This window comes from Pontibacter arcticus (assembly GCF_003284895.1).
Classification (GTDB): Bacteria; Bacteroidota; Bacteroidia; order Cytophagales; family Hymenobacteraceae; genus Pontibacter; species Pontibacter arcticus.
In genome coordinates, this window is record NZ_QMDV01000005.1 from 1 (window position 1) to 57,671 (window position 57,671).

Here is a 57,671-nt window from a genome sequence, read left to right on the forward strand (position 1 = left end):
TTTCACCGCTGACTTAACGGGCCGCCTACGCACCCTTTAAACCCAATAAATCCGGACAACGCTTGCACCCTCCGTATTACCGCGGCTGCTGGCACGGAGTTAGCCGGTGCTTATTCATCAGGTACCGTCAGTTACTCTCGCAAGAGCGTTTTCTTCCCTGATAAAAGCAGTTTACAACCCAGAAGGCCTTCATCCTGCACGCGGCATGGCTGGGTCAGTCTCTCGACCATTGCCCAATATTCCCTACTGCTGCCTCCCGTAGGAGTCTGGTCCGTGTCTCAGTACCAGTGTGGGGGACCATCCTCTCAGAACCCCTAGCCATCGTCGCCTTGGTGGGCCGTTACCCCGCCAACTAGCTAATGGCACGCATGCCCATCTTCTATCGCCTCAGCTTTAACCATATCCCGATGCCAGGTCATGGTGTTATGCGGTATTAATCTTCCTTTCGGAAGGCTATCCCCCAATAGAAGGTAGGTTGCATACGCGTTACGCACCCGTGCGCCACTAAACCAAGAACCGAAGCTCTTGATCTCGTTCGACTTGCATGTATTAGGCCTGCCGCTAGCGTTCATCCTGAGCCAGGATCAAACTCTCCATTGTAAAAAAATTTTAAATGTGTCTGTCCGATCCCGGCCTTTTTCCTTTTCTCCGAAGAGAAACTAAGCAGGTGATCTTTTCAAATCAGCCTGCCCGGATTTACCTATTCTTTTTCTTTATTCTATCTTAAGCAATCACTCAAAGAACTTACCTAGAACCTGTTGTTCTAGCCTGTCATCTTTCGATGTTTTTCCGTTAGCACTCTCTGTGCCGTGGAACAAAGGTCGGTAGTTATTTTCTAACTTCCAAACTTTAATTGATTTATTTTTAAACTTTCTTTTTTCGCTTCCGTAGCCCTGTCAGCTACGTTTGCGGAGTGCAAAGGTACAAACTCTTTTCCCTTTTGCAATACCTTTTTAAAAAAGTTTTTTTTCTTTTTTCTCCCGGCCTGCCGCCTGAAGAAGTACTTGTTTCGCTCACTCTCAAGCGGGTTGCAAAGGTAAGCAGAAGTTTCAAACTTACAAGAACTAAAATTAAATTTCTGCTCTTTTTTCTAACCCTGTCAACCGGCCCGAAAACCAATCAGCAACTCTCGCTTAAAGCTTTTCTGCAGCTAAAACCCCTTCCTTATGAAGCGGAGTGCAAAGGTACAACCCTTTTTTAAAGTTGCAACACCTAACCCAAATTTTATTTTACAGCCTGTGTTAGCTTCTAGCCTACTCCCCAGCTCCTGCCGAACCGGGTTGCAAAAGTAAAAAAACTTGCTGAGTATGCAAGGAGCTTGTACAAGGTTTTTGGGTACTTTTCCCTATCTACCTGAATATGAAATGAAAAAGTTTTTCAGAATTTAATCAGCCCCTTTTCTTTCTCTTAATCGCTTTGCCACTCATCTACTTTTTAGATGCTTTTGATCAACATTAATTTCCGTTTAAGAAGTTCCAGCCATACTATATTTTCTTTTACGTACTTTAATCAGTATTGTAATTAAAGCAAAACAGCCAGTAGTTTTACTTACTGGCTGTTTTTGGAGATTATACTTTGGGTCTTTTATATAAAGGTACGGTGCTGCAAGGTTCACCATACATCAGGCTGCTTACCACCGGAAGCAATTTCCGCATTATTTCCACATAGGCGTAAGTCGGTACTGGTATACTTCCGCATCCTTTAATTACTACTTTCCCGTCGCGGTATTCTTCCGGTTCTATTTTTGCAATTGCTTCCTGCATTAAAGCCTGCTCCAGTGCTTCCAGGTTTCCGAATACATAAGCATTGGCGTATTGCTGGAGTTTGGTGGCAAGTAACATATATGCCCAGGTTGGTACGATCGCATCAGCAGAACATATGATGGCTACGTTCTTTCCGGCATACTGCGACCAATCGTTCTCCTTTATAAATGCCCTGAAATCTTTTTCGCGAAGCATCAGGCCATGAAACAGGTTATCCTTTATATCATATACCACACGTTCGCCGGGATGAAGCAATTCTTCCAGGTTAAGTGTTACGAGTGTGCTTTGTGCTACTTTATTTATTAACTCATCCATTGCTTTATACTTTTAGTTTGCGCTTTTACCTGCACTTGTTATATAAACATCCTTTAAATAGAAGGGTTCATAATACGCTACATCTTCAAAAGCTTTTTGTTCATACTTTGCCAATGCCAGTTTTCCAATTGTTATAGACGATGGCTGTACATCCTGAATAAACAAGGCATTCGTATTTTCCGGGAGCAACTCTTTATACTTAGGTGCTCCGCTTCCGAAGAAAATGACCTTATACGCTGCCAGCTTCTCTTTAAAAGTATCCTCCGCAAGTATGAGTGGTGCTATGGGCTCTACTTCGTCCAGCTGATTTGTGAGCAGGCAAGTATAAACTTCCAGGCGGCGGGCATCCAGCATAGGGCAAAATAAGAACTGCTCCGGATTTGGCGTTACGTTTATAACCTGCGCAGCCAGGGCATGTAAGGTTGAAACTTCCAGAAGCGGAATTTCCAACGAATAACACAGGCCTTTTGCTGTAGAACTTCCGATCCGAAGACCTGTATAAGAACCCGGCCCTCCCGAAACAGCAATTGCGCTCAGGTCCATCAGTTTCATGCCGCAGTTTTCGAGCAATTGTTCTATCATCACGGTTATATGAGACGAATGCGATTTCTCTATCCTTAGCTCAGAAGCACCCAGTAAGTGTTCTCCTTTATATAAGGCGATAGAGCATACCGATGATGAGGTTTCGAGTGCGAGCAGTAAAGGCATTTTTCAGATCATTTGTAGTAAGTGTTCGTGCTACAAAAGTACGGCAAGCCGGTAAAGGGAACAAGTATGATTCCATACTTCCAAGAAACAACAAAGGCGGTGCCATTTCCAGCGCCGCCTTTATACTATATTATATAGAGCTTATTTCAGTTTTAAGTATGAATTATACTTCTGTGTATCTTTTAAGACCTGCTTGGCAACCAATATATCCGGGTCATCATCAAAAGTAGATTCGATGTAGCCCTTCTGCAGAAAATAACGCGATGCAATCTCAGCTTCCAGCACTTCCTTGATCTCAGGTTTAAAGCGGGTCAGGTCGTTGGCTTTGTTATGCGATACTTTCTTTTTGATAGCCGCAATCTCTGATTGAATATCTTCGTAGTGCTTTCCATCTTTTGCTTTTTCTGCCAGGTCTTTCAACTCATTCTCGATGCCGGTGGTATAATTCAGGTCTTTATCAGCGAGGTAAGCTGTAAACTTCTGGTAATCGGCATCCGATAACTTAAAGCTTTTAGCAGATGAGATGGTAGGGTGCTCTACTTTATACTTGTTTGCATAATCAAAGAAGTATCCTTTCTCAGCAATGGTTCTGGAGATTTCAGAATATTCGGGTTGCTTCACTTCTACATCCGGGCTAACGCCGCCGCCATCATACACCACGCGGCCACCTGCCGTTTTAAAAGCTACCCGCAACGAATCTGCAATTTTGCCAGCACTACCATCCTGGTTGCGGTGCGCATAATCGATGGCCTGAATGCAACGCCCACTTGGGATATAATATTTAGCGGTGGTAACTTTTAACTGTGAGTTATAAGACAACGGACGGGTGGCCTGCACCAATCCTTTTCCGAACGTACGCTCGCCTACCAATACCGCCCGGTCATAATCCTGCATGACGCCGGCTACAATTTCGGCGGCCGAGGCACTGCGCGAACTGGTAAGTATAACTAACGGAATGATTTTATCAAGTGGCTCATCGAGGGCTTTATACGTTTTGTTCCACTCTTTTACTTTGCCCTTGGTGCTTACAATATCTTTGCCCCTGTCTACAAAAAGATTTGAGATGTTTACCGCTTCGTGCAGCAAGCCACCCGGGTTATCGCGTAAATCGAAAATGATCTTGGTTGCGCCCTGCTCTTTCAGTTTTTGTACAGCTACTTTTACTTCTTTAGAAGCATCCACCGTAAAACCCGACAACTGGAAATAACCGATCTCTTTATCAAGCATCCCAAAGTATGGCACGTTATCTACCATAATATTCGCGCGGGTCACTTCAACAGCCTTGGATTTGGTTTGGCCGTATGGTTTTACTTCGAGCTTGATCTTGGTATTTGCCTGGCCTTTCAGAATCTTGCTTACTTCTTCCGATGATTTACCAGTAACCGTTACACCGTCTACTTTCAGGATCTCATCGCCGATGTTGAGGCCTGCTTTGTGCGCTGGAGAGTTTTCGTAAGGCATCTGCACAATGATCTTTCCATTGCGGTTGCCGATAAAAGCGCCCACGCCACCGTATTGCCCGGTCGTCATGGTACGGAAATCTTCTATATCGTCTTCCGGAATATAATTGGTATACGGATCAAGGGATTTGAGCATGGCATCAATGCCGGTACGCACCAGTTGGGCTGGCGGTATATCATCCACGTAGTAGGTGTTTACTTCTTTAAAAAGTGTGGCAAACACATCCAGGTTTTTGGCAATTTCGAAGTAGCGGTCTGATTCTGACCTAAAGGAAACCAGCCCCAGTGCCAGACAGCCTGCCGCCAGTACGGCTATAGACTTTTTATACATAAAATTCAGGTTAAAGGAGGCCGATGTAAGACTACTTTATCAAACAACGCTCCAACCCTGAAATTAGTTTTTTCTGGATAGAATGAAAGGATTTTTTTTCTTTGCCAATGTAAAGGATACCCAACAACGCAGGAGCCTGCCCCGGGTGCTGTGCAAAGAAATGCTTGTTTAAGCGATAGGCCTCGCGCATCTGCCTTTTCAGGCGGTTACGGTCGGTGGCGCGTTTAAAGTAACGCTTGGAAACAGAGATAAGTACCTGGGTATGGCCAGGAGGCACATCTTCCGATGCGAAAAAGATAAACCTTAGCGGATATACATTAAAAGAAGAACCCTTGGTAAACAGCAGCGAAATGAATCGTTTACTGCACAAGCGTTCTTCTTTCGGGAATGTATGTAGAGGCTGCTCTGCGTTTGCGTCGTTTACTAACTCCACATGCTGCATGGGCGGCAACGGCTAAAGCAAAGCATAAATCCGGTTAGGGATTACGCCTTATGTCTTCTTTCGTCAGAAACTGTCAGTTTCTTTCTGCCTTTGGCTCTTCTGCTAGCCAATACTCTTCTACCGTTAGCGGTTTCCATTCTAGATCTGAAACCGTGTTTGTTTCTTCTTTTTCTCTGAGAAGGCTGGAATGTTCTTTTCATCGTATGCCAATGGTTTTATTATGGCCTGCAAAATTAGCAACCTTTTGTAAAATAACAAAGGCTGGTCTATATATTTTGTAAAAAGATGCGCCATATCTGCCCCTACGCAACGCAGACAGCTAAAATAACAATGGATTACTTTTGATTGCTTACTTTAGACGTACTATTTCTCAGGCAACTACCTTTATACTTTCGCTCGAATTTATACTTTGCAATATGATTACTTACCACCTCTCGTACGATAACCCGCTCACACATGTGCTGCACATCACCATCACGATACCACAAAATAAACAGCAGCAAGTATACTTACAGCTACCCGCCTGGCGCCCGGGTCGCTATGAACTCCAGCAGTTTGTGCAGAAGCTATACACTGTAACAGCAACCGGCGATAAGCAAAGTATAACCGTCTCAAAAATAACCAAAGACAAATGGGTGCTGCAAACTAATGGCGCGGAAACAATCGAAGTGAAGTATAGCTTTTATGCACACCAGATGGATGGCGGCGGCTCGTGGCTGGATGAAGAGCAACTTTACCTAAACCCAATTAATTGCCTGATGGCCGTAGAAGGTCGTGAGCAGGAAGCTTGCCGGTTACAATTAAGTATACCTGAAAACTGGCAGATTGCCTGTGGCCTCCCTGAGGAGCAAAGCCATACTTTAGTAGCTGCAAATTACGATGAGTTGGTTGACAGCCCCTCCATTGCCAGCGGATCATTAGAGAAAAGAACCTTCGAAGTAAATGGTATTCTGTTCCATATCTGGCTGCAGGGCAATTGCCAACCTGACTGGGGAAAAATTATTCCTGATTTTGAAGCGTTTACAAAAGAACAGCTGGCCGTTTTCAAAGATTTTCCGGTTACGGATTACCATTACCTGATCCAGATCCTGCCTTATCGATTTTACCATGGCGTAGAGCACGCTAACTCAACCGTTATCACGCTTGGCCCCTCCGAACTGCTCATGGCGCCCAGCCTGTACAAAGAGCTGTTAGGTGTAAGTTCGCATGAGCTTTTCCATACCTGGAACATCAAAAAAATCCGGCCAAAGGAAATGCTGCCTTACAATTACGCATCAGAAAATTACTTTCGGACAGGTTATATAGCCGAGGGCATCACGACTTATTACGGCGATTATATGCTGGCCCGGGCTGGTGTATTTACTGCAGCACAATACTTCGAAGAACTGAACACCACGCTGCAGCGCTACTTTGCTGATAACGGGCACCAGAATTTATCTGTCGCTGATTCTTCTTTTGACCTGTGGCTGGATGGTTACAAACCCGGCATTCCGGACCGGAAAGTATCCATCTATATAAAAGGTGCGTTAACGGCCTTGCTCCTCGATCTGCAACTACGCCAAATCACAGCCAACACCGCTAGCTTGGATACTGTAATGCAGGCGCTTTGGGAAGAATTTGGTAAAAAGGAAATTGGTTATACCGCTGAGGCTTATGAAAACTTGGTAGAAAACATCGCCGGGAAATCCTTCCGATCATACTTTGACAATTACATAAACGACACCACGCCTCTAGAACCTGCCCTTGCCGAAGCCTTACGTTTTGTGGGGTGTACTTTAAAAATAACAGAAAACCCGTTAGTACACGAAAGCAAGTATGGCTTTAAGATCACCTCAGATCAAAGTATAAAAGTAGCAGCTATTGCGCCTGGTTCTCCTGCAAGTATGGCGTTAAGTATAGATGATGAGCTGATCGCTCTGAACGGGCGCAAACTGGAAAACAACCTGCAACAGCTGCTTTCACTACCATCAGAGAAAACGGAGCTAACTGTTTTCAGGAACAAAACGTTGCGCACCGTTATACTTCAGGCAGATGGTAAAAATTACTACGGCAAGTATACTATCGAGAAAAACCCAGACGCATCTGAAACTGAAAAACAAAACTTTAAACTGTGGCTGAAGCAGGATTTTTAAGTCCGCTAATCAGGAAAGTATAAAATCAGAAAAGGAGACAAACCCATGGGCGTATCTCCTTTTCTGATTTTTCATAGTTGTTATTTTGCGTGTGCTGTTTGTTATTTGTCGTTCGGCGTGTTGTTACCACCCTGCGCCAGGTTACGGTTCGGGTTCTGTACTTTTGATTTATCAGCCTGTAAAGACCTTTCTGCAGGATCAACTGCTACCTGATCTGTATAGCCTTCCTGCTGGCGTTTGTTTTCTACTTTAGAAGTAGCATTCGCCTCAGATTGCTTTTGTAAGCGTTCTTTATTGTTATCCTCGTTGGTTTCCATAGCTAGTATCGTTGTTAAAGTATAGCTAGTTTTACATCCATACGCCTCATTTTGTTGCAGAAACCTTTTTCCGGCAAATTTATACCTGCGCCAAATAGCCTCGTTTATACCTTAAAACGCAGCGCTGCCACTTTGCTCCACGTGGAAATAAACTTTATCTAAAACAGGAAAGGGAAGCCGAAGCCTCCCTTTCCTTATGTTTATACTTATAATTATACTTATACTTCAGCCTCAAAAGCTACCAGTTCCACAAACTTCTGAACGCGTGCACTGATCTCGTCCTGAGAAAGTGTTTTAAGGCGTTCCGTACCGAATTGCTCTACGCAGAAAGAAGCCATCGCCGAACCGTGTATCACAGCACGTTTCATGTTCTCGAAGCTGGTATCGCCGGTACTGGCAATATAGCCGATAAAGCCACCGGCAAATGTATCGCCTGCTCCGGTTGGGTCAAATACTTCTTCCAGTGGCAAAGCTGGTGCAAAAAACACGTTGTTTTCATTAAATAATAACGCGCCGTGCTCTCCTTTTTTGATGATCAGGAATTTTGGTCCCATCGCCATGATAACTTTAGCCGCTTTTACCAACGAGTATTCTCCGCTTAGCTGGCGCGCTTCTTCATCGTTGATCGAAAGTACATCTACCATCGCCATTGTTTCTTTCAGCTCCGCCAAAGCGATATCCATCCAGAAGTTCATGGTGTCCATCACGATCAGTTTCGGACGCGTAGTCAGGCGCTCGATTACAGTTTTCTGTACCTGCGGTGCCAGGTTGCCCAGCATCAAAAACTCACAACCCTGGTAAGCAGCCGGAATGATCGGATCGAAATCGCCCAGTACATTTAGTTCGGTCACCAGTGTTTCGCGGCTGTTCATGTCGTTAAAGTAACGGCCCGACCAGAAGAACGATTTCTCGTCCTGCTTTACCTGTACGCCTTCGGTGCTGATGTTGCGTGTATGCATCAGGCTGATGTGGTCCTGGTCAAAATCGCCACCCACTACTGATACCACATTCACCGGTTTCACGAAGTATGAAGCCGAAAGCGAGATGTAAGTTGCTGCGCCACCTACTATTTTATCTGTTTTTCCGAAGGGAGTTTCCAGCGCATCAAACGCCATCGAACCGACTACTGTTAAGCTCATATTTTTTTGTATTACGAATTACGCGTTAAGAATTACGAATGGTTTATAATTTAGCTGAAGTTTTGTAAAACCTTACTGAAGAAGGAATACCATGTACTCATAGTTAGTTGAAGAAGGTAAAGGAGCATAATACTTTATCTGGCTACCTGATTCTTCCGCTAATTTATACTTTGTTCCGTCTATGGTCAGCTCTTTGGAGCTCTTATCATAAACATAACTTACGGTTTCACTAATAGCTTCATTGCTATCACACTTAGCTGTTCCTTTACTAATCTTTAAAGTGCCATTTGAACTAAACTGAAAAGTGTCATCCTTCTCACAGTTTAATACCGCATAATACAGCACCCGCCCTGGTGGGTTTGAGGATTGGTTTTTATCAACCATACCATACTTCCAGGTTTTAGAAAGTAAAATGTTTGCTGGTTCATGCTCATTATCCTTTTTGCAGGAGCTCAGCAGGACAATAAAAAGCATGAAGCTTACTATAAGTAGTTTATGCATTTGTGTAAAGAGCTTTTAATGATGTAATAAGTAGTTGTGGCGTAGCCTTTTTGCTCATCTTGAAACCAGCCATTTAACTATTTAACAACACAGCACTTAACCAAAATAAAAAAGCCCTTGAAGTTAGCTTCAAGGGCTTGGGGTGATCGATGGGATTCGAACCCACGACTTCCAGAATCACAATCTGGTGCTCTAACCAGCTGAACTACGACCACCGTGTAGTGTTTGAGAATGCAAATATACGTATCAAATCCTTATTTGCAAACTCCAGCCCACTTTTTTGCTCAAAAAATTTTAACGGTCGAACAGTAAACGTTCGCCTTTTTTATTTTCGTGGAAAGTACCGTTCGCAAATGCCAGATGCCCAGACACAACCGTATGCGTAATGGTGCTACCAAACGTATGCCCCTCGAACGGCGACCAGTTGCAATGGTAGTATGTATTTTCTTTGCTTACCGTGTACGGCTTGTTCAGATCAACTAAAACCAGGTCGGCCCAGTAGCCTTCTCTTATAAAACCGCGCTCGCGCACATTAAAAAGTATGGCCGGCGCATGGCACATTTTCTCCACTACTTTCTCCAGTTTCAGTTTGCCTTCCTGCACAAAGGCCAGCATCATTTGCAGCGAATGCTGAATTAACGGCACCCCGGACGGCGCTTTTTTATACTTCTCCTGCTTCTCGTCCCAAAGGTGCGGCGCGTGGTCGGTGGCAATTACATCGAGTTTATCATCGAGCATACCCTGCAGCAATGCTTTTTTGTGGCGCGCTTCTTTTACAGCCGGGTTACACTTTATCTGCGAGCCCAGGGTATCGTAATCATCCTTATCGAACCAGAGATGGTGCACGCATATTTCGGCAGTAATGCGCTTTTGTTCCAGCGGAACATCGTTCCGGAAAAGCTTGAGTTCTTCTTCCGTAGAAATATGCAGGATGTGCAGGCGGGTGTTATGCTTTTCGGCCAGTTTCACAGCCATATAAGACGATTTAAAACAGGCCGCTTCGTTCCGGATTTCGGGGTGGCACTTTACAGGGATGTCATCGCCATACTTTTCCTCATAGATCGCCATGTTATCGCGGATGGTTTGCTCGTCTTCGCAATGCACGGCAATTGGTAACATGGCTTTCGAGAAGATATCTTCCAGCGTTTCGGCATTATCTACCAGCATGTTCCCCGTGGAAGACCCCATAAATATCTTGATGCCGCACACCGTGTTCGGGTTGGTCAGCAGCACTTCGGACAGGTTATCGTTGGTGGCACCCATGTAAAAAGAGTAGTTCGCCAGCGAGGTTTCCGCAGCAATTTTATACTTGTCTTCGAGTAGCTCCTGCGTTACAGCGTTAGGCACCGTGTTGGGCATTTCCATAAAAGAAGTAACGCCGCCTGCCACAGCCGCCCGCGCCTCTGAGCCAATTGTTGCCTTGTGCGTAAGTCCCGGCTCCCGGAAATGTACCTGATCATCAATAACTCCAGGCAGCAAGTATAAACCGGTGGCATCAATCGTTTCGTCAGCTTCGGTGGTTATGCTTTGGCTGATCTGCGCGATGCGGCCGTCTTTTACCAGCACATCGGCAGTAGTTATACTTCCTTCGTTTACGAGTTGTGCGTTTTTGATCAGGATAGATTTCATGTTGCGAAGATAGGGGAAGCGCGCCAAGGTTAAAAGTGAAAACAAACAGGTTTATACTTTTAAAGAGCGGGTAAGTATAAATCAGGAAAGTATACGGATAATATACGACAGGTTTACCGGCATTTCCCTCCTTAATTTAAAAAGCCGTACTTTTGTAAATCAATACAAAGTATAAAATACATAGTTATGGCCGAAGAAGCAGAAAAAGAAGTGACCACGTTCGAGGATTTTAAGTTGAACAAACAATTGCTGAACGCCATTGAAGAAGCCGGTTATGAAAAGCCAACCCCAATCCAGCTACAATCTATTCCGCAGATTATGGCGGGCCACGATATTTTAGGCATCGCCCAGACCGGAACCGGAAAAACAGCCGCATACCTGCTGCCGATCCTGATGAAAATAAAGTATGCGCAGGGCAACAACCCGCGTGCGCTGATACTGGCGCCTACGCGCGAGTTGGCTATGCAGATTGAAGAAAGCATTAGCTTACTGGGTAAGTATACCGATATCCGGTACACAGCCATTTATGGGGGTTTAGGCCCCAAAACGCAGATCGAGATCATCAACAACGGCCTTGATATTATAGTGGCCACGCCCAAGCGCCTGATGGAGTTATACCTGAAAGGTGAACTTATATTAAAGGAGTTGAAAACGCTGGTGCTGGACGAAGCCGATAAGATGATGGATATGGGCTTTATGCCGCAGATCCGCCAGATTTTAGAGGTAATTCCGCGCAAACGCCAGAACCTGCTTTTTTCGGCTACCATGCACGATAAGGTCATTACGCTTTCGGAGGAATTCCTGGAATTCCCGACGCGCATTGAAGTAACGCAACAGGCCACGCCCGTAGAAACTGTTAGCCAGGTATTGTATCAGGTACCAAACCTGCGCACCAAAATCGCGATGCTCGAGTACCTGATCCAGGACAAGGAAACGTTTAACCGCGTGATCATCTTTACCAGAAGTAAGAAAAATGCGGAGAGCGTAGCAAAATTTTTGGAACGCCGCGAGTACGGCGAAGTACGCGCCATACACGGCAACAAAGGCCAGAACACGCGCATCAACTCGATGGAGGATTTTAAAAGCGGCAACGTTCGCTTTTTAGTAGCAACCGATGTGGCAGCCCGCGGGATTGATGTAACGATGGTAAGCCACGTCATTAACTTTGATGTGCCGTTTGTGTACGAAGATTATGTGCACCGCATTGGCCGTACTGGTCGCGCAGAGAACGCCGGAGCCGCGATTACGTTTGCCACAGAGCCAGAAATGTACCACATCCAAAGTATAGAAAAGCTGATCCGGATGAAGATACCAGTGGAGCTGATGCCAACGGAGGTAGAAGTTTTTGAAACCCCTTTTGAAGAACGCCAGGAAATAGCCCGCGAAATAGACCATCAGAAGCGCCGCGACAACCCGGACTTTAAAGGTGCCTTCCATGAAAAAAAGCCTTTCCCGAAATCAAGAGACAAAAAAGGAAAAGGAGACCCGAAAGCTTCGTTCTGGCAGAAAACAAAGAAAAAAGGAAGCAAGAAACGTTAAACAAAAATGCCAGCTCTTTCGGGCTGGCATTTTTTATACTTTATACTTTACAGTTAACTCTTGCTGCCGCGAGTTTGAGCGAAGCGGTAACTTGTGGTTTTCTCATTGCAGCAAGCTTTCAGCTTGCGGTAGGCAGAAATTCTGGTTTGTTTAAACTTAAAAGAAGCCTTCTGCAAACTGCCTGAACTCGAAAACCAGGAACGTCATCGCGAAGCTCCACATCACTGCGCTCCAAAGCATGTGCAGTATAATCCGCTTCCTGGATGCGCCGAACAAAGCAGCAACGATGGTTCCGAAGATAGGCGTTAGTAACAGGGGCGTCAGGAAAGCGATACCGCTTACGCCGAAGCGTTTCCATACTTTTACAATGTTGCGGTTCTTTTTGCTGAACATGGGCTGGCGCTTGGCAACCCGCCTTTTAGAAAGCCACCTCGAAGCCGCCCTGCCTATAAAAGAGAAAACCACTACGCTGGTCATCATTCCGGCAGCCGTTAACAATACTGTTTCGAAGTAAGATAAACCCAATGAAATACCCGTTACAGGGCCGGCAAAGAACTTTACCATACTGATCAGGTACACCGAAAAATATTTAATTACCTCCACTTGCTCCGCTGCTAAAAATTGTACTCAAAACTAAGAAATATTCTTTCAAGTTTCTTATACGTATTCAAATCAATTTATAAGTATGATTATATCAACAACTCATTGCGTTAAAACAGAAACATTCAGGCTATTATTACAGCTAAACCAAGTATAAACCTTAAGTTCAGGGTTATATTTTAGGGCCAAAGGCAAGATCACCGGCATCGCCTAAACCAGGTATGATGTAGAAATTCTCGTTCAGGCGTTCGTCCATCGCACCCAGCCATACAATGGCCTCCGGGATTTGCTCCTGCACGTAAGCCACCCCTTCCGGCGATGCAATAGCTGCCGCAATATGTACCTGCATTGGTTTGCCGTGCCGTAACATGCCCTGGTACGCTTTCACCAAAGAGCGGCCGGTTGCCAGCATCGGGTCGGCGAGAATCAGTATTTTATCGTGCAGGTCCGTAGAGGCCAGGTATTCCATGTTGATCTGCAGCTCGGTATGCGCTTCTTCTACGCGGTAAGCTCCTACAAATGTGCTGTACGCTTTATCAAAATAATTCAGCATGCCCTGGTACAACGGCAAACCTGCCCGAAGTATAGTAGCCAGCACAGGTTGTTCTACCAGTAGCATGGTGTTTGTTTCGGCGAGCGGGGTTGTGATGGTTTGTTCTGCAAAAGGCAATGTTTTGGAAATTTCGTAAGCCAGCAGTTCGCCTAAACGCTCCAGGTTGCGCCGGAACCGGAGGCTGTCGTGCTGCACGTGTATGTTGCGCAGCTCTGCTACAAAATGGTTTGCCAAAGATGGTGTTTCGGTAAGTATGCGGAGGTTTGATCGTTCCATGTAAGTGTTGATGCGTGGTTGTGGCTTAAAGATACAGAAGTACGGATAAGCCGCCAATCATACTTTAAATTAAACCCGTTTACAGTTTGCAAATAGCTTCCAAAGTATAAAATGAGGGCTACTTTAAACATTCATTTTAGAAAGGAGTACATTTGTGTTTCGGAGTGATCTTCCATACTTTCTAATAAACGCTACATGAGAGCTATACTTTGTGCCCTGGGCCTTACGCTGCTGACTGGTTTCGGTGCGGCTGCGCAGGATGTAACCGTACCCTACAACCGCGATGTGTACGACCTGATAGACCGTTACGCAATAAAGTATGGCGACCGCGTTCCGTTGCTGCACACGGCAGTACGCTCTATCGGAAGGCAGGATGTAGCTAACCTGGCAGAGATAAGCGCCCGCAATGCAAATTCTGTTGTAGATGATTTTAACACGCAGTATCTCCTGAACGATAACTGGAACTATACCACCCAGGGCGATAACCAGAGCCGCCGCCCTTTCCTGAATTACTTCTATACGAACAAAACAGACCTTTACCATTTCGAGAACGAGCATTTTACTGTTCGTGTAAACCCGGTACTGCACCTCGAACTTGGCCATGATACGAACACCGACGGCGTACGCTACGTGAACACGCGCGGCGTGCAACTGGAAGGAAGTATAGACGAGCGTTTTGGCTATTACTTTTTTATAGGCGAGAACCAGGCACGTTTTCCGGGGTATGTAAACGAGCGCATTCTACGCGATAACGTGGTGCCGCACGAAGGTTTCTGGAAACGATTTAAAGAAGATGGCTACGATTTTATAACCGCGCGCGGCTATGTAAACTATGGCCTGAGCAAGCACGTGGAAATACAACTCGGCCACGACCGCCACTTTATCGGTGATGGGTACCGCTCGCTGGTGTACTCTGATTATGCACCGCCAGGCTTTTTCCTGAAACTGAATACCACCGTCTGGAAACTGCATTACATGAACCTGTTCCAGGAGCTGATCTCCGAATTCCGCCGCTCGGACCGCGATCTGTTGTTTCCTAAAAAGTACATGGCCTTGCACCGCCTCGGCATCAACGTAACCGAAAACTTTAATGTAGGTGTTTTTGAGCAGATCGTGTTTGCCCGTGACAAAGGCCGCTTCGAGTTGCAATACCTGAACCCGATCATCTTTTACCGAAGTATAGAACAGGGCCTCGGCAGCGAAGATAACGCCATGCTGGGCGCAGACTTTAAATGGAACGTTGCCAACCGCGTGCAGCTGTACGGTCAACTGATGCTCGACGAATTTTTGTTAAAAGAAGTAAAGGCTGGCAATGGCTGGTGGGCGAATAAACAGGCAGGCCAGCTCGGGGCAAAGTATATCGATGCGTTTGGGTTGAACAACCTGGATCTGCAGGGCGAAGTCAACATCATCCGGCCGTATACTTACCAGCACATCAACCAGTTTTCTAATTACCAGCATTACAACCAGCCGCTGGCGCACCCGATCGGGGCAAACTTATATGAGCTTATCGGCATTATCCGCTACCAGCCTATTCCGAGACTTAACCTGAAAGCTACGGCTATCGCTACACAATACGGCCAGGATATCATCACACCAACCGATACGATTAACTACGGTGGCAACGTGCTGCTTTCTTACTTGGACAGGCCGCAGGAGTACGGCAACAAGATCGGGCAAGGCATTAAAACAAACCAAATACACTTAGACGTGACAGCTACTTTCCAGGTGCGCCACAATGTTTTTGTTGATCTGAAAGGCGTAATCAGAAGAACCGATGCCGCCGAAAATACCTTAGACAGAAACACAACCTACGGCTCATTCGCTTTCCGCTGGAACATTCCGCAACGCGTACACGAATTTTAAACTTACCTCCCTTGCCCCTCCTAAAAACAGAAGGCGAATCATTTTACAGGAAGCGGCTATACTTGCGCGGGCAGGTGTAGTCGCTTTTTTGTGCCTGTAATTCTGTGGTGTCAGGCACATTTTATACTTTAGAATTTAAGTATCTTTGCGGCGGCTCATGCAATTCGGTTCGCAGCGGCTTTTTATTTATCTGAAAAACATTCCGTTGCCCTGGGGCAGCAGTTATAGTTGCCGGCATTGTTCGCAATAACGGCAACAACCCATACTACCATGAAAACCTATTTCCGCGTCCTTCAGTTTGCCAAACCCTACAGCCAGTTTGTACCGCTTTATACTTTGTATACAGTGCTGGGCATCATCTTTGGCTTGTTCAATTTCACGCTGCTTGTACCGCTGCTTGATGTATTATTCGGGAAAGTTGGCGCCGGAGAAGCAACTGCTATGGTAACCGAAAGGCCGGATTTTGCTTTTACCATCGAGTTCTTCAAGGATTTTTTCTACTATCATTTCGGGCAGATCATACTGGAGCATGGCAAACAGGGTGCCTTGCTTTTTGTGTGCTGCATTATTGTGGCCTCTATCTTTCTGGCGAATCTTTTCCGTTACCTAGCCTTCCGGATTATAGGTGCGTTGCGGGCACATGTGGTGCGTAATATGCGCAGAGCCGTGTATGAGCGCGTAACCGAACTGCATTTGGGTTACCTATCCAACGAGCGCAAAGGCGACCTGATGACGCGCCTCACTGTAGATATTCAGGAAGTGGAAAACTCGGTGGTCAGTACCTTAACCAGCGTGGTGCGCGAGCCTATTTCTATCATTGCATTTTTTATAGTGCTGTTTACGATGTCGGTGGAGCTGACGCTTTTTACGCTACTGCTGCTGCCTATTTCGGGTGGTATTATTGCCGGTATTTCCAAAAGACTGAAGCGCCGCGCACAACAAGGCCAGGATTCGCTTAGCTTTATACTTACTATTATTGATGAAACCCTGAGCGGCATGCGTGTAATCAAAGCCTTTAACGCCGAGCCATTCATACTTAATAAATTTCATAACCAGAATAACCGTTACGCACACATCCAGCGGTCTATTGCAAATAAGCGCGACCTCGCTTCTCCCCTTTCCGAGTTTATGGGCGTAACCGTTGTGGCAGGGCTTTTATACTATGGCGGCTCGCTGGTTCTGAATAACAACTCCGAACTTTCATCAAGCGAGTTTATTACCTATATCATACTTTTCTCGCAGGTGTTGGTGCCGGCTAAGGCTATGTCGTCGTCGTTCAGTAACATCCAGCGCGGCCTTGTTTCCGGTGACCGCGTTTTACAGGTAATCGATACAGAACCATTGATTACAGACAAACCGGATGCAAAAGTATTACCCGCTTTTGAACACCAGATCGAGTTCCGTGATGTTAGCTTCAGTTACGGCGATAAACCTGTCCTTCAAAATATCAACATCACCATTCCGAAAGGAAAAACAATTGCGCTTGTGGGCCAGTCTGGTGGTGGAAAATCTACCCTCGCTGATCTGATCCCGCGCTTTTACGACCCTACCGCAGGCGGCATTTTAATTGATGGCCACGATATCCGGGATTATACCATGGAGTCGGTGCGCGATAAAATGGGCGTGGTAACACAGGAAGCCATACTTTTTAACGATACCATTTTCAACAACATCGCCTTTAACAAAGTAAACGCCACCGAAGAAGAAGTGATAGCCGCAGCTAAAATTGCGAACGCCCACGAGTTTATCATCAACACACCGGATGGCTACCAAACCATGATCGGCGACCGCGGCGGCAAACTTTCGGGTGGGCAACGGCAGCGCTTAAGTATAGCCCGCGCCATACTTAAAAACCCGCCCATCCTTATCCTGGATGAAGCTACCTCGGCACTCGACACGGAATCTGAAAAACTGGTACAGGAAGCGCTGGCCAACCTCATGAAAAACCGTACTTCCATTGTCATTGCCCACCGCCTGAGTACCATCCAGCACGCCGACGAAATTCTGGTATTGCAGCAGGGCCAGATCGTAGAGCGCGGCAGACACAACGAACTGCTCCAAAGCAGCGGCCTTTATGCCCGATTAACGCAAATGCAGCTAACTGTTTAATTTATACCTGAGATGCAAGAAACGATCTTAACCGAACTGAACCAGGCGCAGCAAACCCTGACCGCCTTTTTAGCTGATACAAATAATATCACCGCGATAGAACAAGCCGCCATTACGATGGCCGAAAGTATAAAAGCAGGTGGTAAAATACTGAGCTGCGGAAACGGTGGCTCGATGTGCGATGCCATGCACTTTGCCGAAGAACTGACCGGCCGCTACCGCGATAACCGCAAAGCCATACCTGCCATTTCTATTGCGGATGCGAGCCACATTAGCTGCGTAGGCAACGACTATGGTTACGAATACATTTTCTCGCGTTACCTGGAAGCGCTGGGTAATAAAGGCGATGTTTTGCTGGCGATCACCACCAGCGGAAATTCAGGAAATGTGATAAAAGCCGCCGAAGCAGCCAAAGCCAAAGGCATGAAAGTAGTAGGTCTAACAGGCAAAGATGGTGGCAAGCTGGCGCCGCTCTGCGATGTGGAAATCCGGGTTCCGCATTTTGGCTACGCCGACCGCGTACAGGAAATCCATATCAAGGTCATCCATATTCTCATTCTGCTACTTGAAAAGCAACTGGTATAAAGTATAGCATAGCTCTTTTGTAAAGTATAAACGTATGGCAAGGTAAATTTATACTTTACTTTATGCTGAAATCCATACTTACGTTTATACTTGCCCTGCTGCTAGTTGCCTGCGAAACCAAAACAGAAACCGCTGCAGTACAGCAACCCGAATCTCCGCAAGCAGATACAACCCAGGCTGTAACAGCTCCAGCACCGGACTCTTCTTTTATGATTGTGCCCGGAGTAAGTATGGGCCAGATCCGGGTTGGGGATACTTCTGAAAAAGTAACAGCCACGTTGGGCAAACCCGACAGCGGCGATGCAGCCATGGGAAAAGCGTTATCTGTGTGGGTCAGTAAAAAGCAAAACGCCGAACCGCAGCACACGGTAAGCGTCTTCTTTTCACGCAACGGCACCGAGATGCCCGCTAACCTGTTTGCCCGCCAGATCAGAATAAACTCGCCGGTTTTTAAAACTCCCGAAGCCATTCAGACGGGCAGCTCTCTGGCAGCGATCAGGCAACATTACCGCGTAGCGCCTTTCGCTTATTACCTGAACAAGCAGCAGCAACGTGTCTATATTTTTGATGACCAGGCCCAGGGCATCGCTTTCGAAATAACCACACCCGACAGCACCTGCACTGCCATCACCATCCACGATAAGACAAAAGATATAACAAACAGCTATATACCTTTGGATCTTGAACTGATTCCTGTAACGAACTAAAAGACCAGCACTTAACAACTGAAAGCAAAGTGTTTAGCAGGCCAAAGGCAAGGCTACAAATGAATTAATTTAAAGAGCGCGGCGTTCCAACTCAAATCATCCTAAATTTATACTTCCGAATAAGAAAGTATGCTCATTAAAACATTTGGCAGTGCCGTTCAGGGCGTCAGCGCCTACACCATCACAATAGAAGTAAACGTAAGTCCGGGCACTAAATATTTTCTGGTGGGCCTACCGGATAACGCCGTTAAGGAAAGCGAGCAGCGCATCGAGTCTGCGTTAAAGCAATATAATTATAAAATCCCGCGTCAGAAGATTGTCATCAACATGGCCCCTGCTGATATCCGCAAAGAAGGTTCTGCCTACGATCTGACCATTGCGATGGGAATTCTGGCTGCATCCGGGCAAATTAACCCGGACAGAGTTGGACAGTACATGATTATGGGAGAGCTATCGCTGGATGGCTCATTAAGGCCGATAAAAGGAGTTTTGCCGATTGCCATACAGGCGCGCAAAGAAGGCTTTAAAGGGATTATACTTCCGGCCCAAAATGCAAAAGAGGCAGCTATCGTTAACAGCCTCGATGTGATCGGGGTACAGAACATACTCGAAGCCATTGAGTTTCTGGATGGGCGTCGCGAAATAGAACCATTACTAGTTGATACCCGCGATATTTTTAACAATGCCGTTGATATTTACGCAGCCGATTTTGCCGATGTGCAAGGCCAGGAAAACATTAAACGCGCTTTGGAAATTGCTGCCGCCGGTGGCCATAACGTGATTATGATCGGCCCGCCGGGTGCAGGTAAAACGATGCTGGCCAAACGGCTACCTTCCATACTTCCGCCACTGTCCATGCACGAGGCGCTGGAAACCACCAAAATACACTCGGTGGCAGGCAAATTAGGCGAAGCGGCATCGCTTTTAACCACACGCCCTTACCGCTCGCCGCACCATACTATTTCGGATGTGGCCCTGGTTGGCGGTGGCGGCAACCCCCAGCCCGGCGAAATATCGCTGGCCCATAACGGTGTTTTGTTTCTGGATGAATTACCTGAGTTTAAGCGTACTGTGCTGGAAGTAATGCGGCAGCCGCTCGAAGAACGCCGTGTAACCATATCGCGCGCAAAAACTTCCATCGATTTTCCGGCCAACTTTATGCTGATCGCCAGCATGAACCCGTGCCCGTGTGGCTATTACAACCATCCTGACAAAGAATGTGTGTGCGGACCGGGCATTGTGCAACGCTATTTAAACAAAGTTAGTGGCCCGCTTTTAGACCGCATCGACCTGCACGTGGAAGTAACGCCTGTTACGTTTGATGAAATGACGGCTACCCGAAAGTCTGAAGATAGTGTTTTTGTACGGGAACGTGTGGTAAAGGCGAGGGCCTTGCAGACAGAACGCTTTAAAGAGATTCCGTCGGTACATTCTAACGCCATGATGCAGCCGCAAATGGTAAAAGAGATTTGCCAGATAAACGATGCCGGCCGCACGCTTCTGAAAACGGCCATGGAGCGCCTGGGCCTCTCGGCACGCGCTTATGACCGCATCCTGAAAGTAAGCAGAACCATTGCCGACCTGGCCGGAAGTGAAAGTATAAAAATAGAACACCTCGCAGAAGCGATCCAATACCGGAGCCTGGACAGAGAAGGCTGGGCTGGCTGACAATACCTATAAAATCTACCCTGAAATACCAAAGGCGGCACTTTTGCCGCCTTTTTTTATCTACCTGATAAATCAGCGTTTATACTTTTATCCGTAACCTTAACACTAAATTTATCCACAATTGCCAGCCCTTTATTTTAGCAGGCCGTATTAGTCTTAGAATTAGCAGAAGCCAAAAACTTATACTTCTGCTTAACCTTTATTATTTTAACAAAACCCATTACTATGAAAAAAAGTCTGTTTTTAGTTCTGTTTGCGTTTCTGACTACGGTAGCAGCGCAGGCGCAAATGGCAGCACCAACCTTTGGCGTAAGAGTAGGCGCTAATTATTCCGGTTTCTCCGGAGATGATGTAAACGATGATATGGAAAGACAATTCGGTTTCCATGGCGGCTTAACAGCTAACTTCCCGTTAACTGACGATGGCTTCCTGTCGTTGCAGCCAGAAGTTTTATACTCTATGAAGGGATCAAAGTTTGAATTTAACAATGGAGACTTTAAAACCAAGTTAAGCTATATTGATGTACCGGTTCTAGCCCGCATAAACGCAGGCCCTTTATACTTTGAAGGCGGTCCGCAGTTCTCTTACAGAATTGGAGGCGAGCAGGAAAATACAGTTGGTAGTGTTACCGTTACCAATGATGATTTAGATCAGTACAGAAAAACAGCTTTTGGCTATGCAGCCGGTGTTGGTATTGGCACGCCAATGGGTGTTAGCATTGGCGTACGTTACAACGGTGATTTTACCAAACTTAATGATGCTGACAATGATGCTGACGCACCTGAAATCCGTAACTCTGTATTTATGTTAACACTGGCTTATAGCTTCGGCGCCAGATAATCGCCACTACGTTAGTACAAAATAAACTATAAAAGCAGAAAGCCTGGTCATGTCGATCAGGCTTTCTGCTTTTTATGATTCTACCAATCAATCAGTTACTATTTAAGTGTATGTTGTTAATCAAAATTGCTGTGTTTTGGCCTGCTTCTTGTAAAAGCCTGTTCAGCGGGCAGATAAAGCATATTAATTCAGAAATAAGGCTTCCGTTCTAACTTCTCAACTCTCTGCTTGTTTTAGTAAGGAGCTTTAAAAAAGTAAGCGGTGGCTATCTTAAAAGCTAACTTCTGCGCGTTATTATCAATCTTAAAAAAAACTAAAAGTATGAAAAAGCTATTTATTGCATTCTCCATTATGCTGGCCTCTGCATCAGTGGCGCAGGCACAGTCCGGAATTGGTGTTCGTGTTGGGGCCAACCTGTCTAATTTAGAAGGCGACCTCAAAAACGAGAACCGTTACGAAAACAAGTTCGGTTTCCATGGGGGCCTTACCTATAACATCGGTGTGGTAGGCAATTTTTTTTCTATTCAGCCGGAGTTATTATACTCTAACAAGGGTTTCCAGAACAGCGATGAAGAATTTGAGATTCTGGGCCAGAAGTATAAAAGAGAAGGAAATGTAAATTATAATTACCTGGAGTTACCTGTGTTGGCGCGCATCAAAGCCGGCCCTTTATACTTTGAAGGCGGTCCGCAGGCATCTTACCTATTAAGCGTTAACAACAAAACCAAAGAATACCTGAACGGCGAAGAGCGTTCTTCCACCACTACCCAGATCGATAAAGACGGCATGAAGCAGTTTGAGCTGGGTTATGTAGCTGGTGTTGGGTTTGCAACAAACAGTGGCCTCAGCGTGGGTGTGCGTTACAACGGTAGCTTTAATGATTTTGTAGACGATGCGCCAGCCGATTATTTTGATGGCGACCTCGTAAACGCAAAGCACTCTACTATCATGCTGACGCTTGGCTATACTTTTGGCCGCTAAGCAAGTATAAAAATCAATAAAAAAGCCAGCCTTGTATAAACGAGGCTGGCTTTTTTATTGATGCTGTTTTAAAGTATAAATTGTTATTACTTACTCATTTCAGCGTAGTGCTTATAAAACATCGGGATAGTTTCGATGCCTTTCATATAATTAAACACGCCAAAATGCTCGTTCGGCGAGTGAATCGCATCCGAATCCAGGCCAAAGCCCATCAACACAGAATCCAGGCCAAGCTCTGACTTAAACATGGCCACAATCGGAATAGACCCACCACTGCGCACCGGAATCGGTTTTACGCCAAATGTTTCTTCGTAAGCTTTAGATGCAGCTTTATAAGCAACAGAATCGGTTGGGGTAACAACGGGCTCACCGCCGTGGTGTGGTTTAACCAATACTTTTACGCTGGCCGGTGCTATACTTTCGAAATGCTTCTGAAACTTCTCTGTTATTTCTTCTGATGTCTGGTTAGGCACCAGGCGCATGGATATTTTAGCAAAAGCTTTAGACGCGATTACGGTTTTGGCACCTTCGCCGGTATAGCCTCCCCAAATGCCGTTCACATCCAGCGTTGGCCGGATAGAATTTCGCTCCATGGTTACATAACCTGCTTCGCCGTGTACATCGCCTAGGTCAAGGGCTTTTTTATACTTGTCGAGGCTGAAAGGTGCGCGTGCCATCTCGGCTCTTTCTTCTGCGCTCAGTTCTTCTACATTGTCGTAAAAGCCCGGAATAGTGATGCGGTTATTTTCATCGTGCAAGGATGCGATCATCTGGCAAAGTATGTTGATCGGGTTTGCCACTGCGCCACCGTACAACCCGGAATGCAGATCACGGTTCGGGCCGGTCACTTCCACTTCCACATAACTCAACCCGCGTAAGCCAGCTGTAATGGAAGGCGTATCGTTGCCCAGCATCCCCGTATCTGAGATCAGGATCACATCGCCTTTCAGTTTCTCTTTATTTTCTTTTACGAACGTGCCCAGGTTAGAAGATCCAACTTCTTCTTCGCCTTCGATCATAAACTTCACGTTGCAGGTTAGCGTGTTGGTGCGCATCATGGTTTCGAATGCTTTTACGTGCATGTACATCTGCCCTTTATCGTCGCAGGCGCCACGCGCGTAAATGTTACCGTCTTTTATAACAGGCTCAAACGGAGGCGAATTCCAGAGTTCGTACGGGTCGGCGGGCTGCACATCGTAGTGGCCATACACAATTACGGTTGGCAGGTTCGGGTCGATTATTTTCTCGCCGTACACAATCGGGTAGCCAGCTGTTTCGCATAGTTCCACGTTATCGGCACCGGCTTCTATCAGGCGCTGCTTTACAAATTCGGCAGTACGCAACACGTCTTCTTTAAATTTAGGGTCGGCGCTAACAGACGGAATACGCAGCATATCTAACAGCTCGCTCAGGAATCTGTCTTTATTTTCGGAGATATAGTTGTTCATAGTATGGGTTTGTTGGTTGTGCTAATTTACAAAAAAAGAACCACTCCGGGCAGCCAGTGTGGTTCTTTTGAAAGATCGTGTGCAAGTGAAGGTACTATCTATTTTCTCCGGCCGATGCGGATGTTGGCTTTGCTTTCTTCGCCTTGCAGCAGGCGGTTGATATTTTTACGGTGCGTAAGGGCAACTACTGCAAAAAGTATAAACCCAAACACAATCAGGATCGGGTTATCCGGGTGAAAACGCGGCAGCAACAATAGTATCGGGAAAGCTAACGCTGCAATCATAGAACCCAACGAAACGTAGCGCGATGTAAACAGCACGATCAGGAAAATTACCATACACATCAGGGCAACCACCGGTTGTATGGCCAGCATCATGCCTAAAAGGGTAGCTACGCCTTTGCCCCCTTTAAAGCGCTCGTAGATCGAAAAAATATGACCCAGTACCGCCAATGCACCAAGTATAAGCTGATAAACGACAATATGCTCTGCCGGAATCGCTTCGAAAATAACGAGCAGACCTGCCAGCGAAGTAGCCAGCCAGCCTTTAAAAATATCGATGAACATAACGATCGCGCCGGGCTTTTTACCCAGCACCCTGAAGGTGTTTGTAGCACCCGAGTTACCACTGCCGTGCTGGCGGATATCGATACCATAATAAGCTTTGCCGATCCAGACTGCCGTCGGGATGGAGCCGATCAGATAAGCGGCAATAAAAAGTATAGCGATCAAAAGTATGTCCATGAATTCTTGTTCTTGTTAGCTTAAACTGCCTGATACTACTGGCCAGATTGCACTATTAACGGCGCGTTTATACTTGGATAGAAGCTCAAATATAGATAAAACTTATTTCAGACTCAAAAACCAAGTTCTGTTCCCTTTATACGCGGGTAAAAGGTTTACAGGTTATTTCCTTCTTCTTCAGAAGTATCCTCGAAGCTGTCTTTGTTCTTTTTCTTTTTTCTGCGTTTCTCTTTTTTAGGTTCCTCCTCTTCTTCCAGGTCTTTAAAGCTGCTTTCCGGCTCCGTATTTATACTTGCCGGCTGCCCCGAAGCTGCCTTAAAACCGTCTTTGCCATTCAGGTAAGTTGTTTTAAAGTAATTGATAAACTCGTTTTTCTCAATTTCTTCGCCCTGGTAAATGCCGTAATTGGTGCTCAGCCCGCGGCTACCCTTCGATTTGGACCGGACTGCTTTGTTAAATTTATCATCGGCAGAGGCCATGGTCAGCGCATTTTCCACAAAACTGAAATAGTACCAGGTATACGGATCGGCCTGCAAGTATAAATTAACGACTGGCAAACCGTTTAAGTCCTGTCGCATTTCCAGGTAGCCGTCCATCGGCGCATTTACATCCTCTTTTAAAATACTGGCCAGGTTTAACTTTCCGGTACTGTACCAGGCGTTCTGTTTTGTAGACCAGTGCATGTTGGCCTGGCTCAGAATTAAGCTGCGCACCAGTTTCTTGGATACTTTCGGAAGCGGTACATACCCTGTTGCGGAGCGCTCCTCATACTTGCGCACTTCCCGATCCCCGATAAAGGCACCCAGTTTATAGAGCATCGCCGGACTTGTATCTGACGTCAGGCCGGGGCCGCCTGCATTTTCCTGTAACGTTTTGGCCATAGCAGTTAGCGCCTGCGACGGTACATCCAGATCAAAAGCCATAAATGCATCCAGGTTGTAACGGCTGCTGTCTACGTTGGCATTGCCACTTCCGGAGGCCTGTACTTTAAAATTTTTGGTTGGCTTTAATAGGTTGAGTTGGCCTTCAAAATTGATGTTATTGGAAGCCTCGTTGTACAACAGCATATTGCCTTCATACGCGCCCTGGTACGCACGGGCTTCACGGCCTATCTTAAATTCAGATTTTTCTTTGTTATAAGAAAGCAAGCCATCTACGGTAAACAGATCGAGGTCGTCTTCCGCCTGCTTTTTCGATACAAATGTATTATAAAGCTTCGCTGATTCGCTGGAAACATGCAACCCGGTGTGCAGCGGTGTCCCATCGGCAGCTTTCGGCTTTAGGATCGGGATACGCACATTACCTGGGTCGAGGGTATCTTTTTTGTATGGAAACCAATCCGAGTCGTCGGGATTACCCGTGAAGTTCAGTTTCAGGTCGCCGTCAAAATCCATGTGTTTTTTGTTGGCGTGCATCAGCACTTTTCCCCGGTACAAAATACGCGGGAAAATATAGAAAGGCTTTTCTTCCTTCACTTCAGCGGTTGCAAAAGTATAAACCGGCCGTTTTTTGTTTTGCGGATTACCGTATGTAAACTCAGCAAATTGTAACTGAAACGAATCGGCGGCAGCGTTTGAATAGCCATGCAACGCATCGCCTTTAAAAGCCATCCGCGACAGCACATCAATGTTGCCTTTGTACAGGTTATGGTATTTCTGCGAGGAATCGGCCTGGATGCGGGCATTGCGGAGTGTACGGATAGTCGCATCTGCGGCAATGGCTACGTTACCGCTGTCCGGCATCACATACGCATCTGCCACGGCAATGTATGGCACGCCACCCGCCAGGATCGTATTTTGTTTCAGGTCATAAACGCCGCTACCGGCCATAAACTTTAGCTGGCGCTGGTCCGGGTGCTGCGAGTAAAACCAGTTCTTACCGCCGTTCTCATCTGATTTCAGGTTTACTTTCTGCGTTTTAAAATCCCAGCGGGCACTGCTCATCGAGGTTTTATACTTTGCCTTCGGGAATTCTATACTTGCCACGCCTTTCTGCTCACTTCCAAAATCCACGAAACCCTGTACCAGGTCATACTCAAAAGCTACGTCCTGCGACCTGATGGCGGGCTGGCCCTCCACATCCGATTTTGCAATGAATGTAGCATGATGCCCGCTGATCCCGCGCTGCTTAAACAACAACTCTCCAGACGTTACATTTGCTACCGGATTATCCACTACGCCGCTTCCGTACAAACCTCCCGGCGATAATTTGGCTACACCTTTAAAGTCAAAATTCTCTTTAAAGATCTTCATCGGCTCTTTCACCGTCTGGATGTACATGGTATCGGCTTTAGGCAACCAGTTCATGTTAAAGCCTGCCAGCGTAGCCACCGGAAAAGCTGTGCCGCCATGTGTGCCTTCGGCTATACTTACCGACGTGCCGCCTTTTACCTGCACGGCATCTTTGTAGTAAGTATAAACGGGCGCCTGCAGCGTAGAAGTAAGATAAGTGAGTTTGCCTTTGCTTTGGATGCCGCTGGAACTCATCATAATGGTATCATACGCCATGCCTTTGCCACCAAAAGCAGCCAGGCCTTTTGCAGAAGGCTGGTAGTAAAAGCCAAGCGTTTCGTCGGGCATGAGTTGCAGCTTCGTTTTGATGGGCGGGAAAATACCACCGGAATTAAATGTCCCATCAAAGGTCAGAGCGCCTTTGCCAGAACTTAAGCTATCCATTTTAAACGGAGGCATATCAAAAAATACCGTACTGTCGTAAACGCCCCCCAACACATCAGGGCGGTTGAAACTTACTTTTGCCCCAACCGGCGCATCAAAACGTGGGTACTCCGGATGCGAATCTTTACCGGATTTATTGTTGGGTTTGTTGATGTACAACTTACCCGTCATGGTGCTGCCTTTTCCGGTCAGTACCTGGTCCGATGCATCGCCTTCCAAAGCGCGCCGTCTGCGCGATACCAGTGCAATGGTATCCAGTTTAGCCAGGTCTATCGAAAACTCATCGTAATTAAACTTAAACTTGCTGCCTTTAAAAGCCAACCGGCTGGCGAAAATCTCTCCGTCAAATTCGATGTCGCGGTTTTTCAGGATATGAATTTCACTTTTGTTCGGAAGTATGTAAACGCTGGACGTATCGGTATGGAAGGTGATTTTATCCACGCCGCGCACAGTTAACTTATTTGTTTCGAGGTTGAGGGTAGCGTTGCGGCCCGATGGCACAACCGATTTAATAACCAGGTGATCGTAGTCGCTTAGCTTGCGCGATGATTTTACATAATGCCACGCTTTTGGCTTCAGGGAGATGTAGCCCGTCTGCGGATCGTAATCCAGGTAACCTTCCCGTGATAAATTTGCAGCGCCTTCTTTTACACCGTTCTCGTTTATACCGGTTGTGCTGGTTACATCGCTGGCGTAAAAATCGTTCTTCTTGGTTTTGTTGGCGTGCCCGATCAGGGCTTGCAACGGATGGAATGTAGCCACACCCACTAATTGCTGGTAACGGTTATTGGAGTAATAATCCGTAGACTCCAACTGTACCGGAATAAGTGTTTTGGTGTTCAGGATAGAAAAATCAACATCTGGCTGGTTCAGGTTCCAGTGCAGCTTTTCAGCCCGGATCTCGAGTTTATGGTAGGTGTCGTAGAAAGGCGTTTTGGCGTAAGGTCCTTTATCTTTGGTAAGTGTAAGCTCGTTTTCTGATTTGGAATAACGCAGTTGCATGGCGGGGTGCGACAACGAATCGCGGCCCTGGTAAATGGCGATGCTGGCGCGGTTAGCCAGTATGGTAGAATCTGTAATAGCGTACTCGCGTGCCATCGACCTGAACTTGCGAACCCCGCTCTGCGACACGATGATTTCCGAAAAACTATTATCGAGCGGTTTGCTGCCAACGGCATTCCCTACTAAGGAGAAACCGCCTCTGTAGGAGATGTTATCGCCCAGGGTTTTAACGCGCGCATCGTTCGTGAACGAGTAAAATTTCGGATAAGGATAATCGCCGGTTTTACGTTTGTTGCTGATAAATTCCAGGCTGCCCTCTACCGGCAATGCTAAAATAGACGAAAACGTAACGGTTACATCCGGGGCTTTAAAGCCTGCAAACGATGTAGTGAAGTTATACTTGCGCAGTTCTGCGGAAGCCGGCTGCCCGTTTGCCTGCCAATTAAATTTACCGCCTTCGCCTACAAACAGGTTATTAGCCAGCATCAGTTGGCCACTCGTTTTAGCTATCGAAACAGAATCCCAGGGCGTTACAAAGGTCAGCGTTACATCATCCAGCTTCAAAACCGGGCCTGATACTTTTGGCTGCGCCGGTACATAGATGCTTTTTATACTTTCGCGGCGCTTTTTTTCTGTTAGTTTTTTGTCTTCTTTTTTAGGTGCCGGCGCGGGTGTGTCCCAACCCCAGCCATCATCTTCGGATGCAGTTTCGGTGGCTTTGCTGCTTTCTTCTATACTATCCCAGCCGTTGGTAGCCTCTGCTTCCGGAGTGGCTTTGCTGGTGCCTTCGTACGAAAAAGTCAGATTTCCGCCGGTAGCATTCAGTCTGTAATAAGTATTCTTGTAAAGCCGGTTTGCGGACAAGTATAAACTGGTGGTATTCAGGAACTGTTCGAGCTTTTTGGAGTCTTCGTTCTGAACTGTTTTGGCGGTAACTTCCAGCATATCGTTCAGCTGCTTGTTGCTCAGGTTTTTATCCTGGATGCCGCTCGTGAGCATCGTAAAAAAGTCGGAGAAATGCGGTTTGGTACGCATCCGTTTCCGGTACATACTTTGGGCAATCTCCATCACTTCTTTTTGCTGTCTGGCAGATAGTTTGCCGCTGGTCCATACTTCCTGCAGGTCTGCGGAAAGCTTTTCGGCGTTTTCAACTTTTCCGGCAATCAGCATGTTTTTGACTTCTGCCACAAAATCATCCGGTTTATCTGTTAACCTGGATTGTGCCTGCACCGAAAAAATTGTAAGAAAAAAGAAAAGCGGTAAAAGTTGTTTCATAGGGGGAATAGTAAAAAAGCAAGTATAAATATCTCGGAAACTACACAAACCATTTTAAAGGCTTATATACAAGATACTTATACTTACTTAAAAACTAAGGTATAAAATTATTCTTATAGTAGCAGGTAATGCTATGCTTTAAAAATAACGGAAACCCAGTTGTTTTTAACCCGATGCGAAGTATAAGTTAAACCCAAACCGGCAGCACTTTCCTGAATAGCCGGCAGGTCCTCGGTGTAAAAGCCGCTTAGCAGCAACCAACCCTCCTGCTTCAGTACAGCTTTGTAGGCAGCCATATCATCTAACAGTACATTCCGGTTGATGTTGGCAAGTATAATATCGTAAGGCTCATCGCCGGCAATGGTTTCGGCGCCGCCCAGGCGCACATCTATCGCCGGGTAATCGTTGTAAACCGCATTTTCACGGGCGTTCTCTACCGTCCAGTCTTCAATCTCAACAGCTACAATTTCGGAAGCACCCAGTTCGCCGGCCATAATAGCCAGTATACCGGTGCCACAGCCCATATCCAGCACGCGTTTGTTCTGGTGATCGATGGTCAGCTGGTTTTCAATCATGAGCGTGGTAGTTTCATGGTGGCCCGTACCGAACGACATTTTCGGGTTAATCACGATATCATACTTTGCTTCGGCAGGTTTCTCGTGGAAAGAGGCGCGCACCGATACTTTTCCGCCTATAAATAAGGGCTCAAAGTTGCGCTCCCATTCTTCGTTCCAGTTCTGTTTGGCTATTTTCTGGATGCTGTATTGTAGTGGCACCATTTCCGCGTAGCGGTTTAAGATAGCCTTCAGCCTTTCTTCCGAAAAAATATCTTCGGTGATGTAAGCGTTGAAGCCATCTTCGGTATCAATAAAAGCATCAAAGCCCAGTTCGCCCAGTTCGGCAGTCAGAATATCCGCAAAATCTTCGTTTACGTGTAAAGTAATTTCTATAAAATCCATGTTTGGTTGTGTTATTCGCGGCAGGCGGCAAACGAGCGGGCATCGGTAAAATACACGCCAAAGTCTGCCAGGTTACGGTTATCGGTTACAAATAAAATATGATCGGCAAAGGCTTTTTTAGGCGTGATATACCACGTCGCAGTGCCGTCGGCAAAGAGCTTGTTGCTTTCGCGGTAAACTACCATGTTGGCAAAGGCCTCGTCTTCGTTCAGGAAAACAGTATAAGAGGCCGTGTTTTTATACTTCGGATCGCGCTCGAGGTACACGGAACCATAAATATTACAATAGCCTTGTGCTGGTTTGGTTACTGCTGGCGCGGGTGCAGCATTGCTAAACAGACTGCTGATTGTCAGCCAGATGACAAAAATCGTATACATAGGTATAAAATTAACTAAAGTTCTTCAGAAGCCTAACAAAAAAGGCACCGGAAAATTGCATTGTTTTCGGTTTTGTTTGCTGATGGAAGTATACCTTGGCTTCTGTTAAATAACAAAGGCTGCCCATGTATAAACACAGGCAGCCTTTGCAAAGTATAAACGCAGCGTTTTTAGAACGATTTCACGATATCTGCAAAATCTCTTGACTTCAGGGAAGCTCCGCCAATCAGACCGCCATCTACATCCTCCTGCGAGAAAAGCTCTTTGGCATTGCCCGGGTTGCAGCTACCGCCATAAAGTATAGACGTGTTATAGGCAGCTTCCGCATCGAATGTGCGGGCCAGTTGCTCTCTGATATAAGCGTGCATTTCCTGGGCTTGCTGGCTGCTGGCGGTGCGGCCGGTACCAATCGCCCAGATTGGCTCGTAAGCTACTACTACCTGGTCAAATTCTTCGTTGCTCAAGTAGGAAAGGCTGTCGTGCAGCTGCTTGCCTACGTACTCGAAGTGGTTTTCCGCATCACGCTCTTCCAGGGGTTCGCCGCAGCAGAAAATCGGCTTTAAACCTTGCGCCAGAGCAGCTTTCATTTTTTTGTAAAGCGTCTGAGCATCTTCGTGGTGGTACATGCGGCGCTCGCTGTGGCCGATAATCACGTACTCTGTGCCTACTGATTTTAACATCGCTCCCGAAACTTCGCCAGTATATGCGCCGCTTTCGTGCTCACTGATGTTCTGAGAAGCCAGGTGCAGTTTATCGTTGCCCTGCATTAATTTACCTACGCCCTGCAGAAACGGAAAAGGAGGCGCAATCACAACTGTTACATCGCCGTTCACTTCGTCTTTCACCATGTTATCGATCTCCGACACCAGCGAAAGTGCTTCCTCGTAAGTTTTGTTCATTTTCCAGTTACCTGCAACGATCTTCTTTCTCATGTTTTATAGTTTGATAGTGATGTTATACTTGGTTTTATAGTATAGGCTACAAATACGGCAAGTTAGTAATTTATGATGAGTACCTCCCCCTGCCCCCCTCCTAAAAACAGGAGGGGGTAGAAAATTCATGTTCTTGAAATTGCTTCTGACGAAGTCAGATTAAAGTAATCAAAGGACAGATTATACCTATTCAAAAAAATCAGAGAAATACCCCCTCCTGTTTTTAGGAGGGGGCAGGGGGAGGTACTACAACTTCTCTTTCAAAAATCTTGCGGTGTCGTTGCCTTCTATTTTTGTCATATCTTCGGGAGTGCCTTCAAATAAGAGCTGGCCGCCGTTGGTACCTCCTTCCGGACCAAGGTCAATTATCCAATCAGCGCATTTGATGATATCGATGTTATGCTCGATAATTACGACCGTATTTCCATTCTCGATGAGCGCAGTAATAGACGTGAGCAACTTGTTGATATCATGAAAATGAAGACCCGTGCTCGGCTCATCAAAAATAAAGAGTATATCTGAGTTATGTGGTTGCGCGCCTTTGGTCAGGAACGAAGCCAGTTTTACGCGTTGCGCCTCCCCGCCGGATAACGTATTACTCGATTGCCCTAAACGGATGTAACCCAAGCCAACATCGTTCAGCGGTTTCAGTTTCTCTACTATCTTCGGTTGATCACTAAAAAACCCGATGCTGTCGGCAATGGTCATGTCCAGCACATCCGAAATGCTCTGGTCTTTATACTTGATATCGAGTACATCCTGCTTAAAGCGCTGGCCGTGGCAGCTATCGCAGGTCAGGTAAATATCAGCCATAAACTGCATTTCTATTTTCACCTGCCCTTCGCCCTGGCATACTTCGCAACGGCCGCCTTCGATGTTAAACGAGAAATGGGAGGGTTTAAATCCGCGCGCTTTTGCCAAGGGCTGGTCAGCATACAGGGTACGGATGGCATCGTAGGCTTTTACATAGGTTACCGGGTTAGAGCGCGACGATTTACCGATCGGGTTCTGATCTACAAACTCCACGTGCCTGATCTGGCCATAGTCGCCCTGCAGCTTATCGAATTTACCGGTTGCCTCTGATGTAGCGCCGTGCAATTTTTGCATAGCCGGGTACAGTATCTTTTTAACGAGCGTCGATTTGCCTGAACCACTGACGCCGGTTACCACCGTCATCACACCCAGCGGGAATTTCACGGTCAGGTTTTTAAGGTTGTTTTCGCGGGCGCCTACAATCTCTATGGCGTTGCGCCACTTACGGCGTAAGGCCGGCACCGAAACCTCCATTTTACCGCTCAGGTATTTGCCGGTATACGTATCCGCTTTAATCATTTCGGCAAACGTGCCCTGGAACATCAGATTACCGCCGCCTGTACCCGCTTCCGGCCCTATGTCGATCAGTTGGTCGGCAGCTTTCATCATTTCCTCTTCGTGCTCTACCACAATTACGGTATTGCCAATCTGTTGCAGCGAGCGAAGTACACCAATCAGTTGTTCCGAATCTTTGGGGTGCAACCCTATACTTGGCTCATCCAGAATATACATAGAACCTACTAACGCACTACCCAGCGAAGTAGCCAGATTAATGCGCTGGCTCTCGCCACCGGATAAGGTGTTGGATAAGCGGTTAAGTGTTAAGTAGCCCAACCCTACACGCTCCAGGTAACTCAGGCGGTTGGCCACTTCAATTACCAGGCGGTCAGCTACGTTCCGTTCGTGCTCGTTCAGGTCGATGTTCTGGAAAAAAGGCAGCACCTGCGTAATGGGCATTAGTACCAGGTCGGTTATACTTTTGCCATTCACTTTTACGTAGCTGGCATCTTTGCGTAGGCGCGAACCACGGCACTCGGGGCAGGTCGTGCGGCCACGGTAACGCGACAACATCACACGGTACTGTATTTTATGCGTCTGGTTCTGGAGGTGTTTGAAAAAGTCGTTCAGGCCACTGAAGTATTTATTTCCTTTCCAGAGCAGTTCCTGTTCAGCTTCCGAAAGCTCGTTGTAGGGCCTGTGTATCGGGAAGTCGAAGCGAATGCCGTTCTTTACGAGCGGATGCAGCCATTCACTCATTTTATCAGAACGCCACGGCGCAACAGCTCCTTCATACACCGTCAGGCTTTTATCCGGAATAACCAGATCAGGGTCGATGCCGAGCACAGAACCAAAACCTTCGCAGGTCTGGCAGGCACCGTATGGGTTGTTGAAGCTGAAAAAGTTAACAGAAGGCTCCTCGAACACGATCCCATCCATCTCAAACTTATTTGAGAATACACGTTCCTGGTCATCGCCATACTTTACGTAGCATTCACCATGGCCTTCAAAAAAAGCAGTCTGCACTGAGTCCGCGATTCTGAACTGGAGGTCTTCATCGGCTTGGTAAATAACAGCTCTATCGATTAAAATAAAGATCTGCTTGCCAAGTTTCAGTTTTTTCTGATCGAGTAATTCTTCAATAAAGTATACCGTACCGTCGGCGTAAATGCGCGAATAGCCTTTTTGCAGCAGCAGGTCCAGTTCTTTGTTAAGCGTGCGTTCGGCCTGCAATTGCAGCGGTGCCAGGATCATTACGCGGGCCTCATCTTCGAGCTTAAAGATAAAATCAACTACATCGGCCACCGAATCTTTCTGCACTACCTCACCGGAAACAGGCGAATAAGTTTTACCGATGCGTGCGTAAAGCAACTTTAAATAGTCGTAAATCTCGGTGCTGGTACCTACTGTAGAACGGTTGTTTTTTATACTTACTTTCTGCTCAATAGCGATGGCCGGGCTGATGCCTTTGATGTAGTCCACGTCGGGCTTATCCATACGGCCCAAAAACTGGCGGGCATAGGAGCTCAGACTTTCCACGTACATGCGCTGCCCTTCGGCATACAACGTATCGAAAGCCAGCGATGACTTACCCGAGCCCGAAAGCCCGGTTATCACAATAAATTGGTTTCGTGGCAGGGCCACACTCAGATTTTTAAGGTTATGAACGCGCGCGCCTTTGATAATAATGTTTTGGCGCGCGTCGAGTTGGTCGATGTTATAATCAGGAATATTTGCCATACAGACAGGGGCTTTACACGCGGCTTATACTTTACCGGGCAATTGCCGATCGCTTGTTTTAGTAGTTTGTAAAGATACACATACATAACCTTTTTTTTAGGGTAGGGGTTGCATTTCAGGAAGGCAATGTAACAGGCAACTTATAATGTTGGTAGCCGCTACTCAATAGCAAAGGAAAAATAGCAGTTTACAACTACTTCCCTTGTTCAAACACCTGACGCTACACTGGTTATACTTTGCGTAAAAGTTGCCTTTGCAGTAAACACCCTTTCTGTATATCCGTAGAGATTAGGAAGTTACTATTTTTTCGCTCTACCCGGTTTTTGCCGGCCAGCTGCAGTTCCCGTAAATCCACTGCAGCATACTGATTTAAAAAGTTAGCGCATGGGCTGCCTTTCGTTAACTCAGCTAAAATTCTCTTATACTCTTTAAACAACTTGCTATGCGAACTTCTACTTACTTAATGCTATTTATAGCTTTCATCCTTATAATTGCCCAGCCGGCCAAGGCACAGTATACGCCCCCGGATGAAATAGAAACAGCAGATTGTGAATATAATAACCCTTGCTTTACTGCTATCTATGATGAATTTCTTATAAACGCAGATTCTACAATGCTCACGATTGTTATGTCTATAATACCCATAACTGATGGCGATTGCAGCGATACAGAACAAATAGCAATAAGTGCACTTGGAGGAGAAGCTCAAACCTTTACATTAGCAGAGCTAAACGATAACCCTATTGTAACTCTAGTTGTTGATAGGGAAGCTTTCCAAGCCTTCCCTCAGGTTGGATTAGTAACATTAGACTCTATAGTTCTTGCTGCAGGGCTTGATCCAGTATTGCTTCCTACACGTGCTATTGCGCTTAATGCCAGAATAGGCACAGACAATCCTTGTCAAGAAATAGTACCTCTTCCAGTTGAACTGATCTCGTTTGAAGGAAAAGCATCTGCAGCAGGAATCGCATTAGAGTGGAGCACGGCCAGCGAAAAAGACAACAGCCATTTTGAAGTGGAACGCAGCGCAGACGGACAGGCTTTTGAGCAGATAGGTAAAGTAAACGGCAACGGCAACTCTTCTGTAAAACGCCGCTATAACTTTACGGACAACAACCCGGCCAGCGACTTAAATTATTACAGACTAAAGCAGGTTGATTTTGATGGCAAATCAGAATACTCCAAAGTAATAACGGTAACGGCTGATGTACTGGCCAGCTCAGAACTAAGTATAAACCTGGCGCCTAACCCTTGCGAAAATGGTGATTGCTCCGCAATTATTGCTAACCCGGGCAGGCAAGGCGCTATTACATTAGAGCTCAAAGATATGTCGGGCAGGCTTGTACATACCAAAACTATTACTGAAACAAGTGGCAGTACAGTTAAAATACCAATGGCAGAACTTGCGCCGCATAAAGGGCTGTTTATACTTACAGCCACTTCAGGCACAAATGTAGTGCACAAGCGTGTTGTACTTCGTTAATCATAAAGTATAAATTTATACTTTGGAGCGGCAGTTTTAACGGAAGTACTAAGCCAGTTAAAACTGCCGCTCTTTTATTCCTGAGATATTTAGCCAGGCATTTGCACCCACGAGGCCGGCTAATCCGTAAGGGTACTTAATCGCTTTAAAACAAACACAAACTAACCTACACCATGGGAAAAGGAGATAAAAAATCTAAAAAAGGAAAAATATCAAAAGGTACGTTCGGTAACAAGCGTTTGCGCAAAGCCAATAAGCCAACCGAGCAGGCTGCAAAGTCAGAAGCCAGCAAATAAACTGTAGTACCTTTTAACAAAAGAAGCGCCGCCTTACCAGAGTAAAGCGGCGCTTCTTTTGTTAAAAGTATACTTTCTAAACTGTTTCGGCTTCGGGTTTCAGATCGAGTACGCGTAGTTTATCAGCTTTAAGCGCAGTTATTCCTACAACCAGCAAGGTCATAGTACCACCAAAAACAACAGCAGGAACCACTCCCAGCAACTTCGCCATAAACCCGGACTCAAAGGCGCCAATCTCGTTAGAAGAACCCACAAAAATATTGTTTACAGACGATACGCGGCCTTTCATGTACTCTGGCGTTAAGGTATGAATGAGCGTAGACCGGATGATGACGCTTATACTATCAAAACCACCACTCAGGGCCAGCATCACCAACGAAAACCAGAAGTTAGACGATAGTCCGAAAAGTATGATCGTGAGGCCAAAACCAGCTACGCACCACAACATTTTTTTGCCGGCTTTTACACTGATCGGGTGATGGGCCATGTAAACAGCCATCAGCACAGAACCTACCGCAGGCGCCGCTCTTAAAAAGCCAAGTCCTTCGGGACCGGTTTTCAGAATATCCGAGGCAAAGATAGGCAGTAGCGCAACCGCCCCGCCAAACAGCACAGCAAACAGATCCAGAGAAATAGCGCTAAGTATAATCTGGTTCCCAAACACGAACCTGATACCAGACTGCAGGCTTTCTTTCAGGTTTTGCGGGTTGATGTTCTCAGGCAATGGCTTACTCCCGATCATAGAAAATGCTGACAGCGACAAAAATACAAGTACGGCATCGGTAATATAAGCGGCGGTTACGCCAAAAAAACCATAAACCAAACCGCCAACAGCCGGACCAGCCAGCGAAGCCGCCTGCCAGGTAGTGCTGCTCCAGGTAATGGCATTGGCGTATAAAGTTTTATTTGCAACCAGCTGCGGCATAAAAGCAAATACGGCCGGCCCCATAAACCCTCTGGCTATGCCGCTCACAAAAATAACTACGTAAATGGGTAGCGCGCCGTAGGTTAATAAAGTATGGCTGGCATCCAGGGTAAAGTATAAAAGTGCCAGCGAACAGAACATCAGCACCGTTATCACTACCATAATTATTTTCTTACGGGGCACCATATCAGCGAGGTAGCCGGCATACAGCGATACGAAAATGGAAGGGATAGCTTCGGCAAGCCCGATCAGGCCAAGAGAAAGTGGGTCTTTGGTGATGTCGTAAATTTGCCAGCCTACAATAACGGCCTGTATCTGCATAGCCAGTGTAATGCACAAACGGGCACTGATGTATAACCTGAAATCAGGGATCCGAAGCACCGCATACGGATCGTGTGTATTTCTGTGGTTCGCTTTCATTGTAAAGTAGCTTGAGTAGGTCCGGAATAATTTTCAAAGCTACTGCAAAGGTGGCATTTCAGGTTAGTATCGGTAAAAATAAAGTTTTGCGGTGCGGTTGCTGTTTTCAAACCATCTTTCCTGCCGCTACCCCTGCAACTACAGGTAAATTTACTGTTAAATTACGCCTCCATCGTAACACAAGTTTGCTTAACTAAGTATACCTCCATAATAACAGAAACCTATTTACAGGTGTTGCTGCATCTAAGCCTGTTTTAAGTAGGTTGTACTCGATTTACTCGTTCTGTTACGTGTTTGCTGCCAATATCGCAGGGGCACTTTAAAGTTTTAATAACATATTTCTGATCCACGCCAGCGTACCTCTGCACAAAAAGGAACACTATAAGCCGTGCCTTTATTTTTTTATTATTTCAAATTTTACACTATGAAGAACATGGACATAAAAAGCTTGCTGGATAACATCGAAAAAAAAGTATGCCAGCAGGAGATCACTTCGGATTCGGACGTAACCCGGTTAATCAACAACGAGATCAACTCGGCTATTAACCTGAAATCTAACCCGGATGCCATTGACCAGTATTTTAAAAACGCAAACTGCACCACGCTGGAATGCTACTTACAGCACCTGCAGGCACTCGAAGAAAAACTGAAAGCCCCATCCAACATTACTGCCCAATGCAAAGCCGTGGAAGAGCGCGACATTAACCGCCGCCTGCTCCTGATCCTGAACCGTATCAAGGGTTTCAGCAGAAAACAGTAATCCCAGCGTAAAAACATCCTGCATCCTTCGACAAGATTCCTCAGCTCTTTCGAAGGATTTTTTTATGCCCGTACTTTCCTGTGCTGATTTTTACATTTTAAAAGGCCTCATTATAAGTAAGATGACCAATATCATTTAATTGGAAGCCCGCACACGGTATTTTTGTAACACTGTAGCTTTCATAGATGGCATTAGGACGTATTACCGATGAGAAAAGACTTAGAAAACGAAGCTGATATAAAGACCCTGGTAGATACTTTTTACGATAACGTAAACAAGGACGAACTGCTGGCACCGATCTTTAATGATTTTGCTGAAGTAGACTGGAGCCAGCACCTGCCGGTTATGTATAATTTCTGGAGTTCTATTTTATTTGGTTCAATGGCTTACAAAGGCCAGCCCTTCCCAAAGCACATGCGCCTGCCCATTCAGAAACAGCATTTCCAGCGGTGGACCGCTTTATTTACGCAAACCATAGATGCTATTTTTGAAGGCCCGAAAGCAACCGAAGCCAAGCAGAAAGCCACCAGCATTGCCCAGATTTTCCAGATGAAAATGGGTTTCCTGGATGTGATAGCCAAACAAGTATAAAATGATCTACAGCTTTATATTTTAATTCTGTATACTCTTCTACGTTCTGAAACCGCCGCTATGCCAATACGTGCCGGCGGTTTTCTTAATATACCTCACTGAGCAAAGTATAAACCTGCTATCCCGTTTTAATCTCAACATAGAGAACCCACCTACTTTCTTCTGCCCTGATTTATGCTTGCTGCAACTACATAAACCATTTACGGATGGTTTTATATATGTGGAAAACTAAATTTAAATAATCGGCTACTTTTTTATACTTTATCATCGTATAAGGTTCATAATAAAATATCCCGGAACAATGTTTACGTAGCGTACAGTAGAAAAAAAAATTGCTTCCGGAGGTCCTATTGTTGCACAAGCAAAATGAGTTCTCTATATTTGATTTTGCCTTTCTCAAAAATCTAGTCTAAACCAGTAAACGACACAATATGATATAAAGCTTTACGTTAACTTAATGTAGCTTTAACATGAATATAACTACCCAGCTGACCGACTCTAATTTAGTGTCGCTCTATATCGCAGGTAACGAGAGTGCGTTTGAACAGTTAGTAAACAGACACAAAAACAAAGTCTACACCACGATCTTATTAATAGTAAAAGACTCGTATACAGCCGAAGATCTGTTGCAGGATACCTTTATTAAGGCCATCCACACCATGAAAAGCGGCCGCTATAACGAGGAAGGGAAATTCTCTTCCTGGATTTGCCGTATTGCCCATAACCTGGCGATCGACTTTTTCCGTAAAGAGAAACGTAGCCCAATGATTACGCTGGAAGACGGCAGTAATGTGTTTAACGCTTTATCGTTTGCCGAAGACTCTGCCGAGTCGCTGCAGATAAAAGAAGATACACATGCCCGTCTGCGTGAGCTGATCCAATTGCTGCCCCAAACGCAGCGCGAAGTGCTTATGATGCGCCATTACGCCGACATGAGCTTTCAGGAAATAGCAGAAGCAACCGGCGTAAGCATTAATACAGCCCTGGGCAGAATGCGCTATGCGCTGATCAACCTCAGGAAGAAGATGCTAAACGGTAATATTGCTTATGATAAAAACCTCTACTCAGAATGAGCTTATCCAGTATGTATACAATGAGTTGGCAGATGATGCCTGCGAGCAACTGGAAGTAGCGTTACTACAGGACGAAGAACTAGCCGAAAGCTGCTCCGATCTGCTTATACTCCAAAATATGCTTAACCAAGGCCTGAAAAGTCCGGGGCAGCATACGATCAATAATATTTTGAATTACTCAAAAAGCTTAAGTTTGCAGTCTTAACCGACTGCAAACTTTTTTTATGCGCACCAAAGAACGCTACAAGCTCCTGATCGATTATTTTACGAATAACTTTCCGGAGCCGGAAACAGAACTGGCTTACACCAACCCGTATGAGTTGATACTGGCTGTGGTACTGAGTGCCCAATGCACGGATAAGCGCGTAAATATGGTAACGCCTGCTTTATTTGAAGCCTATCCCACACCTGAGGCCTTAGCCGCCGCTGCTCCCGAAGAAATATTTGAGTACATCAGAAGTATATCCTACCCCAACAACAAGGCAAAGCACCTGGCAGGGCTGGGGCGAATGCTGGTAGAACAGTTTAACTCTGAAGTACCCAGCACCGTGGAAGAGCTGGTAAAACTACCGGGCGTTGGCCGTAAAACAGCTAATGTGATCGTGTCTGTTATCTGGAACCAACCAGCTATGGCTGTTGATACGCATGTGTTCCGGGTAAGCAAAAGGCTGGGGCTGGTTGCTAAAAAAGCCAAAACGCCACTGGAAGTTGAACGCGAACTGATCTCGAACCTGCCTGAAGAGCTGATAGCCAAAGCGCACCACTGGCTTATACTGCATGGGCGCTACATCTGCATTGCGCGCAGGCCCAAATGCGAAGAGTGCCCGCTCACCCATTTCTGCGCTTTCTTCCAGAAAAACTTCCCGAACATACCCGATGATCCGGAAAACAAACTGGGCGGATAACAAAAAAGGCCCGGCTATACTTTAGCCGGGCCTTTTTTGTTATCATTTATTAACCTTGTCGCTGGTGCTTTCGCTCGCCGCGGTGTTCTTTGCGGTCCCCTTTTTTGCTTTCGTAGCGGGCTCTCTGCTCCTGCTGCATTACCTCGTATTGGGCATATTGCTTTTTGTTCAGGATATCTTTTAACTCAGCTTTGTAGCTTTCCTGGCGGGTTTTGGCAATTTCGCGCATTTTACTGCGGTCTGCTTTGCTTTTATCTTTAAAGTCGCCGCGTTGCGCCATAAACTGCTGCCTTTCCTGCGCCTGTTTTAAATGCAAAGCCTGTAATTTGCGTTGCTGCGATTTGTTCAGGTCGAGTTTCTGCACCAGATGTTCGGTACGTTTTGTGGCTCTTTCCTCGGGGCTTTTCTGTGCACGCTGCTTTTTATTCTGACGGTGTTCGGTATGCTGTCCTTTCTCTTTTTGCGGAGCGTCCTGGGCAAAAGATGCACCTGAAACTAAAACCCCCATTGCCAGCATAGCTAGTATCTTCTTCATGTTCTTTCTTTTAAAATAGTTGATCAAATCGCAATCTATAGGCCTGAATTGCATTGTAAATCTGCTATTTCAATTGTTATGCCAGAATTACACCTCGCAATTCATAAAAACTAAAGAAACAACTGTAAATAACTGAATGAAAGGCACCTAGAAAGTATAAAAACGCCAGCATTTACTTTAACACAGTATTAAGTACAGAAACTGTTAGAGGTTTTGAAAAGGAAATTGTTTTGGCTGCCCTTCTAGAATGTTTTCACCAGCGCAAGCACGAAGAGGTTACTGTAAATAATTATTGAAAACACAACAACAGGCTGGTTGAGGCACGAAGCCAGAGCGCTTAACAGCTTCATCGTATCAACTTAGTAGAGAAGGTGCTTTGCTTATACTTTACGCAGGACTTATCTGAAGTATGAATTGCAGAAAAACGATGAGCTCTATCTATGCTGACGCTACTAAAGTTACTACTTAAGTTTAGCTGCTTTTACCAGCACTGCTTCTATATCTTTCACAAGTTTTTGCCTGTCGAATAACTCCTCCGAAATCCGTATGGCGTTCTGGCCTGCTATTTTTAAGCCCTCCGTATCTGCTAAGATCTGTTTTATACTTTGCGCCAGTGCTTCGGGCTGCTCGGCGGGCGTGTACCAGCCACAGTTATACTTCTCTACCAGCGCCTTCGTCCAGCCGGGGTTTGTTACAATAACAGGCGTTCCGTTTGCCAGGCTATCATACAGTTTAGCCGGGGAGTTTACCGAAAGTATGGGCAGGTTGTTAAATGGGCTAAGCGAAATATCAGCCAACTGGAACAAAGGAAAAATTTCGTTGCGGGGTTGCGGCGGTAATAACAAAAGGTTAGGCACGCGCGATGCCAGCTGCTGCAGTTGCGGTTGGTAATACCCGGTGCCGGTACAGATAAAAAGTATACTTTCATCGGAAGCCATACTTTCTATAGTCTGCATCAGGGTGGGCATGTCGTTGGCGCGGCCATAGGTTCCCGCGTACAGCACTACTTTTTTGCCTTGGGTTTTATACTTTGTCCGCAGGTTTTCTACTTGCTCTGCTGATACAGCTTTCGCCAGTTCGAGGTCGGTGCCGTTATAATTGGTCGTTATCTTTTCCGGGCTGATGCCTAAACCCAGTACATAATCGGTCATGTCCGGAGATAGCGTTACAATATGGGCGGCACTTTGGTACAGGCTTTTTTCTATCCTGAAAAGTTTGCGCTGCATCCATTTACCAGGCACGGCGCCCATCGCAACCGGGAAACTTGGCCAAAGGTCCTGCACCTCAAAAACCCACGGAATACCGCGTAACCGGGCTACTTTCGCTACCACCCACGGCGTTGTAAGCGGCGTAGATACAGCCCATAACACATCGGGTTTCGCCAACTTCATGGTCTTGCTGAAAGCACTTGCCGCGAACTTCAGAAAAGAAGAAGCCCGTTTCACGACGCCCATTTTGTTGGCATACTGTGTTTTGCACTCATGCAGCTCTACCCCTTCCGGTACCCAGTTATACTTGCTTGTGATCTGGGTACGCCGCCAGGCATCGCTAGCTACCAGGCTAATGCGGTGTTTTTTTGCCAGCACTTCCATAAAGGTATAATGGCGGCAGGTAGCAGGGCAATCCGGGGAATGATGGTGCTGGTTAAGTATAGCAATATGCATGAAAGGGCGGCACAAAGCCGTAGCGTAATGTAGAAAGGAAAGAGCTTACGTTTAGGCAGCCCGTAAAATACTGGTTTATACTTTGTTGCAGATCAGGTTTTATTTTCGCCTTTCAGGTTTATACTTCGATTGATCGAATATTTTCTGATAATCTGTTTCGGCCATCAATTGAGGCAGGGTAACTTCCGGGTTGCGCTCCATATACTTGTTCACAATCTGCCAGCCCACCCAGGTGCCTAACCTGCCCGGCGACTTTGCATCTATCTCCGGTGTGTTTGGCCGCTCCCCGATATACTTGTTTACCTGGAACGGATTTTTCTCGAAGAGCAAACCTTTCTCAATAAAATGTGCCCAGATCTTGCCTTCGTTATACCTGATATCTGCCACTTGCTGGCCGGTATACCCAATTATAGAAGAATCAGCCACGCACGGCATCACAGATTTTACGAAATAATAAGCTTTCCCTACGTTCAGCATTTCGGCCAGCATGGTGCGGTCTGCAGGGTTTGTTTTGTTGAAGTTATTGGAAAGCAGCAGCATGGCGGCCGGCACCATTTTATCTTTTTCGTAGCGTTGCAGAATGTACTCGTATACCTGCGGGCGGTAGCTGGCTTTTTTGCCGATAAAATAATCGAGCCCGAACACCAGCATACTATCCGAAACAAACAGGTCGCTGCCCATACTTCCCAGGCCAGTTACAAAAGTTTTTACCTGCGGCGTTTTATAGGCTGGATAGTGGTACTTGATAACTTTAAAAGCTGTTTCGAGTTGCTGTTGTTCCTGTTTAAAATCACCGAACGTTGCGGCTGCCTGCTTCGCCAGCGTATCCAGTGATGGGTTTTCAGACATCAGGAAAAGCGGCCTAACCAGCATGGAGTCTGATTTATACTTGGCGCGCTCTAAATATGTATCTGCAAAAAACTTATTCTGATCTATAAAAGCGGCCATTTCCTGCTGGCTTTTCGTTGCAAAAAAACCTTCTTCCAGGCGCTCAACTTGTACGGTAACAGGCACTTTTGCTATTTCTTCGGGGAGCTGGCAACCTTTCTCGCGGCACCCAAAGGATAACAGAAGAATAAGACTTACTATAATTCTATAATACATTTTCATCTATCTTTGTACAAAAATAAGGTGTTGCTACGTATTAATGCTACACTTAAGCTTCAATTTAATTAACTGATGAAGAAACTCACATTATTAACGCTTTTTTTATGCTTTGGCCTGAGTGCCATGGCTCAAATTGAGATCGGTTTACAGGTATCTCCTACTATTTCGGGTAACCGGTTTATAGCCGACGACAAGTATAACTTTGAAAAAGAAAGCAATAACCTGCGCCTTGGTGTTGGCGTTGTAGCCGATTATTTCTTTGCTCAGAATTATGCTTTCAGTACTGGTTTGCTTTATCGCAGCAAAGGAAGTGAGATAAGTTACAATTTTGCTCGCGAAGACGGATCTGTTATTTCAGGTAAAGACGATATCTCGTTGCAGTATATTGAGTTACCTGTTTCCCTTAAATTATTTACAAACGAAGTGGCGCCTGCCACAGTTTTATACTTCCAGGTAGGCGGTTCTTTAAATACTAAGGTAGGTGCAAAAGTTAATAACAAGAATGTTATTAACGATATAAAGGCCAGCAAACGCTTTAATACTTTTGAAGCTGATGTGTTGATTGGCGGCGGCGCAGAAATGCAATTAAGCGAAAGCACCAAAGTATTTGCAGGCCTTACGTACCATAGAGGCTTAACCAACATTGATGATTATTACAAAAACCTGACTAACGATAAAAATTTCTCTCTGAAAAATAACAGCGTATCACTCGACTTCGGCGTTAAGTTTTAATACCACATACTTCTTACAAAAAAAGGCCGCTCAGATCTGAGTGGCCTTTTTTATACTTTCAACACTTAACTAAAAAAGCCGCCTTTTTAAAGAGGCGGCTTTTTTGTTCTATACGAGTTCTTCTTCCTTATCCTGAATAATCTCTATGTCAGAGTAAGCTGATCGGAGCTCAATTTCATCACCCCGGCTATCCATTACTTTAAAATCTGTAATGCCAAGCGAGGTATCTTTTACCAGTTTCACCCATTTAAAGTACTTAAAGAACCACTTCACCTGCTTTGATATAAGGCCTTTGGTGTAGTAGGCGTGTACAAATGGATGTAGGTAAACCATTAAACCACTGTGGTTATGGCTCGTCAGCAGGTCGTCTACCGCTGCATCTATTTCGTCGGTTACCAGAATACTGGCAGTAATTTTTCCGGTGCCGTTACAGGTAGGGCAAACTTCCCCGGTAATAATGTTTTGCTCTGGCCTTACACGCTGGCGCGTAATCTGCATCAGGCCAAACTTAGAGATAGGAAGAATGGTAGACTTGGATCGGTCTCTCCGCATTTCTTCTTTTACTACCTCAAATACTTTCTGGCGGTTCTCAGGCAACTTCATGTCAATGAAGTCGATAACGATAATACCACCGATATCCCGAAGGCGCAGCTGGCGTGCCACTTCACGGGCTGCCATCATGTTTACATTAAGCGCTGTTGCCTCCTGGTCTGATTCTGTGTTTGATTTGTTTCCACTGTTTACATCTACTACATGCAGTGCTTCGGTATGCTCTATTACCAGGTATCCGCCGCCCGGTATAGTTACTGTTTTGCCGAAAGCAGCTTTTAGCTGTTTCTCGATGTTAAAGTGTTCAAAGGTTTTGGTCTTACCGGTGTAATGCTTCAGAATTCTTAATTTTTCCGGGGCAATACTCTCGATGTATGTTCTGATCTCATCATAGAGCGGCGTATCGTCTACTACTATGTTGTCAAAACTTTCGTTCAGTAAATCTCTCAATATGGAAGAAGAACGGCCCAGTTCTCCTATAACTTTATCACATGGCTTGGCAACGCGCAGCGTCTTAAAACCATCTTCCCAGTTAGCCAGCATGTTACGCAGATCTCGATCGAGTTCTGCCACTTCACGCCCTTCAGCTACGGTCCTGATAATAACGCCGAAGTTTTCCGGTTTGATCGATGTGATCAACCGCTTCAGGCGTGTGCGTTCCTCTTTGCTGACAATTTTCTTGGATACACTTACCGTATTTGAAAACGGTACAAGCACCAGATAACGGCCAGCCAGCGAAAGCTCACAAGACAAGCGTGGGCCTTTTGTAGAGATAGGTTCTTTTACAATCTGAACTAATAGCTGTTGTCCTTTTTTCAGCACATCGGCTATTTTGCCCAGTTTATCTATCTCTGGCTCAAACTTACCCTGGTTAAGTTTAGGAGAAGCGTTCTTCTGTGTTTGAGCTGCTTTAACATATTTATTTAATGTCTTGAAATTGGCTCCCAGATCATGGTAATGCAAAAAAGCATCTTTCTGGTAGCCAATATCAATAAAAGCAGCGTTTAGGCCTGGCATTACTTTCTTTACAGTTCCCAGAAAAATATCGCCTACAATGTAATTGGTATCTTTACGCTCGTAGTGGTATTCGACTAGTCTCTTATCCTGTAAGAGGGCAATGCGTTCTCCATCCTGAGTAGAATTGATAATTAGTTCGTTACTCAATTTCTCTCAAATGGTTAAATTAGATGTATAATACCAAAGCCCACTATTGCAAAGCAATGTGGGCCTCGTAACACGCAGAAGAAATTACTTCTTCTTATGTCTGTTTTTTCTTAAGCGCTTCTTTCTTTTGTGTGTAGCGATCTTATGTCTTTTTCTTTTCTTTCCGCAAGGCATAATTTTGTGGTTTTATGAATGAATTGATTCTTTAAATTCTACTTTAGTTTTGCAAGGTACTCATCAACTGAAGCTGCCAGCGCCGGGTCATTGCTCATCGTTTTCACTTTGTTCAATAACGTCTTTGCTTCTTCTTCCTGTTCTGTCTCTGCTAAGGATATTGCCAGGTAAAACGTTCCTTCTACGTGTTTCGGGTTAACCTCCACCAGTTTGCGGAAACGCTCTGCCGCTTTATCATACTGCCCCGACTGCACCGAAAGTATACCTAAGTTAAACAGTGCTTTCTGGTGATTTGGATTTGCTGTAATTACCTCACGCAGCAGTGTAATACCCTGCATCGGGTTGGTAGTAGAGATGTAGGTCATCGCTACGTTTGTTTTAGCATCCAGATCAGACGGGTTATTTTTAAGCACTTGCTCGTACATGTTACGCGCTTTTCCTCCCAGTTCGCCGGCACGCTCCTGCGTGGCCGCAAAAGTAAAAGCTTCGTAATACGCATCAGCCGCTTTTTTGTAGCTTTTTTCGCCTGGTCGGGCATTAGCTGCAATCTCAAAATAAAACCCGGCACTGTCATACTTCTGAGCGGCAGCATAAGCATCGGCCAGCTCTGTTGCCAGACGGCTTTTAAACTGCGGATCAGTAGATTTCTTATACTTTGCACGGGCAGTTGCAAGCGTCATCAGCTGGTCTGGTGTTGCAGTAGCATGCACATCTGATGCTGTACCTGCGCCAGCAGTTGCTCCTGCTTCAGCGCCATGGTCGTGGCCATCATCTTCTGAGTGCCCTTCCGGTACAGCAGCTGCCTGGCCTGCTGCCATAGCGCTTTCGTCTTTCTTGTTTACAACTACTTTTGGTAAAAAGAATATGCCGGCCACCAATGCGACAGCTATAATAACAATCAGAATTTGAGACCGTGACATTCTTTTTACCTAAGTTGCTGTAAGTGAATAACTATTTTTTTCAGACCTGCAAAGATAAGCAAGAGATTAGGAAAGTGCTAACTCTTTGATTTTTTTGCTGTTCTTAATCTTCTGAATGAACGTTTTAGAAGGCTTGAAACTTGGAATAAAGTGCTCGTCGATGATAATAGAGGTGTTTTTAGAAATGTTACGGGCTACTTTCTTCGCACGCTTCTTGTTCACAAAGCTACCAAAACCACGCACATAGATGTTGTTGCCGTCTGCCATAGAGTCCTTCACCACTTTGAAGAATGCTTCAATGGTTGCCTGAACATCCGCTTTATCAATCCCTGTTTTATCAGCAATCTCTGATATTACTTCTGCTTTAGTCACTTTTTTAGGTTTTTATAATTATAAACAATAATGAAATTCTAATACATTGATTAACAACACAAATACGCTTGTTTTGCTGTTTTTAAGGGGCACAAAGGTAGTTTTACTTTTTGATAAGTAAAAGCTTTAGCATTAAATTATTAGGATATTTAAACGCGCTATTTTCTTTCTTCCCTTGCCCCTTGCCCGTCCGGAAATGATAACGCGAACCTAGTGTTAATATTTTAAACTAACTATACTTAAGCACCTATAAAACAAAGTATAAACATACTTGTTTGGTTATCTTTGCGCTGTTTTGCTGCCCTATGGAAACAACCTCCCCTGCTTTTTTTTCTGGTACCTTACTGAGCTGGTACGGCCGTCATAAACGTTCGCTGCCCTGGCGCGATACCATCAATCCATACTTTATCTGGTTATCCGAAGTAATTTTGCAGCAAACGCGCGTTGCCCAGGGCCTGCCTTATTACCTGAAATTTACCGAGGCTTACCCTACCGTTCAGGACCTGGCTTCTGCACCCCAGGACGAAGTATTGCGGTTATGGCAGGGATTGGGTTATTACTCCAGGGCGCGCAACATGCACCACACGGCCCAGCAAATAGTAAATGAGTTTGGCGGGAAGTTTCCGGACAAGTATGCGGAGCTGCTACAACTCAAGGGCGTGGGGAGTTATACGGCGGCGGCTATTGCTTCTTTTGCTTTTAAGGAGCAGGTTGCCGTGTTAGACGGAAACGTGTTCAGGGTGCTGGCCCGTATTTTCGGCGTTGCAGATGATATTGCTTCGCCTGCCGCACGCAAGGTTTTCCAGAAGCTAGCAGATTCGCTTATTCCTGCCGATGAACCTGATACATTTAACCAGGCAATCATGGAGTTTGGCGCCATCCAGTGTACGCCCGTCATGCCTGATTGCATGTTTTGCCCGTTGCAGCAAAGCTGTTTTGCTTTTAACCACGGCATGGTGCAGGAACTCCCGGTAAAATCAAAAGCGAAAGCAGCCAGGCCACGTTTCTTTCATTACATTGTCTTAGAGCACGAGGGCCGGTTTTATATGCGCAGGAGACTGGAAGGCGATATCTGGCAAGGCCTGTACGATTTTTACCTCTACGAAAGTATGGATGGCCAGCTAGACGAAAAACAACTGCTGCACGACCTGCAGGCAGCCGGCGCAAGTATAGATACGGGCACACTTATACTTCCGCAAAAATCTTATAAACATGTACTTAGCCATCAAAAAATAACCGCCTGGTTTTACCATCTTAAACTTAAATTACGTTTAACGGAGGAAGTACTGCAGGAGGCGCGATTAGTAGCTTTTACACCCCAGCAAATAGAAGAATTACCCAAGCCAGTACTTATAAATAACTATTTGAAAGATGCCGGAATTTTAGTATATTTATAGGCTGAACTAATCGTAATTTATCTGCATTATGTAGTTTAGTAAGCCATAATTCGCCTCCGGCTTGGTTGCCGGAGTAGCACAAGTAACTTTTTATAAACAATTTCAGACATGGCAAGTGTAAACAAAGTAATTCTTTTAGGCAATCTGGGTAAAGATCCTGAAGTTCGTCACTTGGAAGGTGGTGTGGCTGTAGCCCGTTTCCCTATTGCAACCTCCGAGTCTTTTAAAGACAAAGCAGGCAACAAACAGGAGCGCACCGAATGGCATAATATTGTGGTATGGCGCGGCCTGGCTGAGGTAGCTGAAAAGTACCTCAAAAAAGGACAATCCGTGTATATCGAAGGTAAGATCAGAACGACATCTTACGAAAAAGACGGCCAGACAAGGTATAACACCGAGATTGTAGCCGATAACATGACAATGCTGGGCGGCCGCAGCGAAAATGGCGGTGGTTCTTCAGATGTATCTTCAGCTAACAACAATTACGGCAGTAACCAGGCAGCTGCACCAAGCGGCAAAGGTTCTGCTTTTAGCAACGATGAGCCGGACGACCTGCCCTTCTAAATGATGTTTAACTTAATTAGTACATTTTGGAAAGTATAGATTCTGACGGGGACCCCTTAAGTTATAGTTTACTACAACTTATTCAGAGCGCGTCCACGCAAATCAATCCTGACTTTATGGCTGCCCTTGCGGGCGGGCTCTTTTTATTGCTGCTTTCTGCACTGGTTTCCGGTGCAGAAGCAGCTTTTTTTTCTGTTACAGACCAGCAGAAAGAAGCCCTGCAGCAAAGCCCCGGCAAACGTGAAAAAATCTTGGCTCAGCTATTGCAAAACCCCCGCAGGCTACTTCTAAATTTTCTGGTTATAAGAAACAGCATCCGGATAAGTATCATCATACTTGCTGTTTACCTTACTTCCCTTCTTTTTGGCAGTTACGATTTTTCGTTGGGCATTATTGAGGCTACAGGGCTGCTTGTTGTGTTTTTGCTGCTGTTCTTTGGAGAGGTTCTTCCGAGAGCGTACGCACATAAAAACCCGTTGAAGTATGCATTGCGCTTTGCCCGCTTTATTCGTGTCTTAGCTATTATCACTAACCCGCCGGCCTCTTTGCTGCTGCGCCTGAATAGCTTTATAACGGGCCGGTACATGGTGCGGGGTTACAACCATACAATCCAGCACCTGCATCATAGCCTGGATATCGCACTTTCCAACGAGGATTCTTCGCCGGAAGAACGTAAACTTTTAAGAGGCGTTGTTAACTTCGGTTCTATTTCGGTGCGCCAGATCATGCGGCCCCGTGTAGATATTGTTGCTTTTAACACAGCCATGCGTCTGCCCGAACTGGTCCCTGAAATTATGAAATGGGGTTACTCACGTATACCGGTTTACAGCGAAAGCACCGATAAAATCGAAGGTATACTTTATATCAAAGACCTGCTACCCTACTTAAACGAAGCACCAGATTTTAACTGGCAACAACTTATCCGGGCGCCGTTTTTTGTACCCGATACCAGACGCATCGCCGATCTTTTCCAGGATTTCAAGGAAAAGCATGTACACATGGCCATTGTGCTGAGCGAGTACGGCACTACCACCGGTTTATTAACGCTCGAAGATATCATCGAAGAAATTGTGGGCGAGATAAATGATGAGTTTGATGATGACGATGGGCTTAACTATTCTCAACTCGACGAAAATACGTTTATCTTTGATGGCAAAACCTCCCTGCACGATTTCTGCAAAATAGTGGAGCTGCCTTTTGATGCGTTCAACGAAGTAAAAGGCGAGCACGAAACCGTAGCCGGACTTATACTTTCGCTGTTCTCACGCATACCAAGAGTAGGCGAAGAAATATCGTTCGGGCGTTACCATTTTACAGTCGAGTCGGCGGACCTAAAGCGCGTTAAACGAATCAAGATCAATGTCTCCAGCAAAAAAGAACAGTACCAGAAGGTTAGTTAATTTTTATACGTTAGTGATACTTGCGGTTGCTTCCTCGCTGGTTGCCTGTACCTCTGATTATACACCAAAACCGAAAGGCTATAACCGCATCGATCTGCCTTCGCAAACCTACCAGACGCTGCCACAGGAACATCCTTATACTTTTGAGTTTTCGGAGCACGCCAAAATTCGCCCGGATTCATCTAAAATCGCACAGCCGCATTGGATCAACATTCTCTACCCGTCGCTTGGAGCCAATGTGCAGCTAACGTATAAGGCGCTCGGCAACGAAGATAAGATGCTGAATGACCTGATCGAGGATGCCAGAAAGTTGACATCCAAGCACCAGATAAAAGCATACTCCATCGAAGAAACCGAGATCAGAACGCCGCAAGGCGATGTGGCTGCCATGTTTGAGCTACAGGGCGAAGTACCAAGCCAGTTCCAGTTTTACGTAACCGACTCTACTACCCACTTTTTGCGCGGCGCTTTATACTTTAGAACTGCCACCCAAAACGATTCGCTTGCACCGGTTATTGAGTTTGTAAAGAAGGATATTGTGCATCTCCTGAATACACTGGAGTGGCGCGAGAAGAAATAGGAAAGCAATCTGAAAAGTATAAGTCATATTAAAATTCTCAATTTATACTTTTGTAAAGTATTCAATTAATATCAACAGACTAAGCGAGTATTTAAGAGTTCATGATTTTACGGATTCTACATCTTACCTATTATATCATCTATAACTATTATTTTGAAAATGGGAAGCGCAAAAATAACAGTCCAAGGCTAAAGGCCTTAACCATTTATACTTTTGTTTTTTGCGCTCAGATTGGCTTTGTCTATTTCATATCTAAAATCATAAAAGACCCTTACTTTTACAGTAATCATGAACCGGTTAATAAAATCTATTTCTATTTAGTAACAGTTCTAGCTGGTACACTATCTTATTTGTTTTTTGTAAAAGGAGGTAAATCAGCCGAGATTTATGATCATTACAAAGACAAATCCTGGGCGAATACAAGATTTGCCAAGATTTTAGGTTGGTTATATATCTTACTATCAATTCTCTCACCTTTCCTTCTGATCATCATTCGGAATGCAGCGATAGGCCGCCATCTTATTTAAAGATATCTTGCTGTTATTATCTTTTAACCGAAAACACAAACTCAAAAGCCCCTGATATATACTTTGCTTCAGGGGCTTTTGCTTATTTTTGTGTTTATACTTGCCACCACCACTAATAGCGCAAACAAACCGTGACCAACTTCTTTAACACCAAGCTGGAATTCCTGAAAGGCGTAGGCCCGATGCGTGCCGAACTGCTGCAGAAAGAAATGGGCATGTTTACCTACGGCGACCTGATCCAACATTACCCGTTCCGTTACCTCGATCGCACACAGTTTTACAAAGTAGCCGAGCTCGACGAAAGTATGCCTTATGTGCAGGTGCGGGGCCGGGTGCGCGGAAAGCAGATTCTAGGCGAAGGCCGCAAGCAACGCCTGTCGGCTATTTTGGTGGATGAAGCTGGCGACGAACTGGAACTGGTCTGGTTTAAGGGCGTGAAGTGGATGGAAAAATCGCTGAAAAACCACACCGATTACATTGTATTCGGAAAGCCGACCGCCTTTAACGGCAAGTATAACATGGCGCATCCCGAGCTCGAAGACCTGACCGAAGAGAAGCAAACCACTGCTTTTCTGCAACCTGTTTACAACACCACCGAAAAGCTGAAAGCCCACCGCATCGATAGCAAGGTGATCAGCAGGATGATGGAAATGCTGCTGAAAGTAGCGCTGCCGCAGATACAGGAAACTTTGTCGCAGGACCTGATCGACCAGTACAGGCTGATGGATAAGCGGAGTGCGATGGCCAACATCCACTTCCCGGAATCCGCGGAAAAGTATACAGCAGCCAAATTCAGGCTAAAGTTTGAAGAGCTTTTTTACATACAACTCCGGCTGTTCCGTCAGAAACTGGTTCGTAAGTCTGATCTGGAAGGACAGATATTCCGGAACACCGCCACACTTACTGATTTTTACAAGAACCACCTGACTTTCGACCTGACCGGAGCACAGAAACGCGTTATCAAAGAGATTTACAAAGACCTGACAACCGGCAAGCAAATGAACCGCTTGCTGCAGGGCGATGTAGGTTCGGGCAAAACCATTGTGGCTTTCATCACCATGCTGATAGCGGCAGACAACGGAGCACAATCGGTGCTGATGGCGCCAACTGAGATACTGGCCGGGCAGCATTACATCGGTTTAAAGCAATTTGCAGACAGCCTGGGCATTAACATTGGCAAATTAACAGGCTCTACTAAAGCAAAAGACCGCAAGATCCTGCACGAGCAGCTACGCTCCGGCGAAATGAAGATGATCGTGGGTACGCATGCGCTGCTCGAAGATGTAGTGCAGTTCCATAACCTGGGCCTTTGCATTGTAGACGAGCAGCACCGTTTTGGTGTGGAACAGCGCTCTAAACTGTGGCGTAAAAACCCGCGCATTATTCCGCATGTGTTGGTGATGACGGCTACTCCTATTCCGCGCACGCTGGCCATGACCCTGTACGGCGATTTAGATGTGTCTGTGATCGACGAAATGCCCGCCGGCCGGAAAGACATTATTACCGTGCACCGCTTCGACTCACACCGCCTACGCGTGTTCCAGTTCATCCGCGACGAGATCAAACTTGGCCGCCAGGTATACATTGTGTACCCGCTTATAGAAGAATCGGAGCAGATGGAAAACTACAAAGACCTGATGGATGGTTTTGAAAGCGTACAGCGGGCTTTTCCGGAATATAAAGTAAGTATGGTGCACGGCAAAATGAAACCCCAGGACAAAGACTATGAGATGCAGCGCTTCGTAAAGCACGAAACCCATATTATGGTGGCTACCACGGTAATAGAAGTTGGTGTGAACGTACCAAATGCTTCCGTTATGGTGATTGAAAGTGCCGAGCGCTTTGGCTTGTCGCAGTTGCACCAGTTGCGCGGGCGTGTGGGCCGGGGCGCTGAACAAAGCTACTGCATACTGATGACGGGCTATAAAATAGGCAAAGACACCAAAGTACGCATCGAAACAATGGTGCGCACCAACAACGGCTTCGAAATTGCCGACATCGACCTGAAACTACGCGGCCCCGGCGACCTGATGGGCACCCAGCAAAGCGGCGTACTCGATCTGCTTATTGCCGACTTATCGAAAGATGCACCCATCTTGCAGGAAGCGCGTGCCGCCTCTCAACGCGTGCTCAAAGAAGACCCCATGCTGGAACAGGCCCAGAACCAAAATATCCGGCGGCACATCCAATCGTTAAGCACAGCTTCTAGAAACTGGAGCCGGATCAGTTAAGCAATATTTATAAATCAGCAGTAAATCGTGTTTTATTTGCTATTTCGTTAGGAGTTAGGTCTGTTAAGTTTCTCGTTTCAGTGTAAGCGTTAAGTTCGTTTTGCAGAGGCTGGCTTTCCTGCTTTATTGTTTGTTCATCACTTTTAGTATACTTACCGATCATCAACAATAAAGCAAAAAGACAAATTTTTAAAATAAATTTCATGGTCTTTTTGTTTGATAGTTTGTTTACCCGCGCTAAAGGCTGCAAGTTACTATAACCCTCAGTTATTGGGCAGACCAACCGATTAACTTATTGTTACCACTTAAAAACAGGGTAAACGCAAATAAATACCGCTATATCCGGATATGTTGGTTCGTTCATCAAACTAAAGTATACTTGCTGGTAACCTATACTTTTATAAAGCGAATTTTAGTTAAACTTGTAACAGGCAGCTATTTCATTTACCAGATTTATACTTGTGAAAAGATCGATTTTATACTTCATACTTCTTGCGCTGCTTTGCCAGCCTCTTTCCATACTTGCACAGTCTAAACTGAAAGCCTCGGTTCCGTTCTATTATATTCCGGATGCTAGCGAAGACCGTTATAACCAGCAGATAACGCGCAAAACCATTCCGCTAAACACGACTGATTTTGTTATACTTAGCAAAAGCACTGGCAGCAAGTATGCCGTCGAAAAGTATAATCAGGGCCTGAAAAAAGTATGGACAGCTGTAATAGACCTGACCGGCACAGAAACGGTAGAGGCTTTTTCAGCAGGAAAAGATGCTGCGCTTGTGGTAACGCGCCGCGATAACGGGCAAGGCTCGCAGTTGCTGTATGGCCACGCCATCGACCTGACTACCGGCAAAAGTCTGGAAAGCAAGCTGCTGCTCGAAGCGCCTGCAAAAGGCCGCCGCGCCCGCATCATCACTTCTCCGGACGGTAATTTTATACTTGCCTGCCGCTATCTAATCGACGGAAACGAGCAGATACGCAACATCAGCGGTACACTTTACAACAGCAGCCTCCGTAAAGTGCAGGATGTAACGTATAGCTTAAACAATGTGCCCGCCATACTTTCGGCGGATGTGCAGGTAAGCAATACAGGTGAGCAATACATTAGCCTGCTCTCTGAAAACATGACCCGCCTGACCGTGCACCAGTACAGTACCAAAAGCAAAGATGCCGTTGCCATGAGCGTGCTGGTGGGCGGTTTGTTTGAGGGCAAAAAAGTATACATCATGGATAGCAAGTTTACGTTGATGCCGAACGGTACGCTTTACGGTGCCGTTTTTATCGCTGATGAAACTTCTGGCCAGTACCACAGCCTGAAAACAGTAAAGTTCGACTTTGATGCAAAAGATATGGTGTTTGCCGAGGAGTATAAATTTACACCTGAATACCTGCCGAAAGTAAATGCCCAGGACAAAAGCGCCGGCCCTAAACCTTCCCGTCTCGAAGACATTTACCTTTCTGACCTGCTCCTGACAGCAGAAAATAAACTGATCGTGATCGCAGAGAAAAAGTACTTGGAAGCTGGCGAGAACTCGCCGTACGTTGCCAAAGAACTACACTTGTTTGCGTACGATGAGTTTATGAACGCCGCCTGGAATTCGGTGCTGCTGAAAAGCCAGCGGGCTGCATCGGAAGATGCTTTCTCGGGTATTTCGTACAGCGCTTATGTAGATGGCGCTACTTTAAACCTGCTAACATTGGAGGATATGAACGGAAAGTATGACCTGCACCTGCGGCGGATAAATACGGCAAACGGCCAGGCAACTGCCGCTAAAGCCATCGGGTTAAATGTAGCGAATGACAAAGGGTTGGCTTATGTAAAAGACTTTACCTCGTGGCTGACACCGAAAGATATTATAACGGTAGTAAGGCCCGGCCGAAGAACACAAGGCTTAAAATTATCACATGTTCAGTTAAGGTAAGTTGATTTATACTTTGCCTGGTGTTCATGTTCGTAGTGCAGGCGCTTCCGGAACGACGTTAGCTGCCGCATCATATGCGAGAAGCCCACAAACGATACGATCTCTACATACATTCTGAATTCTTTTTTTGAGCCATCGAGTACGCCTAATTTGTCTACTTTATAAGTGTTAACGGCCGACCAAGGCACCCAGCGCACAACTTTTTTATGCCGGAGCATGTAGCGGTTAATGGCTACTTCGAGCTGGTAACGTTTGGCGGCCTGCGCTAAAGCCTTTTCGAGGTCAGTTTTCCAAAGCAGCCTTTCCCCAGAAAGCAGGATATCGCTGCGGTACCACCTCACAAACCACGGCGAATTAATGCGCCTAAGTATGAGCATATCTACTGTGCGCTGCTCGGTGAAGGCTTGTATGGCGTTTTCAATTTCGTGTACCTGTAGTTCCTGCAAGTCTGCATCCA

The 57,671-nt window shown here is 45.8% G+C and carries 50 protein-coding genes, 1 tRNA gene and 1 rRNA gene (1 of these 52 running past the window's edge); 23 read left to right on the forward strand and 29 right to left on the reverse strand.

Annotation, left to right across the window (positions count from 1 at the left end; genetic code table 11):
- The 6 genes from DP923_RS15125 to rpmH all read right to left on the reverse strand — a co-directional run.
- Positions 1-600 (reverse strand): 16S ribosomal RNA (locus DP923_RS15125); the annotation flags it as partial.
- A 968-nt stretch (positions 601-1,568) separates the two neighbouring features.
- Positions 1,569-2,078: a DUF2480 family protein gene (locus DP923_RS15135; protein ID WP_112306739.1), complete on the reverse strand. Its 510-nt coding sequence runs from the start codon at positions 2,076-2,078 to the stop codon at positions 1,569-1,571.
- Between the two features lie 12 nt (positions 2,079-2,090).
- Entirely contained in the window at positions 2,091-2,786 is a 696-nt protein-coding gene (gene tsaB / locus DP923_RS15140) for a tRNA (adenosine(37)-N6)-threonylcarbamoyltransferase complex dimerization subunit type 1 TsaB (RefSeq protein ID WP_112306740.1), read from the reverse strand.
- A gap of 141 nt (positions 2,787-2,927) precedes the next feature.
- Positions 2,928-4,577, reverse strand: coding sequence for a S41 family peptidase (locus tag DP923_RS15145; RefSeq protein WP_112306741.1), 1,650 nt, complete (start codon positions 4,575-4,577; stop codon positions 2,928-2,930).
- A gap of 31 nt (positions 4,578-4,608) precedes the next feature.
- Positions 4,609-5,019, reverse strand: coding sequence for a ribonuclease P protein component (locus DP923_RS15150; RefSeq protein WP_112306742.1), 411 nt, complete (start codon positions 5,017-5,019; stop codon positions 4,609-4,611).
- Between the two features lie 41 nt (positions 5,020-5,060).
- Complete coding sequence (gene rpmH, locus DP923_RS15155) at positions 5,061-5,219, reverse strand: 50S ribosomal protein L34 (RefSeq protein ID WP_007659000.1); 159 nt, start codon at positions 5,217-5,219, stop codon at positions 5,061-5,063.
- 141 nt (positions 5,220-5,360) lie between these two features.
- Here rpmH and DP923_RS15160 point away from each other — a divergent pair, with 141 nt between their 5' ends.
- Positions 5,361-7,151, forward strand: a complete 1,791-nt coding sequence (locus tag DP923_RS15160; protein WP_239021060.1) for a M61 family metallopeptidase — start codon at positions 5,361-5,363, stop codon at positions 7,149-7,151.
- 101 nt (positions 7,152-7,252) lie between these two features.
- On the opposite strand, the gene DP923_RS15165 is transcribed toward DP923_RS15160, so the two are convergent.
- The 5 genes from DP923_RS15165 to DP923_RS15185 form a co-directional block, all read right to left on the reverse strand.
- Complete coding sequence (locus tag DP923_RS15165) at positions 7,253-7,468, reverse strand: hypothetical protein (RefSeq protein ID WP_112306744.1); 216 nt, start codon at positions 7,466-7,468, stop codon at positions 7,253-7,255.
- A 218-nt stretch (positions 7,469-7,686) separates the two neighbouring features.
- Complete coding sequence (locus DP923_RS15170; RefSeq protein WP_112306745.1) at positions 7,687-8,607, reverse strand: PfkB family carbohydrate kinase; 921 nt, start codon at positions 8,605-8,607, stop codon at positions 7,687-7,689.
- Between the two features lie 72 nt (positions 8,608-8,679).
- Positions 8,680-9,108 (reverse strand): hypothetical protein, encoded by a 429-nt coding sequence (locus tag DP923_RS15175; RefSeq protein ID WP_112306746.1) that lies wholly within the window; start codon positions 9,106-9,108, stop codon positions 8,680-8,682.
- A 138-nt stretch (positions 9,109-9,246) separates the two neighbouring features.
- Positions 9,247-9,323: transfer RNA gene (locus tag DP923_RS15180), tRNA-His, on the reverse strand.
- 79 nt (positions 9,324-9,402) lie between these two features.
- Positions 9,403-10,737, reverse strand: coding sequence for a dihydroorotase (locus DP923_RS15185; RefSeq protein WP_112306747.1), 1,335 nt, complete (start codon positions 10,735-10,737; stop codon positions 9,403-9,405).
- Between the two features lie 186 nt (positions 10,738-10,923).
- Here DP923_RS15185 and DP923_RS15190 point away from each other — a divergent pair, with 186 nt between their 5' ends.
- On the forward strand, positions 10,924-12,276 hold the full coding sequence (locus tag DP923_RS15190) for a DEAD/DEAH box helicase (RefSeq protein WP_112306748.1): 1,353 nt from the start codon (positions 10,924-10,926) through the stop codon (positions 12,274-12,276).
- A 156-nt stretch (positions 12,277-12,432) separates the two neighbouring features.
- On the opposite strand, the gene DP923_RS15195 is transcribed toward DP923_RS15190, so the two are convergent.
- A complete protein-coding gene (locus DP923_RS15195; RefSeq protein ID WP_239021061.1) occupies positions 12,433-12,879 on the reverse strand; it encodes a hypothetical protein in 447 nt (148 codons plus the stop codon).
- A 169-nt stretch (positions 12,880-13,048) separates the two neighbouring features.
- Complete coding sequence (gene upp / locus DP923_RS15200) at positions 13,049-13,705, reverse strand: uracil phosphoribosyltransferase (protein WP_112306749.1); 657 nt, start codon at positions 13,703-13,705, stop codon at positions 13,049-13,051.
- A 195-nt stretch (positions 13,706-13,900) separates the two neighbouring features.
- Between upp and DP923_RS15205 the strand changes: the two genes are divergently transcribed.
- The 7 genes from DP923_RS15205 (at position 13,901) to DP923_RS15235 (ending at position 22,461) form a co-directional block, all read left to right on the forward strand.
- On the forward strand, positions 13,901-15,571 hold the full coding sequence (locus DP923_RS15205) for a hypothetical protein (protein WP_112306750.1): 1,671 nt from the start codon (positions 13,901-13,903) through the stop codon (positions 15,569-15,571).
- 270 nt (positions 15,572-15,841) lie between these two features.
- Entirely contained in the window at positions 15,842-17,680 is a 1,839-nt protein-coding gene (locus DP923_RS15210; RefSeq protein WP_112306751.1) for an ABC transporter ATP-binding protein, read from the forward strand.
- A gap of 12 nt (positions 17,681-17,692) precedes the next feature.
- Complete coding sequence (gene lpcA, locus DP923_RS15215) at positions 17,693-18,265, forward strand: D-sedoheptulose 7-phosphate isomerase (protein WP_112306752.1); 573 nt, start codon at positions 17,693-17,695, stop codon at positions 18,263-18,265.
- Positions 18,266-18,327: 62 nt separating this feature from the next.
- The gene (locus DP923_RS15220; RefSeq protein ID WP_112306753.1) at positions 18,328-18,972 is read left to right on the forward strand and encodes a hypothetical protein; all 645 of its coding nucleotides are present in this window, start codon (positions 18,328-18,330) and stop codon (positions 18,970-18,972) included.
- A 129-nt stretch (positions 18,973-19,101) separates the two neighbouring features.
- Entirely contained in the window at positions 19,102-20,640 is a 1,539-nt protein-coding gene (locus tag DP923_RS15225; protein WP_112306754.1) for a YifB family Mg chelatase-like AAA ATPase, read from the forward strand.
- 225 nt (positions 20,641-20,865) lie between these two features.
- Positions 20,866-21,480 (forward strand): porin family protein, encoded by a 615-nt coding sequence (locus DP923_RS15230; protein ID WP_112306755.1) that lies wholly within the window; start codon positions 20,866-20,868, stop codon positions 21,478-21,480.
- Between the two features lie 321 nt (positions 21,481-21,801).
- Complete coding sequence (locus DP923_RS15235; RefSeq protein WP_112306756.1) at positions 21,802-22,461, forward strand: porin family protein; 660 nt, start codon at positions 21,802-21,804, stop codon at positions 22,459-22,461.
- An 86-nt stretch (positions 22,462-22,547) separates the two neighbouring features.
- On the opposite strand, the gene DP923_RS15240 is transcribed toward DP923_RS15235, so the two are convergent.
- The 7 genes from DP923_RS15240 to uvrA all read right to left on the reverse strand — a co-directional run bounded on the left by DP923_RS15240 (position 22,548) and on the right by uvrA (position 34,923).
- Complete coding sequence (locus DP923_RS15240) at positions 22,548-23,909, reverse strand: dipeptidase (RefSeq protein ID WP_112306757.1); 1,362 nt, start codon at positions 23,907-23,909, stop codon at positions 22,548-22,550.
- A 98-nt stretch (positions 23,910-24,007) separates the two neighbouring features.
- Positions 24,008-24,652, reverse strand: a complete 645-nt coding sequence (gene plsY / locus DP923_RS15245) for a glycerol-3-phosphate 1-O-acyltransferase PlsY (protein WP_112306758.1) — start codon at positions 24,650-24,652, stop codon at positions 24,008-24,010.
- A gap of 155 nt (positions 24,653-24,807) precedes the next feature.
- The gene (locus DP923_RS15250; protein WP_112306759.1) at positions 24,808-29,604 is read right to left on the reverse strand and encodes a hypothetical protein; all 4,797 of its coding nucleotides are present in this window, start codon (positions 29,602-29,604) and stop codon (positions 24,808-24,810) included.
- A 131-nt stretch (positions 29,605-29,735) separates the two neighbouring features.
- Positions 29,736-30,563, reverse strand: a complete 828-nt coding sequence (prmA, locus tag DP923_RS15255) for a 50S ribosomal protein L11 methyltransferase (protein ID WP_112306760.1) — start codon at positions 30,561-30,563, stop codon at positions 29,736-29,738.
- A gap of 11 nt (positions 30,564-30,574) precedes the next feature.
- Positions 30,575-30,940, reverse strand: coding sequence for a DUF6150 family protein (locus DP923_RS15260; RefSeq protein WP_239021062.1), 366 nt, complete (start codon positions 30,938-30,940; stop codon positions 30,575-30,577).
- A gap of 170 nt (positions 30,941-31,110) precedes the next feature.
- Positions 31,111-31,872, reverse strand: a complete 762-nt coding sequence (gene tpiA, locus DP923_RS15265) for a triose-phosphate isomerase (RefSeq protein WP_112306761.1) — start codon at positions 31,870-31,872, stop codon at positions 31,111-31,113.
- A gap of 246 nt (positions 31,873-32,118) precedes the next feature.
- Complete coding sequence (uvrA, locus tag DP923_RS15270) at positions 32,119-34,923, reverse strand: excinuclease ABC subunit UvrA (protein WP_112306762.1); 2,805 nt, start codon at positions 34,921-34,923, stop codon at positions 32,119-32,121.
- A 442-nt stretch (positions 34,924-35,365) separates the two neighbouring features.
- On the opposite strand from uvrA, the gene DP923_RS15280 reads away from it, so the two are divergent.
- Together DP923_RS15280 and DP923_RS15285 are read left to right on the forward strand one after the other, a co-directional pair.
- The gene (locus tag DP923_RS15280; protein WP_112306764.1) at positions 35,366-36,406 is read left to right on the forward strand and encodes a T9SS type A sorting domain-containing protein; all 1,041 of its coding nucleotides are present in this window, start codon (positions 35,366-35,368) and stop codon (positions 36,404-36,406) included.
- A 173-nt stretch (positions 36,407-36,579) separates the two neighbouring features.
- The gene (locus tag DP923_RS15285; RefSeq protein WP_112306765.1) at positions 36,580-36,702 is read left to right on the forward strand and encodes a 30S ribosomal protein THX; all 123 of its coding nucleotides are present in this window, start codon (positions 36,580-36,582) and stop codon (positions 36,700-36,702) included.
- A gap of 76 nt (positions 36,703-36,778) precedes the next feature.
- On the opposite strand, the gene DP923_RS15290 is transcribed toward DP923_RS15285, so the two are convergent.
- Positions 36,779-38,047: an MFS transporter gene (locus DP923_RS15290; protein ID WP_112306766.1), complete on the reverse strand. Its 1,269-nt coding sequence runs from the start codon at positions 38,045-38,047 to the stop codon at positions 36,779-36,781.
- Positions 38,048-38,471: 424 nt separating this feature from the next.
- On the opposite strand from DP923_RS15290, the gene DP923_RS15295 reads away from it, so the two are divergent.
- The 5 genes from DP923_RS15295 (at position 38,472) to nth (ending at position 41,376) form a co-directional block, all read left to right on the forward strand.
- On the forward strand, positions 38,472-38,807 hold the full coding sequence (locus DP923_RS15295; RefSeq protein WP_112306767.1) for a hypothetical protein: 336 nt from the start codon (positions 38,472-38,474) through the stop codon (positions 38,805-38,807).
- Positions 38,808-39,014: 207 nt separating this feature from the next.
- Positions 39,015-39,398 (forward strand): group III truncated hemoglobin, encoded by a 384-nt coding sequence (locus DP923_RS15300; protein ID WP_112306768.1) that lies wholly within the window; start codon positions 39,015-39,017, stop codon positions 39,396-39,398.
- Positions 39,399-39,868: 470 nt separating this feature from the next.
- On the forward strand, positions 39,869-40,471 hold the full coding sequence (locus DP923_RS15305) for an RNA polymerase sigma factor (RefSeq protein ID WP_112306769.1): 603 nt from the start codon (positions 39,869-39,871) through the stop codon (positions 40,469-40,471).
- Positions 40,446-40,676, forward strand: coding sequence for a hypothetical protein (locus DP923_RS15310; protein ID WP_112306770.1), 231 nt, complete (start codon positions 40,446-40,448; stop codon positions 40,674-40,676). Before DP923_RS15305 ends, DP923_RS15310 begins: the two co-directional genes overlap by 26 nt.
- A gap of 19 nt (positions 40,677-40,695) precedes the next feature.
- Positions 40,696-41,376, forward strand: a complete 681-nt coding sequence (gene nth, locus DP923_RS15315; RefSeq protein ID WP_112306771.1) for an endonuclease III — start codon at positions 40,696-40,698, stop codon at positions 41,374-41,376.
- A 49-nt stretch (positions 41,377-41,425) separates the two neighbouring features.
- Here nth and DP923_RS15320 read toward each other — a convergent pair whose 3' ends face one another.
- From DP923_RS15320 to gldB, 3 genes are all read right to left on the reverse strand, one after another.
- The gene (locus DP923_RS15320) at positions 41,426-41,911 is read right to left on the reverse strand and encodes a DUF4890 domain-containing protein (protein ID WP_165838211.1); all 486 of its coding nucleotides are present in this window, start codon (positions 41,909-41,911) and stop codon (positions 41,426-41,428) included.
- A gap of 461 nt (positions 41,912-42,372) precedes the next feature.
- Positions 42,373-43,575 carry a glycosyltransferase family 4 protein gene (locus DP923_RS15325; protein WP_112306871.1) on the reverse strand — a complete coding sequence of 401 codons (1,203 nt, stop codon included), beginning with the start codon at positions 43,573-43,575 and terminating at the stop codon, positions 42,373-42,375.
- A 99-nt stretch (positions 43,576-43,674) separates the two neighbouring features.
- Positions 43,675-44,685, reverse strand: coding sequence for a gliding motility lipoprotein GldB (gene gldB / locus DP923_RS15330; protein WP_239021063.1), 1,011 nt, complete (start codon positions 44,683-44,685; stop codon positions 43,675-43,677).
- A 69-nt stretch (positions 44,686-44,754) separates the two neighbouring features.
- Here gldB and DP923_RS15335 point away from each other — a divergent pair, with 69 nt between their 5' ends.
- The gene (locus DP923_RS15335) at positions 44,755-45,414 is read left to right on the forward strand and encodes a porin family protein (protein WP_112306773.1); all 660 of its coding nucleotides are present in this window, start codon (positions 44,755-44,757) and stop codon (positions 45,412-45,414) included.
- Between the two features lie 108 nt (positions 45,415-45,522).
- Here DP923_RS15335 and DP923_RS15340 read toward each other — a convergent pair whose 3' ends face one another.
- The 3 genes from DP923_RS15340 to DP923_RS15350 all read right to left on the reverse strand — a co-directional run bounded on the left by DP923_RS15340 (position 45,523) and on the right by DP923_RS15350 (position 48,593).
- The gene (locus DP923_RS15340; protein ID WP_112306774.1) at positions 45,523-47,127 is read right to left on the reverse strand and encodes an Rne/Rng family ribonuclease; all 1,605 of its coding nucleotides are present in this window, start codon (positions 47,125-47,127) and stop codon (positions 45,523-45,525) included.
- Between the two features lie 212 nt (positions 47,128-47,339).
- On the reverse strand, positions 47,340-48,221 hold the full coding sequence (locus tag DP923_RS15345; RefSeq protein WP_112306775.1) for a tetratricopeptide repeat protein: 882 nt from the start codon (positions 48,219-48,221) through the stop codon (positions 47,340-47,342).
- 66 nt (positions 48,222-48,287) lie between these two features.
- The gene (locus DP923_RS15350) at positions 48,288-48,593 is read right to left on the reverse strand and encodes an HU family DNA-binding protein (protein WP_112306776.1); all 306 of its coding nucleotides are present in this window, start codon (positions 48,591-48,593) and stop codon (positions 48,288-48,290) included.
- A 305-nt stretch (positions 48,594-48,898) separates the two neighbouring features.
- On the opposite strand from DP923_RS15350, the gene mutY reads away from it, so the two are divergent.
- The 5 genes from mutY (at position 48,899) to recG (ending at position 55,292) form a co-directional block, all read left to right on the forward strand.
- On the forward strand, positions 48,899-49,990 hold the full coding sequence (gene mutY, locus DP923_RS15355) for an A/G-specific adenine glycosylase (protein WP_112306873.1): 1,092 nt from the start codon (positions 48,899-48,901) through the stop codon (positions 49,988-49,990).
- Positions 49,991-50,098: 108 nt separating this feature from the next.
- Positions 50,099-50,554: a single-stranded DNA-binding protein gene (locus tag DP923_RS15360; RefSeq protein WP_112306777.1), complete on the forward strand. Its 456-nt coding sequence runs from the start codon at positions 50,099-50,101 to the stop codon at positions 50,552-50,554.
- A gap of 116 nt (positions 50,555-50,670) precedes the next feature.
- Positions 50,671-51,954, forward strand: coding sequence for a gliding motility-associated protein GldE (gene gldE / locus DP923_RS15365; RefSeq protein WP_239021064.1), 1,284 nt, complete (start codon positions 50,671-50,673; stop codon positions 51,952-51,954).
- Complete coding sequence (gene gldD, locus DP923_RS15370; RefSeq protein WP_112306778.1) at positions 51,914-52,534, forward strand: gliding motility lipoprotein GldD; 621 nt, start codon at positions 51,914-51,916, stop codon at positions 52,532-52,534. The genes gldE and gldD overlap by 41 nt, the downstream gene beginning before the upstream one ends.
- Before the next feature lie 658 nt (positions 52,535-53,192).
- Complete coding sequence (gene recG, locus DP923_RS15380) at positions 53,193-55,292, forward strand: ATP-dependent DNA helicase RecG (protein WP_112306780.1); 2,100 nt, start codon at positions 53,193-53,195, stop codon at positions 55,290-55,292.
- A gap of 7 nt (positions 55,293-55,299) precedes the next feature.
- On the opposite strand, the gene DP923_RS15385 is transcribed toward recG, so the two are convergent.
- Complete coding sequence (locus DP923_RS15385; protein WP_125047756.1) at positions 55,300-55,497, reverse strand: hypothetical protein; 198 nt, start codon at positions 55,495-55,497, stop codon at positions 55,300-55,302.
- A gap of 256 nt (positions 55,498-55,753) precedes the next feature.
- Between DP923_RS15385 and DP923_RS15390 the strand changes: the two genes are divergently transcribed.
- Positions 55,754-57,214 (forward strand): hypothetical protein, encoded by a 1,461-nt coding sequence (locus DP923_RS15390; protein WP_112306782.1) that lies wholly within the window; start codon positions 55,754-55,756, stop codon positions 57,212-57,214.
- On the opposite strand, the gene DP923_RS15395 is transcribed toward DP923_RS15390, so the two are convergent.
- A protein-coding gene (locus DP923_RS15395; protein ID WP_112306783.1) for a glycosyltransferase family 2 protein crosses the window boundary here: on the reverse strand, positions 57,202-57,671 show its 3' portion. Its footprint extends 250 nt past the window's final position; 470 of the gene's 720 nt are visible here — the last part of the coding sequence; the start codon falls outside the window, past its right edge; it ends in the stop codon at positions 57,202-57,204. The genes DP923_RS15390 and DP923_RS15395 overlap by 13 nt on opposite strands.

Bases quoted from the DNA above. Each gene is read 5' to 3' on its own strand.
- prmA (WP_112306760.1), bottom strand. From the start codon at position 30,563: ATGGATTTTATAGAAATTACTTTACACGTAAACGAAGATTTTGCGGAT.
- DP923_RS15185 (WP_112306747.1), bottom strand. From the start codon at position 10,737: ATGAAATCTATCCTGATCAAAAACGCACAACTCGTAAACGAAGGAAGT.
- DP923_RS15300 (WP_112306768.1), top strand. From the start codon at position 39,015: ATGAGAAAAGACTTAGAAAACGAAGCTGATATAAAGACCCTGGTAGAT.
- DP923_RS15205 (WP_112306750.1), top strand. From the start codon at position 13,901: ATGAGAGCTATACTTTGTGCCCTGGGCCTTACGCTGCTGACTGGTTTC.
- DP923_RS15250 (WP_112306759.1), bottom strand. From the start codon at position 29,604: ATGAAACAACTTTTACCGCTTTTCTTTTTTCTTACAATTTTTTCGGTG.
- DP923_RS15285 (WP_112306765.1), top strand. From the start codon at position 36,580: ATGGGAAAAGGAGATAAAAAATCTAAAAAAGGAAAAATATCAAAAGGT.
- DP923_RS15170 (WP_112306745.1), bottom strand. From the start codon at position 8,607: ATGAGCTTAACAGTAGTCGGTTCGATGGCGTTTGATGCGCTGGAAACT.
- DP923_RS15145 (WP_112306741.1), bottom strand. From the start codon at position 4,577: ATGTATAAAAAGTCTATAGCCGTACTGGCGGCAGGCTGTCTGGCACTG.
- DP923_RS15225 (WP_112306754.1), top strand. From the start codon at position 19,102: ATGCTCATTAAAACATTTGGCAGTGCCGTTCAGGGCGTCAGCGCCTAC.
- DP923_RS15150 (WP_112306742.1), bottom strand. From the start codon at position 5,019: ATGCAGCATGTGGAGTTAGTAAACGACGCAAACGCAGAGCAGCCTCTA.
- DP923_RS15175 (WP_112306746.1), bottom strand. From the start codon at position 9,108: ATGCATAAACTACTTATAGTAAGCTTCATGCTTTTTATTGTCCTGCTG.
- DP923_RS15235 (WP_112306756.1), top strand. From the start codon at position 21,802: ATGAAAAAGCTATTTATTGCATTCTCCATTATGCTGGCCTCTGCATCA.
- nth (WP_112306771.1), top strand. From the start codon at position 40,696: ATGCGCACCAAAGAACGCTACAAGCTCCTGATCGATTATTTTACGAAT.
- gldD (WP_112306778.1), top strand. From the start codon at position 51,914: ATGTCTCCAGCAAAAAAGAACAGTACCAGAAGGTTAGTTAATTTTTAT.
- DP923_RS15320 (WP_165838211.1), bottom strand. From the start codon at position 41,911: ATGAAGAAGATACTAGCTATGCTGGCAATGGGGGTTTTAGTTTCAGGT.
- DP923_RS15290 (WP_112306766.1), bottom strand. From the start codon at position 38,047: ATGAAAGCGAACCACAGAAATACACACGATCCGTATGCGGTGCTTCGG.
- DP923_RS15260 (WP_239021062.1), bottom strand. From the start codon at position 30,940: ATGTATACGATTTTTGTCATCTGGCTGACAATCAGCAGTCTGTTTAGC.
- tsaB (WP_112306740.1), bottom strand. From the start codon at position 2,786: ATGCCTTTACTGCTCGCACTCGAAACCTCATCATCGGTATGCTCTATC.
- rpmH (WP_007659000.1), bottom strand. From the start codon at position 5,219: ATGAAAAGAACATTCCAGCCTTCTCAGAGAAAAAGAAGAAACAAACAC.
- plsY (WP_112306758.1), bottom strand. From the start codon at position 24,652: ATGGACATACTTTTGATCGCTATACTTTTTATTGCCGCTTATCTGATC.
- gldE (WP_239021064.1), top strand. From the start codon at position 50,671: ATGGCTGCCCTTGCGGGCGGGCTCTTTTTATTGCTGCTTTCTGCACTG.
- lpcA (WP_112306752.1), top strand. From the start codon at position 17,693: ATGCAAGAAACGATCTTAACCGAACTGAACCAGGCGCAGCAAACCCTG.
- tpiA (WP_112306761.1), bottom strand. From the start codon at position 31,872: ATGAGAAAGAAGATCGTTGCAGGTAACTGGAAAATGAACAAAACTTAC.
- DP923_RS15360 (WP_112306777.1), top strand. From the start codon at position 50,099: ATGGCAAGTGTAAACAAAGTAATTCTTTTAGGCAATCTGGGTAAAGAT.
- DP923_RS15190 (WP_112306748.1), top strand. From the start codon at position 10,924: ATGGCCGAAGAAGCAGAAAAAGAAGTGACCACGTTCGAGGATTTTAAG.
- DP923_RS15165 (WP_112306744.1), bottom strand. From the start codon at position 7,468: ATGGAAACCAACGAGGATAACAATAAAGAACGCTTACAAAAGCAATCT.
- DP923_RS15210 (WP_112306751.1), top strand. From the start codon at position 15,842: ATGAAAACCTATTTCCGCGTCCTTCAGTTTGCCAAACCCTACAGCCAG.
- DP923_RS15305 (WP_112306769.1), top strand. From the start codon at position 39,869: ATGAATATAACTACCCAGCTGACCGACTCTAATTTAGTGTCGCTCTAT.
- DP923_RS15385 (WP_125047756.1), bottom strand. From the start codon at position 55,497: ATGAAATTTATTTTAAAAATTTGTCTTTTTGCTTTATTGTTGATGATC.
- uvrA (WP_112306762.1), bottom strand. From the start codon at position 34,923: ATGGCAAATATTCCTGATTATAACATCGACCAACTCGACGCGCGCCAA.
- DP923_RS15295 (WP_112306767.1), top strand. From the start codon at position 38,472: ATGAAGAACATGGACATAAAAAGCTTGCTGGATAACATCGAAAAAAAA.
- DP923_RS15220 (WP_112306753.1), top strand. From the start codon at position 18,328: ATGCTGAAATCCATACTTACGTTTATACTTGCCCTGCTGCTAGTTGCC.
- upp (WP_112306749.1), bottom strand. From the start codon at position 13,705: ATGGAACGATCAAACCTCCGCATACTTACCGAAACACCATCTTTGGCA.
- DP923_RS15310 (WP_112306770.1), top strand. From the start codon at position 40,446: ATGATAAAAACCTCTACTCAGAATGAGCTTATCCAGTATGTATACAAT.
- DP923_RS15240 (WP_112306757.1), bottom strand. From the start codon at position 23,909: ATGAACAACTATATCTCCGAAAATAAAGACAGATTCCTGAGCGAGCTG.
- DP923_RS15325 (WP_112306871.1), bottom strand. From the start codon at position 43,575: ATGCATATTGCTATACTTAACCAGCACCATCATTCCCCGGATTGCCCT.
- DP923_RS15135 (WP_112306739.1), bottom strand. From the start codon at position 2,078: ATGGATGAGTTAATAAATAAAGTAGCACAAAGCACACTCGTAACACTT.
- DP923_RS15345 (WP_112306775.1), bottom strand. From the start codon at position 48,221: ATGTCACGGTCTCAAATTCTGATTGTTATTATAGCTGTCGCATTGGTG.
- mutY (WP_112306873.1), top strand. From the start codon at position 48,899: ATGGAAACAACCTCCCCTGCTTTTTTTTCTGGTACCTTACTGAGCTGG.
- DP923_RS15230 (WP_112306755.1), top strand. From the start codon at position 20,866: ATGAAAAAAAGTCTGTTTTTAGTTCTGTTTGCGTTTCTGACTACGGTA.
- DP923_RS15280 (WP_112306764.1), top strand. From the start codon at position 35,366: ATGCGAACTTCTACTTACTTAATGCTATTTATAGCTTTCATCCTTATA.
- DP923_RS15335 (WP_112306773.1), top strand. From the start codon at position 44,755: ATGAAGAAACTCACATTATTAACGCTTTTTTTATGCTTTGGCCTGAGT.
- gldB (WP_239021063.1), bottom strand. From the start codon at position 44,685: ATGAAAATGTATTATAGAATTATAGTAAGTCTTATTCTTCTGTTATCC.